The following is a 57083-nucleotide window of genomic DNA, read 5'->3' as shown; positions in this document are numbered from 1 at the left end:
CGCCGAGCGTGTAACCGTCGGGCTTCGCCTGCGCGACCGCCGCCATGCCGATATTGCCGCCGGCGCCGGCGCGGTTCTCGATCACCAGGCTCTGCTTGAGCTCGGCGGTCACCACCGGCTCGAGCGCCCGGATGACGGTGTCGGCGCTGCCGCCGGGCGGAAACGTCACGATGATCTTGATCAGCTGCTCGGGATAGGCCGCGTCAGCCGCCTGCAGCGGCAGCGCGGCGAAAGTCGCCGCGGTCAGCACGGCCAGGATGTGGCGCCTTGCAACGTGAAGCACGTATTTCCTCCCTCGTTCTTTTTTATGCCGCCGCGCCGGTGAGACGCGCCAGCAGGCCGCGCGCATCTGCCGGTGCCGCCTGCCCGCGCCAGGCGATGTGCTGATCGGGCCTGACGAGCACAAGCTTCTCGGCATAGGCGCCGCCGGCCTCGTCGGGCGCGACGTCGATCAGCGCCAGCGGAATGCGGCGCGCGTCTGCGGCTGATTGCAATGGCCCGACGTCGATCGCCGGATCGAACCGCAGCAGATTATAGCCCTCCCCGAACGCGTCGTAGAGCGATCGTCCGTCGCGCAGGAAGAAATGCGGCGCGCGGGCGCCCGGCACGGTGGAGGGCGTGAAGCTGCCCATCGCATAAGACGGCGGCGTCTCGCCGTCATAGGCAATGATCGGCGAGGCGTCGTAGTAATAGCCGAAGTTCAATCCGGCGCAGCAATATTGCTGCACGTTGAGATCGTAGGCCGCCTTCGCGAGTGCTGCGCGCGCCGCTTGTCCGCGCGGCGTGTCGTCCTCGATCTCCGCGGAGACGCCGCCGCGCTGCGCCATCATCTTCATCGCATGGTCCATCGCAAAGCGCGACACCTGGTCGGTGATGGGCTGGCGCTCGGCCTCATAGGCGTCGAGGATCGCGGCCTGCGCCCAGCCGTTCAGATGCGCCGCCAATTGCCAGCAGAGATCGACGGCATCCGCAATGCCCGCATTCATGCCGTAACCGGCATAGGGCATCCACAGATGCGCGGCGTCGCCGCAGATGAACACGCGGCGATCACGGAAGCGATCGGCGACCAGCCGGCGTCCGACCCAATCCTCCTTGCTGAGGATCTTGTATTCGAAGCGCGCGTCGACGCCGAGAATGGCGCGGATCGACCAGTCGCGGTCGACCGAATCGAATTCGGGCTCGTCGGGCTTGAGATGATTGTGGATCAGCCAGCGGTCGTGACCGTCGATGGCAACCGTGGTGCCCGAGCGCCGCGGGTTGAGCGAGAGCACCATCCAGGCCTTGATGTGCGCGCCCATCAGCTCTTTCAGCTGCGGGGCTTCGATGAAGGTCGATTGCACGCGCTGGATCACGGGCGTTCCGGACAGGCTCGCCCCGATCGCCTTGCGGACCAGCGAGCGGCTGCCGTCACAGCCGATCACGAAGCTCGCTTCGATGCGAAACATCTCTCCGCTGTCGAGGTTGCGCGCCTGCGCGACCGCATGGTCGTCGTCCTGCGCGATGTCGGTGATTTCCGTGCGCGCCAGAATGGTGATGCGCGCTTGAGCTGCGGCATGAGCGAACAGGATCGGTTCGAGATAAACCTGGTTGATCCGGTGCGGCGGCTCCGGCGTCGGCCACCAGGTGTCGGGGCCGCCGGTGGCGCTGTAGCGCCGTGCGCGGGAGGGAATGTCGATGCGGCAGAGCTCGATGCCGGTCGCCGTGGTGCGGTAGGAGCAATCGTTCGGGAAGTCGGCGGGCAGGCCCGCATCGCGCAGCCTGGCGGCGACGCCGAGCCTGCGGAAGACTTCCATCGAGCGGGCCGAGACGTGATTGCATTTGACGTTGGGCGGATCGCCGGCATGGCGGATCTCCACGACGACGACGTCGATCCCGCGCGAGGCCAGATCCATCGCCGCGGTCAATCCGACGGGGCCGGCGCCCACGACCAGGACCTGTGTCCTCATATCAGTCTCCATTCCCTCGCGCGGCGGTCTTGGCCGCCTGCACGCACTCGAAAGTCGAAAACAACCCCATGCACAGTAGCCAACCTACGTCAGGCCAAGGACTTTTGCCAACAATTGCGGAATTTCAGAACTTTTGCTTGTTCCGTCGGGCAAAACAGGTGCATGATGGCATCATGGCAGGGGTCTCAGCAGGCAGGGTCCGCTCAGGCGAATTGAGAATATCGGGACAGCTGAAAGAAGGGTTCTGCTTCGTAGGACGGATCGGTGGCGAGGCGAGCAAGCCTTTGCCCGATGGCGGGCGCGAACTTCGCGCCATGGCCTGAACACGCGGAGCAGACGATCAGGCGGGACTCCGGCCAGCGATCGATGATGAATTCCTCGCCCGCGTCCAGCCTGATGTCGGCGGGCGCGGTGTTGGTGTAGAGGCAGACGTCTCGATCGATGATGGGGCCGGCCGCGCCCGGGACGAGGGCGGCCAATGCTTCGCCGATGGGACGGAGTTCGGCATCGCTGGCCTGCGGACCCCAATCGTCGGGGCCGACCACGGGCCCGTGGTTGTGAGGCGCAGCTTTAACTCCGCGCTGTTCGAAGTCCGGAAAGCCGTAGACCATGTCGTTGGGACCTCGGTCCAGAATGAAGATCGGGAAACGACCTGAAACCACCGTGTCGGGGCGAGCAGGCGCGAACCAGCCGACCGCCTGTCGGGTCACGTTGAGCAACGCGGTGAGTTGCGGGAGTGCGCGACCGAGCCATGGGCCCAGCGCCAGGATAGCGCGCTCGGCGAAGAACTCTTCGGTATCCGTGCGGATCGACACGCCGTCGTGGTGCGGCGTGAAGCTCGCGCGTTCCGGAATCACGCGGTCGCGAGCGCGTGCGCGCATCAGTTTCATGACTGTAGCGGTGTGCAGGATCGCGGCACCGTCCTGGACGACGACGTCCCAGTCGTCGGGCAGGTTGAAAGCCGGAAATTCCTTGTTCGCGACAGCAGCGGTCATCTTCGGATCCGGGCGCCCTGTCGCGATCGCGGCCGCGCGCGAGGACGCCACCATGGCGGAGCCGGGGCGGCCGGCCTCCAGAATAGGGGTTTCCGTCAGAACCGTTTGACCGCTTTCGGCCTGCAGCCGGATCCAGCCGGCATGAGCCTCGTCGCTCAGGCTGGTGTAGTTGGGGTTTTCGAAATTGAAGCGACGGAAAATGCGACATGAACCATGCGACGAGCCTCGATCCGAACCTGCTGCGATCGGATCGAAGCCGAGCGCATCGACGCCGGCATCCAGCAATGCGCCCAGCGCCGCTCCGCCCATGAGCCCCAGACCCAGCACGGCGACTTCGCATTTTCGCATGAAGGCCTCGCAAGCGATGCTATGACGCGTCGATCATCCTGATGATTTCGCGTGTTTGCAAGGTTTACGGGAGGGCGATTACGGCCGGCATCGATAACGCGGTCACAGATCAATGGGCCGCATCAGCGCTATCAGGTCGGCTCCTGTCATTGACGACCTGCTCGGCGAAACATCCGGTGCCCGGCTACTCGACACAAAGCATCAACCGAAAATAGAAACTATATTGACGTTCGCCAAACATTGGCTACTATCAAGAGTTGTTTTTATTTCTTACCAGTAGATTTTTAGGATTCCTCTACCCACCGGAGGACTCATTATGCGAGTTTATTTTATCCTCGCTTTGACGCTGAACATCATATCTGCTGCTACCGCTTGCGCGGCAGGCATAGGCGAGAACGAATGGAATTCGTTCCGCAAGATTTATCCCAACCACGTTCAGACCATCGCACTCTCCAAAGTGGATGCGTCCGGCCATTGCCTGCTCATCATCAGCGAACCACCACCCGATACGCTTCAGAAGCAGTCATATCCGCAGGTGTTGAAATCAATCTTTCGCGATCACCTCGGCGATATCGAAATCAAGAAAAAGAGCGTCGGTCTCGGAGGATGGGTCGAAGATCTCGTTGTCTCGCTCAATGGGTACAGTGACCCACAACTTCTCAATGACGACATTGGGTACTTGGCCCAGGTAATGTGGGGCACAACCTACAAGGCGCCGATCCTCGATCTATCCAACCTGAAGCCAGCGGAGAAATGGTCAGCCCCACTAAACGTCTCCATTCGCCATACGAAACTCAAGGGCTGGCTGGTCGACGGAACGATGAAACTGTTGCCTGTGGAGTTCACTGCGGCGAACCCGGCGACATTGTCCCAACTGGTCCAGCAAAACCGGACAGGCACCTATTTCACCACGGAGCGAGGCATCGTCTTGCTCCTGATCCAAAGGAGCCGCAACTTCGAAGAATACCGGGCAGATTTCCGGAAATTTGCACTCGACTCCGATCTCGTCGTGGGAGCCATCCGCGTCGGAGAAACTCATCTTGCCTTGATCGGCAGAGAAAGAGAGACCTCGCTCCAAGCGATGCCGCCGCTGCGGTTCGAGACCGCCAATTTGCTCGCGACCACCGACAAGGCGGAGCTTGCACAGAGTTACGAACGCAATCAGCTCTTCGCCGGCCGCCTGGAGAAGGGAGAATACGCGGGCAGCGATTGGGCGCCTATCTATCTGTCGCCAGAGCTGATCAATTCGGAGCTGGGCAGCACCTTGAACCTGACCGATCAGATGCTGAAATCGTGGTCGATGGCAGGCGCCGTTCAGTACCACGGCTTTGACTATCCAGTTCCTGGTACGTTTCCCTTCGGCGGGAAGCCGATCATGCAACAGGCTAAAGCGCGCGAACCGAAAATCCAAGAGACCTTGTTCAACTGGAATACGACCGGCGCGTATTCGCTGATGATTCACCCCATGAACGGCGGAACAGCCTGGCAAACACTCGCCTCTCTGAATTCCGGTTCGCTTCCGGTCATATACAAGGATGAGAGCCAGCCGGCATATGATGCCGTATTTGGACCATTCGAGGACGACGGATATACATATTTTCGAACCCTGCGCGACCCGTTGCTTGCCAGAGTGACCTCCTATCAGGTCATTTTTCAGAGCACGCGAGATCACCCCCTATCGACGGCCTTGCCTATCCACAAGGCTGCGGCGGCGAACGTCGAATCGGTGCGTGCAAAAATCGAAAAATTGCTCAAAGCAACCCTCAACCTCGCCGCCGTGGACGAGCGCACACTCGCTAACAGCTGCGAGATTGCTGTGATTGCCGGTGAGTTCCGAAGCACGGACGCGTGCAAGCAAGCAATAGCGCTTGGCGTGTTGACGGGGGCCGCCTATCAGCGCGGCTCACCTGCATTCCGCAAAGCTCTGACCGATTTCCTGCTTGACCGAAATCTCGGACAAAGAGTCGGCAACGTCGATCCCGACCTTACCGCTCACGCCCTGATTGATTTCGGCTTCGGAACGACAAGCAGTTTACCTCGCGAACTGGAGGACGCCGCCGCCTTACTGGCTTCACGCTATTTCGCTCAAAGTGCTCGAATGCTTGGCGCAGTCGAAGACGATGACCGCCTCGATGTGTTTGCGATCTACAGCATGGATCAAACCGAAGATCCGGATTCTTATATTCAAACGGCCCGCGTGGTGCTGTCGTCGAATCTGCAAGGCGGAGTTGGCGGCCACAATCTAAGTGGAAAGACCGCTATCATCGAGACCGATAGCGCGGTCGCACGCGGCAGTTCGAAATTGCTGAGCCGCGGAAACGAAGATGTCATCGTTCTAAATCCCGCCGATGCGGATAAGGCCGGAGTCGTTGCACGCAACGTCGAGAAGCAGGCGGCGAACGGAACGAGCGACGATGCTATTCAGGCGCAACTTCAAAAGACGCTCGCCAACAAATTTCCTCCGCGCAACGTTGTTGCCGCGCTGAACCTCAATAGCGCGCCCTCCGCGGGGCGCGGATTGGCCGTTCTTAGTGATGGTCATTTGCAGCCGTTGCGGCAGGTCGGCCTTTACCCGAATCAAGCCGCGGTCGCGCTGAGAGCCGATGCCGTTGCCTTCGCCAAGCAGCTCAATCTGTCCGTGATCGTCGTAAAGGACGGCAACGACTTTGTCGTGATCTGCGTATTTTGCGGCAGCTCAGGGCAGGAAATGCGAGCGCTCAGTCAGAGCTCTTTGCGTGAGAGCGTCGCCATGGCGATAAAACAGGCCCCAGAGGGCACGGAGTATCGAATCTATTTCCGGGATTTCGCCGCAGATCAGGTGGAGGCGTTCCAGCGGACAATGGCCTCTGGGAATGGGCCGCCTTTGCCGCCCCCACCGTCAGGCACAACCAACGCCGGGGCTGCGAGCGAGCCTCCCTGGCGTCGCGGGGCCGGCGGTGGATCAGGAAACTCTGGTGGTACGGGAAAGAGCGGCCCTCCCGAGAGCCGGCTGCTCATCTTCAAGCGAAACGTCCAGGATGCTCATCAGGTCAGGATTCGGGCCCGCGACGGCGACTCTTTCAGGGTCCCGGAGCAAGCGGAAGTTCAGGCGGCATATCTGCATTTGAATCTCGCTGTGAACTGGCGAGGCGCAACGATTAAGGCCGTAGCCGCACCCACCAAGTCGGACGCATTGATGAGCTTCGAATTGGTGGTCCCGCGGGAAGCTGCGGCAACGCCATCCGCCAACATGACCGGCCGGCTGGACATAGAATTGCCGGCTGCTGCGAGCCCGGCCGATGGCAAGACCGTCGCTGATGCAGCCCAAGTGACAGACCTCAAGGGTTCGTTCCGCGAGGGCGTTCAGCAGTTGATTGATCGGCTGCGAAACCTCAAGGTCAACGGCAACAAGATCAAGGATGTACAGTTCTTCTTCCAAACGACCACATTCGACGCTGTCATAACGGAAGATTTGACCTCTTTGTCGGGTCGAAAGCGAGGTTGAGTTGGGCATTGCTGGGGCGACATCCCCGCAAGAATGCGTTCTTTTGCTCGCCGTTCCGTTGACGGTGGAAGAGGTCAAAGCCGACCTGATTTCGCTGGACCATCACGATTATGCACGATCAATCGAAGGCGCCGACTTTCTTCTGCCGGAGGCGGTTTTTGAGACACATTTTCGTCCGGTGGCGGACGCCTGGAAAATTTGTCGGCAGCGGGTGGAGCCTCTGGGTGTCAAAATCATCGAAAACGCCTCGTCGGCGGAGGTTCGACGGGTTCTCCGCGACGGATTTCGTACGATTACTATTTTTGGGCATTGGAAAGGACATCAGGTGCTGGCTGGAGACATTATCGATCCAGTGGCAGTCGCAAACCGGCTACAGGACAGCACCGATGAAATGGCGGAATTGATCCGCCAGGCCACGGATTTATCAGCCGTGCAATGCATCGCGGAACAGTCCAGCGCGGAACCAATCAGCACGCGCGCGGCACTGGCCGAACGACTAACGACGGCCATTGAGGCCGAACAGGCGTTGTTCGACCTGGACTTTCAGGGAAGTGATTCTGTTGGCCTGATGCACCAGGAGCTAAGCGAACTCAATCGGCGGGCGATCGATACCTGGCTCGTCGGGACGATGATAAGCGGAAACCGGCTCGAGTTGCGGGACGGATTATTCTCTCCAACACAGGTGGCCGATTTTGGATTCTCCGCGTTTGCTGGTTGCATCCATCTTGCGAATTGTCATTCAACCATTTTGCAGCGGGCGCTGGCATCTCCATCACTCCGCGTTCTGGGGAATGAAGAGATACTCCTCCCCCTCACATTCTTCGAGGTTTACAGCACGGTCATTGCCCTGCTTCGCCCCGGGCGGCCCAGCTACCCTGAATTGTGGCTTGAAGTGTTGGAACGCCTGCGCGGAGCGGAGCCTGATCACGCTCAGCTTTCCTGGAAGGAATGTTTCATCAAGCGTCTATCCGGTTTTCTAAAAAGGTGATCTCAAATGGGCGAGCCACATACGCTTCGCGACGTTCTCCAGCAATTTGACAGCGTGATCGCGCCTGCCGGCGCCACGAAATCCAAAATCGATCGGCAAGCACTCAAGGAGCGGCTCGATGTCGTCGAGCGAAGATGTCAGCAGCAGTATATTATCTGGCTGAGCATTCTCGCGATCGCGTTCATCTTTGCTGTTCTCGTGGTCTGGCTTCTTCTGGACAATCCCAAACATGCAACGGCGGTCATCGGAGCAACTGGCTTGACCGTCGGGACCATTCTTCCGAAGCTCAGGCAGGTCGAGCGCGAAATCTCGCGCATTCGACTGTTCAGCGCGCTTGTTGCCAGCGTCGGTGACGATCAACTGCCCCCCATGATGAAGGTGTTGGTCAACAAGCTTTAATCGTTGACCCACTCATACGCTCGATCGCGATCTCGCGCGTAGAGGCCTATTTTGGTTTCTCAAGACCAACTTTGCAGCTGACCGAGCTAAGATTCGCGAGTAGGTCCCGATGATGCCCGTATCGGTCGGGCATATGATCTTGCCTAATGTCAACCTTGCGCGAGAAGCTGCCGGACGATCTGCATCCTTGAACAGTTTGTCGTCGGCGATTTCAGGGCTTTCTGTCGGGGCCTGGTACGGCAACCTGAGTATTGTCAGTGCCACACCATCAATTCCCGGCGGCTCGATAAAATCGGCCTCCGAGGACTAAGTCATCACAAAGGTTATGGCGGAGAGGGAGGGATTCGAACCCCCGATAGGCTTGCACCTATGCCGCATTTCGAGTGCGGTGCATTCAACCACTCTGCCACCTCTCCTGAAGGCGCCATGTAGAGGCAGGGCCCCTGTGGTTGGGGGCGTTCATAAGCGAGGATGGCGGGCCGGGCAAGGCGCGAAAGGGGAAAATCGGGGGGTTGTTTTGCCGGCTTTCGGGCTGGAGGCGGGGCCGGGGCGAGCGAACGGAGTTCCGGATTCTTGTTTTGAGGCGTTTTCTCGGGGGCGCGCGCCGACGGGACAATCCCCTAGAGGAGAGAACCCTCACCCGCCACGCGCGGGGCGATGCTTGCGCATCGCCCCGGGGCGTGTCGGCCTCTCCCGCGCGCGGGAGAGGCGAAGAACGAAAAACGGGGTGGGACCGCCAGACGCGGTAAACACTGGCGGTCCCGTGCCGCTTCAATCGAAATGCTGGCCAGGAAGGGCGGCTTCGCAGGCCCGCTTGAGGCGACGTCTCGACCCTAGCGAGCGGCTGTCGCGCCGCAACGCAATCCGGTCCTTAACCTAACCGGTCAAGGTTACTCCTTGTCCGCCTTGGCCGACTCCTTGTTGTTTTCCTTGGCCTTTTTCTTCCCGTCCGCGGAATCCCGGTCCTTGCCGTTATCTTTGCCTTGGCCGCTGTCCCTGTGGCGGTTGGTGAAGCGCGCATTGCCGAGGCCGGTGCCGATGGTGAGCACGCCCCAGCGATCGACATCCTGCATGAACGGCACCTCGGAGAGGCCCTGAACCACGCCGTCATTGTGCATCAGGATCGCGGTGTCGTGCTCGCCGATCGCAGGGATGCCCTCGATCAGGCTCGCCGGCAGGTTGAATTTGCTGCTCTCCCAATTGCCGGGCAGATTCTGCGCGCCCTTCTCGATCGAGCCGTCCGCGTTGATGACGCCGGGACAGGCGATGCCGATGAAGGGCGCGAGCTTGAAGCCGTCTTTCTCGGCTTCCGTGATCAGGCCCTTCAGCATCTTGGTGAGCCGCTTCACCGCGCCCTCGCGCGTCGGCTCGTCGTCGGCGTGCCGCCACAGCTCCGACTTCACGACCTTGGCCTTCGAGAGGTCTTTTGCTTTTTTCCAGCCCGTCTCCACCAGGCCGCAGCGGATGTTGGTGCCGCCGATATCGACCGCGAGGATGCTGTCATAGGCCTCGAAAATCCACGACGGCGCCAGATGCAGCGCGCCGATCAGGCCGGCTTCGTCGGGATGATGCCGGATCGGCACCATGTCGATCTTGAAGTCCTCGGCCTTGAGGATGATCTCGGTGCGCGCGATCGCGAGCTCGCCGAGCCGGGAATCGCGGAAGCCGCCGCCGACCACGATGCGCTCGGTCTTGGCCCAGGCTTTCGTCTTCAGGAAGCGGCGGGTGACGTAAGCGAGCTCCTGCGCGAACTCCTCGATCGCGCTGTGCACCACGGCGGAGGCCTCGACGTCGTCGCTGATCAGGATCGCATCCAGCGTCTTCTTGCTGATGTTCTCCGACGGCTCCTTGCCGAACGGGTCCTCGCCGGTCTTGCGCAGCGGCTTGCGCCAGCGGTCGAGAATCTCGCGGAACGCGCCCTTGCTGGCGCGGTCGCCGAGAAAACCGTCCTCGTCCTTGATCTCGATGTTGAAGCTGTCGATGTCGACCGACGGCAGCCGCTCGGCGCCGTGATGGGCGATGCCCGTCGTCTTGACCAGTTCGTCCGTTGCCATGGAAGCCCTTGCCCGAATGCCAGATTGCGGGGACAACGGGACGGGAACCCGTTGGTTGCAACGCGCACCGAGATTCAGCTGAGGGCGCGGAATTGGCCCAAATCCTTCAAATCCGGGCTCTTTTCGGCTGATTTCCTTGACTCTTCGCCCTATCAGGCTATAAGTCCGCACAACCGGCGCGGGGCGTTTCTCGCGCCGCATGTTTTTGCGTGGGTTTTCAAGGGGATAATGCTCTTCAAACCCTTGCCCGCACAAAACGCATAAACCCATCGCGACTGACAAAAAGCCGGCCCCTGACTGATGTCATGAGGCCGGGATTGAACACGAAGGAAAAAAACGATGTTCGCAGTCATCAAAACCGGCGGCAAGCAATACCGCGTCGTGCCGGATGATGTCCTGGAAGTTGGCAAGATCGAAGGCGAAGTCGGCTCGATCGTGCAGTTGAATGAAGTTCTGGTGCTCGGCGGCGACACGCCGGTGCTGGGCGTTCCGACGGTGGCCGGCGCCTCCGTTGCGGTCGAGGTGCTCGACCACAAGCGCGGCCCCAAGGTCATCGCGTTCAAGAAGCGCCGCCGCAAGAATTCGCGCCGCAAGCGCGGCTATCGCGACGAGATCACGGTCCTGCGCATCTCCGAGATCCTGGCTGACGGCGCCAAGCCCACCAAGGGCCCGCGTCCGAAGAAGGAAAAGGTTGCCAAGGAAGCGGCAGCGGAAGCTGCCGAGTAACGGAAACCGATCACGCCCATTCACGAATTGAGGCGTGAGACGTTTTGAAATGATTCCGTCAAGGAATTGACCTAGAGATACGCAGGATTTCGGAGACGAGCCATGGCTCACAAAAAAGCAGGCGGTTCATCGCGCAACGGTCGCGATTCAAAGGGTAAGCGCCTTGGCATCAAGGTGTTCGGCGGGGAGCGCGTGATTCCCGGCAATATCATTGCGCGTCAGCGCGGCACCACCTGGCATCCCGGCCTCAATGTCGGCATGGGCACGGACCACACGCTGTTCGCCAAGATCGAGGGTCGTGTTGAATTCCAGGCCAAAGCCAATGGCCGCACCTTCGTAGCGGTACTCCCGCTTGCAGAGGCTGCTGAATAGACGGTGGATCATTTGGAGTCCGCCGGGTCCTTGACCGAACCGGCGGAGTTCTAGAGATCGAAGAGATCGAAGGCTCCAGGGGAGGCAGGGAAACCGGCCTCCCCTTTCGTTTGTGACTTTGACGGAGCCGGACATGTTGCAGGACTTTTCGAGCGTGACCTTGGCCGAGGCGAGACCCAGCGTCGTCGCCACCGAACGGCTGACCTTGCGGCGGCCGACCCTCGCCGACGTCAACACCATCGCCCGCCTCGCCAACGACCGCCGTGTCGCGGAGAATACCCGCCGCCTTCCCCATCCCTATTCGCAGGACGATGCCGTCGAATTCGTGCGCGCCACTGCCGAGCTCGGCAGCGAGAGCGTGTTCCTGATCGAGCACGACAGCGGGCCGGTCGGCATGGTCGGCATCGACCGCTCCACGCCTGACAATGCCGAGCTCGGCTATTGGCTCGGCGTCGAGCATTGGGGCCAGGGCTTTGCCACCGAGGCCGCGCGCGGCGCCATCGACTTCTTCTTCGAGGAGTTCGAGGACGATCACCTCTATGCAGGGGCGCGCGTCACCAACCCCGCCTCGCGCAACGTGCTGGAGAAGTGCGGCTTCCAATGGAGCGGCGTGCAGCTGCACCGTTTCCTGGCGCTGGGCTCGTCGACACCGGTCGACTGCTTCCGCCTGTCACGCGGCGTGTGGTCGTCGCTGAAGAGCTGGAGCAGTGCGCGGCGGATGAGGTAGGGACTACGCTGGCGGGGTCACGTCTCCGCTCGCGCGGCCCAGATCGCGCTCACGCAGATAGATGTAGAACCCGGCGCCGATGATGATCGCGGCGCCGATGAGGGTGGCGATTTGCGGCACGTCGCCGAACACGACGAAGCCGAAGATCACCGCCCAGACGATCATCGAATATTGGTAGGGCACCACGACGCTCGCCGGCGCGAGCTTGAGCGAGCGGTTGACGCAGAACAGCGCCGTCACCGAGATGCATCCGGCGAGCGCGAAGAACACCAGGCTGCCTGGCGTCGGCGGCACCCAGTGGAAGGCCGAGAGCACGGCGCCCAGCGAGAGCGTGCCGATGAATTGCGAGGACGCCATCACGATGTCGGGCGTCTTGCGCAGGCTGCGGGTGATCAGCATCAAGGTTGCAAAGGAGAGGCTGCCGCCGAGCGCGATCAGCGCCGGCAGGCTCACCATCTGCGCCGACGGCCGCAGCGCGATCAGCACGCCGCAGAACCCGATCAGGATCGCGGTCCAGCGCCGCCAGCCGACCTTCTCGCCCAGAAAGATCGCCGACATTGCGGTGACGAAAATCGGACCGGCGAGATAATAGGTGACGACGTCGGCGAGCGGCAGATAGACCGTCGCCAGGAAGAAGGCGGCGACCTCCAGCGTCGACAGCACGACGCGAACCAGCTGTAGCCGCGGCCGTTCCAGATGCAGGAACAGATGACGCTGCCGCCAGATCATCGGCGACAGCAGCAGCAGCGCCGCGCAGGCGCGCAGGAACAAGAGCTGCCCCACCGAATACGTCCCGACCAGGAATTTGCCCGTGGCGTCGCCGAACGAGAACATGAAGATCGACAGCACCATGAGGCCGATGCCGGCGAGGCGCGCCGAGCGGTCGTCATAGGCGGAGAGATTCTTGAAGAAGGGCATCGAGCGCCGTTTTAATGAAGCAGACCGCCGCGACAAGCCCACGCAAGCCGAATTGAACGGATTGTCGCACCCTTGGCATCGCGGTAGCGATAGGCGGTCCGCGAATAGAGAGCCAAGAAAGAGCTTTAGTCATGACCGACTTCGACCCGGCTCAACACCGCATGATCACGGCGCAACGCTGGTTTGAGGATTTCGTGGTCGGCGAACGCTTCGTGCTGCCGAGCCGGACCCAGACCACCGCCGTGTTCGCGGCCTTCCAGACCGCGAGCGGCGACACCCACCCGGTGCATTACGATGTGGAATATTGCCGCGCCCGCGGCATGCCGCATCTGCTCGCCCACGGCTTCCAGACGCTGATCCACACCGCGCCCGGCGCCGGCCTGTTTCCGTTCATGGTCGAGGAGTCCCTGGTCGGCTTCCTGGAGCAGTCGAGCCAGTTCCTCAAACCCGTCTTCGCCGACGACACGATCTACCCGGCGCTCGAGGTCACCGAGCTGGTGCCGGGCCGCACGACCGGCACGGTGACGCTTCGGAGTACTGTGTTCAACCAGCGCAAGGAGCTGGTGCTGGAGGGCACGCAGAAATTCCTGATCCGGCGCCGGCCGGCGTAAGAAGCGCGCGCCGCGTCATTCGACCACCCGATCCGCGCTCGCGAGCAGCGTTGCGGGCACATCGAGCGACAGCGCCTTGGCGGTCCTGAGGTTCAACGCCAGCTCGAACTTGGAGGCCTGGTAAAACGGGATCTCGCCGGGCGGCGTCCCGCGCAGGATCGCATCGATGTTGTTCGCCGCGCGCTTGTTCAATTCGACGAGGTCGAACGAATAGGTCATGAGACCACCGACATCGACAAAGTCGGCCAGGGGATAGATCGCAGGAAGCGCAATCGAAGCGATCTTTGCCGCGATGATGGCGCGCTTGGTCATGACGTCGGGACTGTCGCCGACCATGATGGCATCGGCCCCATCGGGGCGAATCCTGGCGATGAGATCCTGATAGCTCGCTTCCGTCGTTGGAAAATCGACCAGACACGGGACGACCTCGACCCCAGCCGCTGTTGCAGCCGCACGCACGCTTGGACCTTGCGGACCTTCCCATGCGCCGCGCAAGGTGATGAACGCGAGTCTGCCAAGTTTTGGATACATTTCGCGCAACAGCGCGATGCGCTTGCCATGGATCGACGGACCGGTATCGACGCTGACGCCAGTGAAATTCCCGCCCGGACGCGCGAGACTGGCGGCAAGCCCCTGTGCCACCGGATCGGCCGTCAGCGCCACGACCGGGATCGTCGACGTCGCGCGCTTGAACAGCAACGCGCCGAGCCCGACCACGTAAATCACGTCGGGGTTGCTGCGCACCACCTCCTCGACCAGGGTCGGAGCGCCGGCGCCGGCCTTTTCCGCGCCCCAGCGCTCGACGATGAGATTGTCATCGACGATTTGGCCGAGCCGTCGCAGCTCGGCGAACAGCGCCCGGTAATAGCGATTGTCGCTGTCCTCCTGCATCTGCGCCGACGGCTCCGAAGGACTGTAGATCGCAAGGCGCTTCCTGGCGGCGACCGGCTGCGCACCGGCGCGCGACAGCAGCGCGGCCGCAATTGTGCCCCCGATGAACTCCCGTCGCCGCATGCCAACGCCACTCCCCAGTTCGGTTCCGCTATATCATATCGGGCCGACACGACAGTGCCGGCCGGTTAAGCACGGGACGAAAATCGCTGAAATTTCGGCCGATTTGCGGGCAAACCCGGGTTGCCGCGGGTGTCAGGCTGGCCTACCTATGACCCATGAAATTCCTCGACGAAGCAAAGGTCTATATCCGCTCCGGTGACGGCGGGAACGGCTGCGTGGCGTTCCGCCGCGAGAAGTTCATTGAGTTCGGCGGCCCCTCCGGCGGCAATGGCGGCCGCGGCGGCAACGTCATCATCGAGGTCGCCGACGGCCTCAACACGCTGATCGATTACCGCTACCAGCAGCACTTCAAGGCCCAGAAGGGCGAGAATGGCTCAGGCTCGGACCGCCACGGCGCCAACGGCAAGAACATCGTGCTGAAGGTCCCGCTGGGCACGCAGATCTTCGACGAAGATCGCGAGACGCTGATCCACGACTTCACCAATGTCGGCGAAAAGTTCGTGCTGGCCGAGGGCGGCAATGGCGGCTTCGGCAACGCGCATTTCAAGACCTCGACCAACCGCGCGCCACGCAACGCCAATCCCGGCCAGGTGGGCGAAGAGCGCTGGATCTGGCTGCGGCTGAAACTGATCGCGGATGCCGGCCTCATCGGCATGCCCAATGCCGGCAAGTCGACCTTCCTCTCCAAGGTCAGCGCTGCCAAGCCGAAGATCGCGGATTATCCCTTCACCACGCTGCATCCGCAGCTCGGTGTCGTGAATGCCGACGGCCGTGAATTCGTGCTCGCCGACATTCCCGGCCTGATCGAGGGCGCGCATGAAGGCACTGGCCTCGGTGACCGCTTCCTCGGCCATGTCGAGCGCTGCCGCGTGCTGCTGCATCTGGTCGACGCCACCTGCGAGCACGCCGGCAAGGCCTACAAGACCGTCCGCAAGGAGCTCGACGCCTATGGCGGGCTGCTCACCGACAAGATCGAGATCGTCGCGCTCAACAAGATCGACGCCGTCGAGCCGGACGAGCTGAAGAAGCAGAAGGACCGGCTGAAGCGCGCGGCCAAGAAGACGCCGTTGCTGATGTCCGGCGCGACCGGCCAGGGCGTCAAGGAAGCGCTGCGCGCGCTGGTCGCGGTGATCGGCGAAAGCCCTGTCTCGGCCAAGGCCAAGAGCGCGGCCGAAGCGGAGCCGTGGTCGGCGTAGCCGTCGTCCCTGCGAACGCAGGAACCCATACCGCGTGATCTCTCGATTGCGGATAGCTGCAGTCTCACACGACCAGTCTTCGCCAAACCTCTCCCTGTGGTTATGGGTCCCTGCTTTCGCAGGGACGACAGCGGAGTGTGAGGTTGCTGGCGTACGCATCACTAGCTTGTCATCGCAACCGCGATAGCGCAGCATCGAACAATCAAGAAATGACCGGAGCGATAGGCATGGCGCGCGCGAAGAACGTTCTCTGGATCATGTGCGACCAGCTTCGCTATGATTATCTCGGCTGCACCGGCCATCCCACGTTGAAGACGCCGAACATCGACGCCATGGCGAAGCATGGCGTGCTGTTCTCGAAGGCCTATGTGCAATCGCCGATCTGCGGCCCGTCGCGGATGTCGTTCTACACCGGCCGCTACATGCGCTCGCACGGCTCGCACTGGAACGGCTGGCCCTTGCGCGTCGGCGAGCCGACGCTCGGCGATCACCTCAAGAAGATCGGCGTGCGCAACGTGCTGGTCGGCAAGACCCATATGGCGCCTGATCTCGAAGGCATGAAGGCGCTCGGCATTCCGCCGGAATCCGTCATTGGCGTGCACGTCGCCGAATGCGGCTTCGAGCCCTATGAGCGCGACGACGGCCTGCATCCGACCGGCCGCCCGCGGCCGAAATACGACGAGTATCTGCGTCAGCAAGGTTTTGAAGCCCCCAATCCCTGGGAGCATTGGGCGAACTCAGGTGCGGCGGAAGACGGCTCGTTGCAGAACGGCTGGCTGCTGGTGCACGCCGACAAGGCCGCGCGCGTGCCGGACGAGCATTCCGAGACGCCCTACATGACGCGGCGCGCGATGGATTTCATCAGCGAGGCCGAGACCGATGGCCGGCCGTGGTGCCTGCATCTGTCCTACATCAAGCCGCACTGGCCCTACATCGCGCCCGAGCCTTACGCCAGCATGTATTCGACTGAAGACATGATCCCGGTGATCCGCTCCGAACGCGAGCGGCAGAATCCCCATCCGGTGTTCGGCGCCTACATGGACATGCGCTACTCCCGCAACATGGCGCGCGATGAGGCCCGCGAGAAGGTGATCCCGACCTATATGGGCCTGATCACCCAGATCGACGACCAGATGGGCGTGCTGATGAGGTTCTTGGAGGAGCGCGGCCTTACGGAAGCCACCATGATCGTGTTCACCTCCGATCACGGCGACTATCTCGGCGATCACTGGATGGGCGAGAAGGACCTTTTCCACGAGCAGTCGGCGAAGATCCCGCTGATCATCATCGACCCATCGCAAGAAGCGGACGCCACGCGCGGCACACGCAGCGATGCGCTGGTCGAAGGCATCGATCTCGCGCCGACCTTCGTCGATTATTTCGGCGGCAAGGTGCCGGGCCACATCCTCGAAGGGCGCTCGTTGCTCCCGCTGCTGCGCGGCTCGACGCCGGCTGATTGGCGCAAGGTGGCGTTCTCCGAATACGATTACGCCATGCAGGACGTGCGGCTGAAGCTGAACCAGCCGATCGAACGCTGTCGTCTGTTCATGGTGTTCGATGGCCGCTGGAAATACATCCACGCCTCCGGCTTCCGCCCGATGCTGTATGATCTTGAAGCCGATCCGCAGGAATACGTCGATCGCGGCGATGACCCTGAATGCGCCGCGATCATCGCACGGCTCCAGGCCGAGCTGTTCGACTGGGCGCTGCATCCCAACGACCACATCACCACGCCGCGCGAAAAAATCGCGAACTATGCGGACAGCCAGCTCCAGGTGAAGGGCGGGATTCTGATCGGCATCTGGGACGAAGCCGAACTCGCTGCGATCAAGGACGGCATCGCGCAACGCGCAAAGATGTGAGCTGCTCTTCCATCTCCCCGTAGGCGGGGCGAGGGAGAAGACCTCAATTCTCGATCTTGTATCCCGTTGCCTTCACGATCGGCTGCCAGAACGCCGTGTTGGCGGCGAGCTCCTTGGTCAGCCCATCGGCGCTGCTGCCGACCGGAATCAGCCCGATCGCTGTGAGCTTCTCCTTCACGTCGGGCTTGGCAAGCGCGGCGGCTGCGGCCGCGCCGAGCTTGCTCGCGAACTCCGGCGGGCTGCCGGCGGGAAGCCACATGCCGTACCAGGCGTCCGCCACGAGATCGATGCCGCTTTCCTTCAGCGTCGGCACCTCGGGAGCGAACGGCGAGCGTTCCGCACTCGAGATGGCGATGATCCTCACGCCCTTGGCGCGATGCTGCGGCAGCGCGTCCGCCACCGTGGTAATCCCGAAAGAAATGTGGCCGCCGATGATGTCGTTGAGGATCGGCGCGCTGCCGCGATAGGGCACGCGCGTCAGGGGAATGCCGAGATCCCTTTCCAGCTTGGAGCCGGCGAAGTGCGGAATGGTGCCGTTGCTCGGCACGCCGAACGAGGTGTTGTCGGGATGCGCCTTCAGCCAGGCGACGAATCCCTTGAAGTCAGAGACGTCCATGGCTGGGCCAACCACCAGCGCGAATTCGAACCGCGCCAGCAACGACACCGGCATGAAATCCTTCGCGGTGTCGAAGCTCGGCGTCGTCTCTACCATCGGCAGCAGGTACATGGTGGGCCCTGTCGTCACCAGCACCATGCTGCCGTCGGGGCTCGCGCCCTTCACCGCTTTGATGCCGATCAGGCCGTCGCCGCCGGTGCGGTTTTCGACCACGACGGTCCGCTGCAGCATCGGGGCTATTTCCTGCGCGACCAAGCGGCACAGCGTGTCGCCGCCGGCTCCTGCCGCAAACGGGAAGATGATCTTTGTCAGCCCGGCCTGCGCCTCCGCCTCGCCCGCCTGCGCCAATAGCGGTAACCCGAGACATCCGGCCATGAATTTACGGCGATCCATTCGTTTCCTCGTCCAGCCCGTTGTTGGTTGGCGGCATTAGAACCGGGCCAGCGCCCAAAACAAGACCGACCTTCGCCGTTTACCGGGCCTGCCGCCTTGCGCCGGCCATCGTCCTGCTGCAAAAGCAGCCTCATCGGCGCCGCCTGTCGCTCCGCCGTTTCCTGAGCAATTTCGCCGTACGCGCCAGCATATACGAACATGGCAAGCCCCGAACTCAGTCAATTCCGCCGCATCGTCGTCAAGGTCGGCTCCGCGCTGCTGGTCGATTCCGACCGGGGCGAGGTGCGGGCGTCGTGGCTGGCTGCGCTCGCCGACGACATGGCGAAGCTGCACAAGGAGGGCCGCGACGTCCTCGTGGTGTCCTCCGGCTCGATCGCGCTCGGCCGCAGCCGGCTCAAATTGCCGCGCGGGCCGCTGAAGCTGGAGGAAAGCCAGGCGGCCGCCGCTGTCGGCCAGATCGCGCTGGCGCGGATCTGGTCGGAGGTGCTCGGCGCTCACGGTATCGGCGCCGGACAGATTCTGGTGACGCTCCAGGATACCGAGGAGCGTCGACGTTATCTCAATGCCCGCTCCACTATCGGCAAGCTGCTGGAATGGCGCGCGATCCCCGTGATCAACGAGAACGATACGGTCGCCACCACCGAGATCCGCTACGGCGACAATGACCGCCTCGCGGCGCGCGTCGCCACCATGGCGAGCGCTGATCTCTTGGTGCTGCTGTCCGACATCGACGGGCTCTACGACGCCCCGCCGAAAAACAATCCCAACGCAAAGCTGATCCCGGTGGTCGAGAGCATCACCTCGGAGATCGAGGCGGTGGCTGGAGACGCCGAGTCCGAGCTGTCGCGCGGCGGCATGCGCACCAAGGTCGAGGCGGCCAAGATCGCCACGACGGGCGGCACGCACATGCTGATTGCATCAGGCAAGATCGAGCATCCCTTGCAGGCGATCGCCAATGGCGGCCGCTGCACCTGGTTCCTGACCCCGGCCAATCCCATCACCTCGCGAAAACGCTGGATCGCCGGCACGCTGGAGCCGAAGGGGACGCTGACCATCGATGCGGGCGCCGTGACGGCGCTGCGCGCCGGCGCCAGCCTGCTGCCGGCCGGCGTGATCAAGGTCGAGGGCCAGTTCGCCCGCGGCGACGCCGTGATCGTCCGCGGCCCCGACACCAGCGAAGTCGGCCGCGGCTTGATCGCCTATGACGCCGAGGTCGCCGAGCGGATCAAGGGCCGCTCGTCCCCGGACGTGATGCTCATCCTTGGCATCAGCGGCCGTTCGGAGATGATCCACCGCGACGATCTGGTGGTGGGCGGGTAAGGGCCGAAGAGCGGCCGAACCGTCATGCCGGGCTTGTCCCGGCCGCCGGAAGCTGGGCCAGTGGCCGAGCCCAGCAGCCGTCTCCCGAAGCCCTGCCATACCCTCCCTGCCCTTCGCAAAAGCGGGATTTCCATGCTAGGACACCGCCTTAGCAGAAGGTTGAACTCCCATGGCCGCCCCTCTCAAAGCCGTCGACGGCAATGCCGATCTTCAGGCGCTGATGTCCGATCTCGCCACCCGTGCCCGCGCCGCCGCGCGCGTGCTGGCGCTGGCGCCGCCGGAGCAGAAGAACCGGGCGCTTGAGGCCATGGAGCGCGCGATCCGCAAGCATGCCGCTGCGATCCTCGCCGCCAATGCCGAAGACGTCGCGGAAGCTCGCGCCTCCGGCAACGCGACCTCCGCCTTCATCGATCGCCTGACGCTGACGCCGGCGCGGGTTGAGGGCATGGCCGAAGGCATCGCAATCGTGCGCGGCATTGCCGATCCCGTCGGCATCGTCACCGAAAGCTGGCAGCGGCCGAACGGCATGACCATCGAGCGTGTGCGTGTGCCGCTCGGCGTCGTCGGCGTGATTTTCGAGAGCCGCCCCAACGTTGCGGCGGACGCCGGCGTGCTCTGTTTGAAGTCGGGCAATGCCGTGATCCTGCGCGGCGGCTCCGACAGTTTCCGCTCCTGCCGCGCGATCCACGAATGTCTCGTCCAGGGGCTGCGCGAAGCGGGACTTCCCGAAGCTGCGATCACGCTGGTGCCGACGCGCGACCGTGCGGCCGTTGGCATGATGCTATCGGGATTGAACGGTTCGATTGACGTGATCGTGCCGCGTGGCGGCAAGAGCCTCGTCGCGCGCGTCGAGCAGGAAGCGCGGGTGCCCGTGTTCGCGCATCTCGAAGGCGTCAACCACGTCTATGTCGATGCCAGTGCCGACCTCGCCATGGCGAAGGAGATCGTGCTCAACGCCAAGATGCGCCGCACCGGCGTCTGTGGCGCGGCCGAAACGCTGCTGGTCGATCGCGCTGCTGCCGGCAAGACTCTGAAGCCGCTGGTCGAGATGCTGCTCGAGGCCGGCTGCGAAGTGCGCGGTGACGACGCCGTGCAGAAAGCCGACGCGCGCGTTAAACCCGCCAGCGAAGATGATTGGGACACCGAATATCTCGACGCGATCATCGCCGCGAAGGTGGTCGACGGCGTTGACGGCGCGATCGCGCACATCCAGGACCACGGCTCGCACCACACCGATGCGATCGTGAGCGAGAACGACGCAGCTGCAAAGAAATTCCTCAGCGAAGTCGATTCAGCGATCGTGCTGCACAACGCCTCGACCCAGTTCGCCGATGGCGGCGAGTTCGGCTTCGGCGCCGAGATCGGCATCGCCACCGGCCGCTTCCACGCCCGTGGTCCTGTTGGTGCCGAGCAATTGACGAGTTTCAAATATCGCGTTCATGGCACAGGACAGACGCGGCCGTAAGGCATGGCGCGAGGCGCGGGGCATTGAGTAACAATTTCGTCGCGCCACGCTTCGTGGCGCAGGCCATCCCGCCCTACACCGAAGGCATGCGCATCGGCCTGCTCGGTGGCTCGTTCAATCCGCCGCACCAGGCGCATCGCGCCATCAGTCAGTTCGCGCTGAAGCGCCTTCAGCTCGATCGCGTCTGGTGGCTGGTCACGCCAGGGAATCCGCTCAAGGAGAACGGCAACCTGCATGAACTCGGCGAGCGCATGCAGGCAGCGCGCGACGTCGCCAACGATTCCAGGATCGAGGTGAGCTGTCTCGAATCCGTCATTCGCACCCGCTATACTATCGACACGATCAACACCTTGCGCCGCCGTCTCAGTGGCTTGCGCTTTGTCTGGATTATGGGCGCCGACAACCTCGCTCAATTCCACCGTTGGCAGCATTGGCGGCGCATCGCCGACCAGGTGCCGATGGCGGTCATCGATCGCCCGCCGCAGAGTTTTCGCGCCCTCGCCTCCCCCGCCGCCCAGGCGCTTGCGCGCTATCGCCTGCCGGAGAATGAGGCAGCCTTGCTTGCGGATCGGCCGGCGCCGGCCTGGGTCTTCTTGACCGGATTGAAGCTCAACCTCTCCTCGACGGGCTTGCGGAACCTGGACGGGAGCTGGAAAGGTACGAAGTGAGACGGAGTGTGGGGATTTACGGGCTCTCTGGCATATTGAAACCCTTAACCCCACATGATGTAGTGTAGCCAGTGGGCGCCGGATTCGGCGTTCGCGATACAGTGAAAGGAATGGTCCCTGACCACATCTGTATTGTCCAAGTCTGTTTTACCCAAGGGTGCTAAGCCTACGCGTAAAACATCGACCCAAGCTGCGGCCTTGAAGGCGCAACCCGACGCCGACAAGACGCTGAGCCTGATCCTCTCCCGCCTCGAGGACATGAAGGCGGAAGAGACGGTCACCATCGACCTTCGCGGCAAATCGGCATACTCCGACTACATGATCGTCACCACGGGCCGTGCGAACCGGCACGTTGGCGCGATCGCGGAGAACGTGACGAAGAGCCTCAAGGAAACCGGCATCAAGAACGTCCATGTCGAGGGCTTGCCCAATTGCGACTGGGTGCTGATCGATTCCGGCGATGTGATCGTGCACGTGTTCAGACCCGAGGTCCGCGAGTTCTACAATCTCGAGAGATTGTACACGCAGGGCCCAGGGGCGGCGAAGGCGATCTAGGCCTACTTGGCCGATTTCGAATCGGCTGACGCGCATGCTAGCGTCGTGCGCGCGCGGAATGCGCGCGGTCATGAAAACACGACTCCGAGACCTCATGCGTGTTGCAGTCATTGCGGTGGGCCGGCTGAAGCAGGGCCCCGAACGGGAGCTTGCCGACCGCTATTTCGAGCGGTTCGACGAGGCAGGCCGCAAGCTCGGATTCCGCGAGCTGACCATCCACGAAATCCCCGAGAGCCGCGCGCGCGACACCGCAACCCGCATGGCCGAAGAGGCCGCGGCGATATCAGCGCATATTCCCGATAAATCGATTCTGGTGGCGATGGACGAGCGCGGACAAAACCTCGATTCCACCGTATTCGCACGGAATCTCGGACGCTGGCGCGACGAGGGCGCCGGTCATACTATCTTCGTGATCGGAGGGGCGGACGGACTTTCGCCCGAATTGCGCCGTAAGGCCAAGTTCGCGATCGCGTTCGGCTCTGCGACCTGGCCGCATCAAATGGTCCGCGTCATGCTTCTGGAACAGCTGTATCGGGCCGCCACCATTCTGGCCGGCCACCCCTATCATCGCGCGTGATTCGCGCCCACAACGAGCACCTTGTCCGAGAACCTTGTCCAACAGATGCGAGCGCCGATCCTCAATTTGCTGCTGATTGCGAGCTGCGCCGGCACAAGCCTCGCACAAGCTCAGACGCAAGGTCAGACAATTGCACCGGCGCCTCAGACCGCAGCCATCTCGCCTGACGCAATCAAGCAGCGCGAGCAGGAGCTGGAAGCCGCGCGCGCCAGGCAGAAGAGCGCTGAGGAAGCGCAGGCCAAGCTGAAGGCCGAGATCGCCTCGCTCGGCCAGGACCGCACTCAGCTCAATCAGCAATTGATCGATACCGCCGCCAATGTCCGCACCGTCGAGACCAAGATCGACGAGGCCGAGGCGCGACTGAAGACGCTGAACGGCCGCGAGCAGCAGGCGCGCGCTTCGCTCGATTCGCGCCGCGCCGATATCGTCGAGGTGCTGGCGGCCTTGCAGCGCGCCGGACGGCGCACACCACCGGCGCTGCTGGTGCGGCCCGAGGATGCGCTGCAATCGCTGCGCACAGCCATTCTGCTCGGCGCCGTCGTGCCGGAGTTGCGCGGTCGCGCGGAAAAGATCGCAAGCGAGCTCGGCGAGCTCGTCGCCTTGCGCAAGAACATCGCGGCCGAGCGCGACCAGCTCGCCTCCGACCGTGACAACATCCGCAGCGACCAGACCCGGCTCGCCGCACTTGTCGACGAGCGGCAGCGCCAGCAGGCCTCGCGCGAAAAGGACCTCGACGCCGAGAATTCGCGCGCCATCACGCTGTCAAAGCAGGTCGGCGATCTCCAGGGCCTGATCGCCAAGATGGAGCAGGACCTGCAAAGCGCCGCCAAGGCGGCCGAGAAGGCCGCCGAGGCCGCCAAGCAGGCCGAGGCCAAGGAGGCCAAAGAAGCCAAGGCCGCGGCTGCGAATGCGGCGGCCAACGCCAAACCGGGCCCAGCCATCTTCAAGGACCGCTCCCGGACCAGCCCGGCCATCCTGTTCGCCTCGGCCAAGGGGCTCCTGCCGCTGCCGGTTAACGGTAACAAGATCAGGGACTTTGGCGGTTCCGACGGGGTCGGCGGGGTCCAGAAGGGTATTTCGCTGGCGACCAAGCCCGGCTCCCAGGTCACGACGCCGTGCGATGGCTGGGTCGTTTATGCCGGTCCGTTCCGCAGCTATGGACAACTCTTGATCCTCAATGCCGGGGGCGGGTATCATGTCCTGATCGCCGGGATGGAGCGCATTTCGGTAAACATCGGACAGTTTGTGCTCACTGGGGAGCCGGTCGCGACCATGGGGTCGACATCTCAAGTCGCCTCCATTCTCGCCACCAACGCGAGTCAACCTGTGCTGTATGTCGAGTTCCGCAAAGACGGCACTCCAATCGATCCAGGCCCATGGTGGGCCGCAAATGAAGGCGAGAAGGTTCGCGGATGATGCGCAAGACTTCAGTTATCCTCCTCAGCGCGGCCACCGGTGCGGCGCTGACGCTGTTCGTGACCCAGCCGCGCGCGGTGTTCATGGGCTCCAGCGCGCGAGCCGCGACGGCGGACACCTATCGCCAGCTCAATCTGTTCGGCGACGTCTTCGAGCGCGTGCGCTCCGACTATGTCGAAAAACCCGACGACACCAAGCTGATCGAATCCGCGATCAGCGGCATGCTCTCAGGTCTCGATCCGCATTCGAGCTACATGGACGCCAAGAGCTTCCGTGACATGCAGGTGCAGACCCGCGGCGAGTTCGGCGGCCTCGGCATCGAGGTCACGATGGAAGACGGCCTGATCAAGGTGGTCTCGCCGATCGACGATACGCCCGCCTCGCGCGCCGGCGTCATGGCCAACGACATCATTACCAATCTCGACGATGAAGCAGTTCAGGGCCTGACCCTGAACCAGGCGGTCGAGAAGATGCGCGGCCCCGTCAACACCAAGATCAAGCTCAAGATCATCCGCAAGGGCCAGGACAATCCGATCGACGTCACCCTGGTGCGCGACAACATCCGCGTCCGTTCGGTGCGCGCGCGCGTCGAGGCCGACGACATCGCCTATATCCGCATCACCACCTTCAACGAGCAGACCACCGAAGGCCTGAAGAAGGAGGTCGCGAACCTCTCTGGCCAGATCGGCGACAAGCTCAAGGGCTACATCATCGACCTCCGCAACAATCCGGGCGGCCTGCTCGAGGAGGCCGTGACCGTGTCCGACTCGTTCCTGGAGAAGGGCGAGATCGTGTCGACCCGCGGCCGCAATGCCGAGGAGACCCAGCGCCGCACCGCGCATGCTGGCGACCTCACCAAGGGCAAGCCTGTAATCGTGCTCGTCAACGGCGGTTCGGCCTCGGCCTCGGAAATCGTCGCCGGCGCGCTGCAGGACCACAAGCGCGCGACCATCGTCGGCACGCGCTCCTTCGGCAAGGGCTCGGTGCAGACCATCATCCCGCTCGGCTCGGGCAACGGCGCGCTGCGCCTGACCACGGCGCGCTACTACACGCCGTCGGGCAAGTCGATCCAGGCCAAGGGCATCGTGCCTGATATCGAAGTGCTCCAGGACGTGCCGGACGAGCTGAAGTCCCGCACCGACACCAAGGGCGAAGCTTCGCTGCGCGGCCACCTCAAGAACGACGGCGACGAGAAGACCGGTTCGCAATCCTACGTCCCGCCGGACGCCAAGGACGACAAGGCACTCAAGATGGCCGACGACCTGCTCCACGGCATCAAGAACAGCGCCAATGCGGCGCCGACGCCGGCGCCCGGCGCCACGACCGACAAGGCCGCGGCCGACAAGCCCAAGGCAGCAAACTAAGCGCAACCTCGGCAATTGATTGAAAAGGGCGGCTCCAGGAGTCGCCCTTTTTTGCTGCCGACCTTTTTGCTTGGAACTCCTGATCCCCCCGGCCTATCCCGGCCTGCCGCCACTTGACCTTGGCGTGGTATCGTCGGGTTGAGTGATTCGGGATCTCGCATGACTGAAACGGCCGATGATCTGAGCGCCCCGCTCGGACAGGACAAGCCGCGCCGGAAACGGCGGCTGCGGCTGCCGTTCACCGTCATGCAACTGCTGGCCGTCATGCTCGGCCTGTTCCTGGTCGCCTTTGCCGGTTTTGCCATCTTCAACAAGGACCCGCTCGGCGGCGAGCCGATGACGCGGATCGCGATTCGCGATCCCAAAGCCACCGACGAGAAGCCTGCGGCTTCCGGCCATGACCAGGCAGCCAAGCAAGAGAGCAAGCACGAGACCAAGGACGCGCCGAAGCAGGCCGGCGACCAGAAGACCATCACCATGATCGACGGCTCGACCGGCGCGCGCCATGACGTGGTGATCGGCGCGGGCGACGCCGCCGACAAGGGCGAGGCGGCTTCCGCGCCGCCGCCCGTCATGAACGGGATCGATCCAAAGCTGCTGGAGAAGTCCCGCTACGGCATGATCCCCGCGATCTCGGGCGACCTCAAGCCGTTCAACGTCTATGCCGCCGAGGCCGACCGCGCCAAGGCCGCGAAGATGCCTGTCGTGGCGATCGTGATCGGCGGCCTCGGCGTCGGCGCCGCCAAGACCACCGATGCGATCATGAAGCTGCCGGGCGCGGTGACGCTGGCCTTCACACCCTACGGCGCCGACCCCGGCAAGCTCGCCGAGCGGGCCCGCGCCCAGCGCCACGAGATCTTCCTGCAGATCCCGATGGAGCCCTACGACTTCCCCGACAACGATCCCGGCCCGCAGACGCTGCTGACCTCGCTCACCCCCGACCAGAACACCGACCGCCTGTACTGGCACCTCAGCCGGATGCAGGGCTATGCCGGCCTCACCAATTTCATGGGCGCCCGCTTCATCGCGACTGATGCGGCGATGCAGCCGATCATCCGCGAGGCCTCCAGGCGCGGCCTCGGCTTCTTCGATGACGGCTCCTCGCCCCGCAGCATCGCCTCACAGGCGGCCGGGAGCCTCGCGGTGCCGTTCGGCAAGGGCGACATCGCGCTCGACGCGGTGCCGACCCCGACCGAGATCGACCGCGCCCTGAACAAGCTGGAATCGACGGCACGAGAGCGCGGCGTCGCCATCGGCACGGCCTCGGCCCTGCCGGTCTCGATCGAACGGGTCGGCGCCTGGATCAAGACATTGAACGACCGGGGTATCCTATTGGTGCCATTGACAACCGCGATGCTGAAATCAAAATCCAGCTAAATCAAAGAATTGGTACGGCAGGGCTTCCCGATGGCCCGGCCGGTAGCACGCGAGAGGTTTGGTGGAATGGCGCGTTATGAGGATCTGCCCTACCGAACCTGCGTCGGGGTGATGTTGCTCAACACTGAAGGCCTGGTGTTCATCGGTCGTCGCGCCGGTGGCATCGAGCATGTCGACGACAGCCATGTCTGGCAGATGCCGCAGGGCGGGGTCGATCCCGGCGAGGACAATTGGGAAGCCGCCAAGCGCGAGCTCTATGAAGAGACCAGCGTGCGCTCGATCGAGCGACTAGGCGAGGTGCCGGACTGGCTGATCTACGACATCCCGCGCACGGTCGCGGGGCGCGCCTGGAAGGGCCGCTATCGCGGCCAGCGCCAGAGGTGGTTCGCGGTGCGCTTCACCGGCAAGGACAGCGAGATCAATGTCGAGAAGCCCGGCGGCGGCGGCCACAAGGCCGAATTCGTCAGCTGGCGCTGGGAGCCGATGAAGAACCTCCCCTCACTGATCATCCCGTTCAAGCGTCCGGTCTATGAGCGCGTGGTGAAGGAATTTTCCGCACTCGCGGACGGCTAAATGATTTGCCGTCGTTCCGGAGCGATGCGACAGCATCGCATCATGGTGCGCAATCGCGCATCTGGGAACCTCGAGATTCCGGCTTCGCGCTTCGCGCGTCCCGGAATGACGAAAGATGCAGCAGTGACCAACGAAAAACCCTACCGTCCCAATGTCGGCATCGCGCTGTTCAATGCCGACGGCTGCGTGCTGGTCGGGCACCGCTTCAAGGGCGACGGCCCGGAGATCATCCTGCCCGGACTCGACTGGCAGATGCCGCAAGGCGGCGTCGACGAGGGTGAGGTCTTGCGCGATGCGGCCATGCGCGAGCTCTGGGAGGAGACCAATGTCGTCAGCGCCTGTTATCTCGGCGAGACCGATTGGCTCACTTACGAATTCCCGCCCTATGACGGACCGCAGACGCACCGGTTGGCGAAATTTCGTGGCCAGCGCCAAAAATGGTTCGCGCTGCGCTTCACCGGTCAGGATGACGAGATCGACCCGCTGACGCCGCGCAACGGCCAGCCCGCCGAGTTCGATGCGTGGCGCTGGGAGCGCCTCGACCGCGTCGCCGACATCGTGGTGCCGTTCCGCCGCCAGGTCTACCGGGCGGTGGCGCAAGAGTTCGCGCCCTTCGCCAAATGAAGACGCGACAACAACCCCGTGCACAGTAGAACGGGGATTGCGGGCGAAATGCGCGGTGGTCGAAACCAAGCCGCGGACAAATCGGGCGAAATCAGAGCAATCGCGCTACGCTCGCGCTAATTCAGCGGCCCCACCGTGAATGGGCCGACCGCGATCACGTGGCAGTCGCTGTCGTGCTTGCCGCAGTCGGCGAGCGCGCCGCTGATCGCGGTCTGCTCCTCGGCGGCCTTCAGGCCGAGGCCGGGGCGGCCGGCGGTGCCGACCGCGACCGCATTCCAGCCCATGGCGTCGCCGAGCTTGCGCACGACTTCATCGCGCGCATCGGCCACGATCGAGGGATTGGTCGCGGCGTGGAAGAAGCCGGTGACCCTGAGCAGGGTCGGGACCGGCACGACGAAGACGTCGTCGACCGCCACGGTCATGCAGGCAGCGCCCGCGATCGCGCCGCAGGATTCCAGCGAGCGTCGCGCGGCATCGTCGACCGAGGTCGCTCCCAGCGCCATGAAATATTGTCCGCCCGGACCGAGCGCGACCGAACGTGATTTCGCCGCCTGCATGTAAATGTTTTCGAGTCTGGTTCTGGCTTGCTCGCGCACCATTGGAAAATCTTTCGGCGCAAACGCGCGCTCGGTGATGGCGTCGTGCCGAAACCAGGGCTGCGGCGGCATCGGCGGACCACCGTGGCTGTAGACCACCTTGTTGCCGACCGCATAGAGCTCGCAACGCCGCGGCGATTGCGCGGCGTCCGCGCGCTTCTGGCATTGGTCGACCGCGCCGTTGCGCGCGGCCTCCTCGGTCGGCTGATTGAGCGCCGTGCCGAAGAACCCGCCGATGTTCAAGGCATAAGCCTTGTGATCTCCAGCGGCCGCGTATTCGTTGCTGAGAAAGGCACGCTGGCGCTCGCCGATGAACGGCACCGCCTCCACCGCGATCTTGCCGGTGGAGGCAGCGGGCGATGACGGGATCGGCGTCGGTGTCGCGGCAGCCGTTTGGGTCGGCGCCGATGTCGGGGTCGGCGAAGGTGCCGGCGCCTTTGCAGCCATCGTCGGCGTCGGGTTGGGTGACGGCGCAGTGACCGGCCTCGACGCGGGTGCAGCGGCCGTGGACGTTGCCGGGCTGGACGTGACGTGTGAGGTCTCGAGCTTGGTGAAATACAGGAAGCCGCCGACGCCGATGGCGACGACGGAGACCACGCCGACCACCAGCGGCCACATCCAGTTCGGCGCAGGCGCAGCCTTGGCGACTTTCTTCACTTGCGGCGTTGCGTAAGTCCCGTCCTCGCGCCGCATCGCGACCATGTAGGCGTGCACCGGCGTCGGGATGTTCTTGACTTCCTGCGCGCCGATATCGGCGAACTGCACCGACAGCTTGTTGGCAACCTGCTCGTGCACGGCGCGGGAGACGCAGATGCCGCCGACTTCAGCCAAACCCTCGAGCCGAGCCGCGATGTTGACGCCGTCGCCGAGCAGATCGCCATCGCGCTCGACGACGTCGCCGATGGTGATGCCGATACGAAACGACATCTGCCGGCTCGGCGGATAGGCCATGTTGCGGGTTCGCAAGCTCTCCTGGATGTCGATCGCGCAGCGCACCGCGTCGACCGCACTCGGGAATTCCGCGAGCACGGCATCGCCTGCGGTGTTGAAGATGCGGCCGCTCGCCTTTGCGATGAAATCGTCGATGACCTCGCGGTAGGACGCCAGACGCCGCAGCGTCTCTTCCTCGTCCTCCGCAACGAGCCTCGAGTAGCCGGCAATATCAGCCGCGAAAATCGCCGCGATCTTGCGTTTCATCTGCACCCAGCCCTGGAACAAATCTGCGGGCGCAGAATGCCGCCATCTCCGGCGCGGTGCAACAAAGTTTCAGCGCCCGCCACTTCCGTAACGAGCGCTGATTTTGTTGCAGAATTCTGAAAGGCCGCGCGGCGCGACGCGGGCGCGACGCAGCGTCAGTGCATCGCCGTCGTGTTGAGCTCCTGCTGGATGCTCTTGTAGTGGTCGAGCCGCGCAATCGCGAGATCGAGCTCGGAGCCTTCGTGCTCTGAAAGCTTCTCCTGCATTTCCGCGATCTTGTCGGCGAACTGCGCCCGATCGAGTTCGTCCAGCGAGGTCGCGACGTCAGCGAGCACGGTGAGACGATCGTCGGAAACTTCCGCAAGGCCGCCGAGCACGATGACCTTCTGCTTCTGGCCGCCGGAGATGATGGTCAGGATACCCGGCCGCACCGCAGCCACGAAAGGAGCATGCCCGGCGAGCACGCCGAAATCGCCTTCCCAGCCGGGGACGTCGACCTGATCGACCTCGCCCGAGAAGGCGAGCTTTTCCGGAGAGACGAGATCGAAGTGGAAGGTGGCCATAACAAACCTGCGAATGGTGAGTAGCGAATGGCGAGAGGCAGACGAGGGAGCAGCTATTCGCCACTCCCCATCAGCAATTCGCCAGCTTAGGCGGCTTCCGCCGCCAGCTTCTTGCCCTTCTCGACCGCCTCTTCGATGGTGCCGACCATGTAGAAGGCGGCTTCCGGCAGGTGGTCATACTTGCCTTCCACCAGGCCCTTGAAGCCCTTGATGGTGTCGGCGAGATCGACGAACTTGCCCGGCGAACCCGTGAAGATTTCGGCGACGTGGAACGGCTGCGACATGAAGCGCTCGACCTTGCGGGCGCGGGCCACGGTCAGCTTGTCCTCTTCCGAAAGCTCGTCCATGCCGAGAATGGCGATGATGTCCTGGAGCGCCTTGTAGCGCTGCAGCACCTGCTGGACCTGACGGGCGACCGAATAGTGCTCCTCGCCGACGACCAGCGGGGAGAGCATGCGCGAGGTCGAGTCGAGCGGGTCCACCGCCGGATAGATGCCCTTTTCAGCGATCGAGCGCGACAGCGTCGTGGTCGCGTCCAAGTGGGCGAACGAGGTCGCCGGCGCCGGGTCGGTCAAGTCGTCGGCCGGAACGTAGATGGCCTGCACCGAGGTGATCGAGCCCTTCTGCGTGGTGGTGATGCGCTCCTGCAGCGCGCCCATGTCGGTCGCGAGCGTCGGCTGATAACCCACGGCCGAGGGAATACGACCCAAGAGCGCCGACACTTCCGAGCCGGCCTGGGTGAAGCGGAAGATGTTGTCGACGAAGAACAGCACGTCCTGCCCCTTGTCGCGGAAGTCTTCCGCGATGGTCAGACCGGTGAGCGCGACGCGGGCGCGGGCGCCCGGGGGCTCGTTCATCTGGCCGAACACCAGCGCGCACTTCGACTTCACGCTCGGATCGGGATTCTTCGGATCGGCGTTGACCTTGGACTCGATGAACTCGTGATAGAGGTCGTTGCCCTCGCGGGTGCGCTCGCCGACGCCGGCGAACACGGAGTAACCACCGTGCGCCTTCGCGACGTTGTTGATCAGCTCCTGAATCAGCACGGTCTTGCCGACGCCGGCGCCGCCGAACAGGCCGATCTTGCCGCCCTTGGCATAGGGAGCGAGCAGGTCGACGACCTTGATGCCGGTGACGAGAATTTCAGCCTCGGTGGACTGGTCGGTGTAGGTCGGCGCTTCCTGGTGGATCGCGCGCAGGCCTTCGGTCTTGACGGGACCAGCTTCGTCGATCGGCTCGCCGATGACGTTGATGATGCGGCCGAGCGTGCCTTCGCCGACGGGAACGCGGATCGGCGAACCGGTGTCGGTCACTTCCTGGCCGCGGACCAGACCTTCGGTGGTGTCCATCGCGATGGTGCGGACGGTGGACTCACCGAGATGCTGGGCGACTTCGAGCACCAGGCGGTTGCCGCCGTTCTTGGTCTCGAGCGAGTTGAGAATGGCCGGGAGGTGGCCTTCGAACTGCACGTCGACGACGGCGCCGATGACCTGGGTGACGCGACCGACCTGGGCTGCCATTGAATGTCTCCTTCGATCCGAACTAGTAAGCCACGGTCAATCGACCGGGATGTTGCATTGATGGGTACCGATGCGTCCTGGCTAGACGGCTTCGGCGCCCGAGATGATTTCGATCAGTTCCTTGGTGATCTGCGCCTGACGCGTACGGTTGTAGACCAGCGTCTGCTTGCGGATCATCTCACCGGCGTTGCGCGTCGCGTTGTCCATCGCACTCATCTGCGCGCCGTAGAACGAGGCGTTGTTCTCGAGCAGCGCACGGAAGATCTGGACCGCAAGGTTGCGCGGCAGAAGACGGGTGAGAATCTCGTCCTCCTCCGGCTCGTATTCGTAAGACGTCGTGTTGGCGGCCGCGCCCTCCTCGACGACCAGCGGAATGACCTGCTGGGCGGTCGGGACCTGCGCGATCACCGAGCGGAAGCGCGAGTAGAACAGCGTGCAGACGTCGAACTCGCCGTTGTCGAACCGCGCCAGAACCTTCTTGGCGATGTCCTCCGCGTTGACGAAGCCGAGCTGACGCACGCTGCGCAGGTCGAGATGCTCGACGATCTGCTTGTCGAACAGGCGGCGCAGCTGCTCGTAGCCCTTGCGGCCAACGCAGAAGAATTTCACTTCCTTGCCCTGCGCCATCAGCGCCTGGGCACGTTCGCGGGCGAGACGCACGATCGACGAGTTGAAGGCGCCGGACAGGCCGCGCTCGCCGGTGCAGACCAGCAGCAAGTGAACCTGGTCGCGGCCGGTGCCGGCCAGCAGCGTCGGCGCGCCGGGCGATCCCGCAGCAGCGCTGGCGATGTTGGAGATCACCGCGCTCATCTTGTCGGCATAGGGACGTGCAGCTTCCGCGGCGGTCTGCGCGCGGCGCAGCTTCGAAGCCGCGACCATCTGCATGGCCTTGGTGATCTTTTGCGTCGCCTTGGTGGAGGCGATGCGGACGCGCATGTCTTTAAGTGACGCCATTCTTCGTCCCCGACGATCCGACCCTCTGGCCTGATCGCAAACCTATCCAGTCGTCATGCCCGGGCTCGTCCCGGGCATCCACGTGGTGCCTCACACGCCGATAGGCGCGGATGGCCGGGACCAAGCCCGGCCGTGACGGCACTTACGCGAAGCTCTTCGCGAAACCTTCGACCACCGACTTCAGCTTGGCAGCGGTGTCGTCGGAGAGATCGCGGCTGTCGCGGATCGAATTGAGGATCTCGACGTTCTTGCCGCGCAGCAGCGAGAGCAGACCATCCTCGAACGCGCGCACCTTGTTGACCGGGAGCGGATCGAGATAGCCGTTGGTGCCGGCCCAGATCACGCAGACCTGCTCTTCCATCTTCAGCGGCGAGAACTGCGGCTGCTTCAGGAGCTCGGTCAGGCGCGAACCGCGGTTCAGCAGGCGCTGGGTCGAGGCGTCGAGATCGGAGCCGAACTGCGCGAAAGCCGCCATTTCGCGGTACTGCGCGAGCTCGCCCTTGATCTTGCCGGCGACCTTCTTGGTGGCCTTGGTCTGCGCGGACGAACCCACGCGCGACACCGACAGACCGACGTTCACCGCAGGACGGATGCCCTGGAAGAACAGGTCGGTTTCCAGGAAGATCTGGCCGTCGGTGATCGAGATGACGTTGGTCGGAATGTAGGCCGACACGTCGTTGGCCTGGGTTTCGATCACGGGCAGCGCGGTCAGCGAGCCCGAGCCCTGGTCCTTGTTCAGCTTCGCCGCACGCTCGAGCAGGCGGGAGTGCAGATAGAATACGTCGCCCGGATAGGCTTCGCGGCCCGGCGGGCGGCGCAGCAGCAGCGACATCTGGCGGTAGGCGACGGCCTGCTTGGACAGATCGTCATAGATGATGACGGCGTGCATGCCGTTGTCGCGGAAATACTCGCCCATGGTGCAACCGGTGAACGGCGCGATGTACTGCATCGGCGCCGGATCCGAGGCGGTGGCGGCGACGATGATCGAGTATTCGAGCGCGCCCTGCTCTTCCAGCACCTTCACGAACTGTGCGACGGTCGAACGCTTCTGGCCGATCGCGACGTAGACGCAGTACAGCTTGATGTTCTCGTCCGGCTGCGCGTTGAGCGGCTTCTGGTTCAGGATGGTGTCGAGCGCGATCGCGGTCTTGCCGGTCTGACGGTCGCCGATGATCAGCTCGCGCTGGCCGCGGCCGATCGGGATCAGGGCGTCGATCGCCTTGAGGCCGGTCGCCATCGGCTCGCTCACCGACTTGCGCGGAATGATGCCGGGCGCCTTGACGTCGACGCGCATACGCTTGTCGGCCTGGATCGGGCCCTTGCCGTCGATCGGGTTGCCGAGCGCGTCGACGACGCGGCCGAGCAGGCCCTTGCCGACCGGCGCGTCCACGATGGCGCGGGTGCGCTTGACGGTCTGGCCTTCCTTAATTTCACGGTCGGCACCGAAAATAACAACACCGACGTTGTCGGTTTCGAGGTTCAGCGCCATGCCGCGGGTGCCGTTCTCGAACTCGACCATTTCACCGGCCTGGACGTTGTCCAGACCGTAGACGCGAGCGATACCGTCGCCGACGGACAGCACCTGTCCGACTTCGGAGACTTCAGCTTCCTGGCCGAAATTCTTGATCTGGTCCTTGAGGATCGCGGAAATTTCCGCGGCGCGGATGTCCATCAGCCTGCCTCTTTCATCGCGTGCTTGATCGAATTGAGTTTGGTGCGAAGCGAACTATCGATCATGCGGCTGCCAAGCTTCACGACGAGGCCACCGATGATCGAGGGATCGATCTTCACGTTGAGCGCGACGTCCTTGCCGGTCACCGACTTCAGGGCAACCTTGAGAGCGTCGAGATTCTTGTCCGAGAGCGCTTCCGCGACCGTGACATCCGCAGTCGCCTCGCCCTTGAACTTGGCAACGAGGGCGCGATAGGCGCGGATGACGTCAGCCACCGCGAACAGGCGGCGGTTGGCGGTCAGCACTTTGAGGAAATTGGCGGTGATGCCGGCGATGCCGGCCTTGTCCAGAACGGCCGAAAGGGCCCTGGACTGGGCATCGGCCGCGAAAACCGGGCTGCGGACGAGGCGCTTCAGATCGGCGCTTTCGGTCAATAGCCCCTCGAACCTCTCGAGATCGGCCTTGACCTCGTCGACCACTTTCTGGTCACGAGCCAGTTCAAACAAGGCCGTTGCATAACGGCCCGACACACCTGAAACGGACGTATCTTCTGCAGCCACAGACGCGCTCTTTTAGCTGTCAAATTCGCAAGGGAAAAACCGTCGCCACGAAGCGGCGCCTAGCGATCCAAGCCCTTGGAATTCAAGCGGGACTTCGATTTTCGACCAGCACGGGAAGTGCCGGGCTCGTTAAAATCGCGGCTTTGCTAACATAGCAGGCGCGCACGTGCAACATGACGCCAAATTAAAGGCACGACGATCTGTCGCCAGTTCGTCGCACGTCGCGAGCAGCTCATCGCGACCGCTGCGACGGCCTGCCATGCCACGGAATTGCCGCGAGCCTTTCCTCCGGGAGCCCACCCTTTCGTTCCTGCTCTCAGCGCATAGCCGCCATGAACACGGCTCGCTGAGCCGTGACCATGGTCGGACAGGAACCGCCCGCCGAATACTTACCCAATTCTAAACGTGAAGAGTAACAACTTCGCTTTACAGTATTCACAAGTAATAGATCAGTTAACAAATCGTTAAAGTGAAAGATTACGGAACATCGGCTGAATATCGATTCAGATCACAAGATATTTCATGACGACACGGATCGGATTTACTGCCCAATTCATGCCTCATTGGGAATCGAAACGCCAACCCGCTCACAAACTGATGGGGGCTCCACTAGCCACATATGTGGCAATACTAGCGTAGGGACCACTAAATGCTGTCTTTGAAGACGCTGGGCACCGTGACCCGGCCGCGTACGGCGATCGCTTTCGTCGCTGCAACTCTCCTCATCGGTGGAACTGCCACCGAAGCTTCCGCCAAATCCAGGCATCACCACCGGGGTTCTCACCACCACCGCCACCAGGACCAGGACGCTTCCAACGCGACCTGCGATTGGCGCAATGCCAATGCGTCGATGACACCGTCGTCCGGCACCGGTCGCAGCTTCTCCGGCATGGCCTCCTATTACGGCAACGAGTCCGGCAGCCGCACCGCCTCGGGCGCGCGCTTCAACCAGAACGCCCTGACCGCGGCGCACCGTACCCTGCCGTTCGGCACCAAGGTTCGTGTGACCCATGGCGGCCAGAGCGTCATCGTCACCATCAATGACCGTGGCCCGTTCGTTCGCGGCCGCGTGCTCGACCTCTCCACCGGTGCCGCCCGCGCCATCGGCCTCACCGGTGCCGGCGTCGGCCGCGTCACGGCGGAAGTCGTCTCCTAACGGCGCAAACAGCGCCGCGCGTGAAAAGAGCCCGCTGTCCCGGGGGACGGCGGGCTTTTTTGTTGTGTGCTGTCATTCCGGGGCGCGACGAAGTCGCGAACCCGGAATCCATTCATCCACCAACTCTGCCGCCCGATGGATTCCGGGCTCGCGCTGCGCGCGCCCCGGAATGACAGTGGGGCTACAAAAAGCTCTGCGGATCGACGTCAACCTCGAGCTTCTGGTTGCCCTTCGGCTTCGGGCACACCGCGAGCCAGTTGCGCAAATAATCCGACAGATCAAACCCGCGCGCCGATTTCACCAGGATGCGGAAGCGGTAGCGGCCCTTGATGACGGCGAGCGGGGCTTCGGCGGGGCCAAGCACCACCACGCGCTCGTCGCGCGGCGCGAGCGAAACGAGCTTGCGGCCGAGGCCTTCCGCGCTCGGACGATCGCCGGCGGAAATGATCAGGCTGGCGAGGCGTCCGAACGGCGGATAGAGCGTGCGTTCGCGCAGGTCGATCTCGCTGTCGTAGAAGGCTTCGCGATCGCAGGCGATCAGCGCCTTCATGACCGGATGATCGGGCTGGTGCGTTTGCAGATAGCCGACGCCGCGGCCCTGCTCGCGGCCGGCGCGGCCGATCACCTGGTTGAGCAATTGCCAGGTGCGTTCCGCCGCGCGCGGATCGCCGTTGGAGAGGCCGAGATCCGCATCGATCACGCCGACCAGATTGAGCCGCGGGAAATTGTGGCCCTTGGCAACGAGCTGCGTGCCGATGATGATGTCGACGCGGCCTTCCGCGATCTCGGCAAGCTCGGAGCGCATCGTCTCGATCGAGGTGATGAGATCGCTCGACAGCACCATGGTGCGCGCATCAGGGAACAGCGCGGCCGCTTCCTCCTGCAGGCGTTCGACGCCGGGGCCGACGGCGACCAGCGATTCCTCGGCGGCACAATGCGGACAGGTTGGGGGCCGCGGCATCGAGAAGCCGCAATGGTGACAGACGAGGCGCTGGCGAAAGCGGTGATCGACCAGCCAGGCATCGCAGATGGTGCAGGCGAAGCGATGGCCGCAAGCACGGCACAGCGTCAGCGGCGCATAGCCGCGACGATTGAGAAACAGCAGCGCCTGCTCGCGCTTCTCGATCGCTTTTCTGATCTCTGACGCCAGCCGCGGCGAGATATAGCGGCCGCGCGCCGGCGGCTCGCGGCGCAGGTCGATGGCCTCGATATGCGGCATGTGCTGGCCGCCGAAGCGCGACGGCAGCGCAACGCGCTGATAGCGGTTCTTGCGCGCGTTGACCTCCGACTCGACCGAGGGCGTGGCGGACGCCAGCACGATCGGGATTTTTGCGATATGCGCGCGCACCACCGCCATGTCGCGGGCGTGATAATGCACGCCCTCGTCCTGCTTGTAGGCCTGGTCGTGCTCTTCGTCGACGACGATGAGGCCGAGATTGGCGTAGGGCAGAAACAGCGCCGAGCGCGCGCCGACCACGACCGGCGCGGTGCCTTCGGAAATCGCCGCCCAATTGCGCGCGCGGGTGCGCGGTGTCAGCTCGGAATGCCATTCGATCGGGCGCACGCCAAAGCGCTGCGCGAAACGATCGAGGAACTGACCGGTCAGCGCGATCTCCGGCATCAGGATCAGCGACTGCTTGCCGCGGCGGATGGTTTCGGCGACGGCCTCGAAATAGACCTCGGTCTTGCCGGAGCCGGTGACGCCGTCGAGCAGCGCGACGTGAAAGGTGCCGTTGGCAGCGAGCGCGCGCATAGCATCGACGCCGGCGCGCTGCAGCGGCGAAAAATCCGGCCGGCCGAACTCCGGATCGGGGACCGGCGGCGGGGGCGGCGGCGGCATCGGCTCGACCGTCAGCGTGCCCTCGTCGACGAGGCCGTCGATCACGCCGGCGGAGACGCCGGCCTCCTTGGCGGCCTCGGATTTGCCGTGCAGCAGCCGATCCGACAGCACCTCGATGACGCGCGCCCGCGCCGGTGTCAGCCGCCGCGGAGGATCGCCTGTTAGCCGCACGCCGGCGCGGACGCGCTCGGGGCCGAGATTCTCGCCCATGCGCAGGCACATGCGCAGCACCATGCCGCGCGGGCTCAGCGTGTAATTGGCAACCCAGTCGACAACAGCGCGCAGCTCGGGCTTCAGCGAGGCAACATCGAGCTTCTCGCTGACCTCCTTGAGGCGATTGTGCAGGCGCGGATCGGGATTGGCGTTCTCGCCCCAGACCACGGCGAGCACCTCGCGCGGCCCGAGCGGCACGCCGACGAGATCGCCCGCCTTCAGCTCCATGCCGCGCGGCACCTTGTAGGAATAGGTCTGGTCGAGCGCGACCGGCACCAGCACGTCGACCATGCGGGTCGCGTTGGCGGAGGCGGTGTGGCGCGGCGAATGGTCCATGCGAGGAGAATCGGAACCCGGGGGCCTCAAGGCTAACGCCCTGAGGCGGCCTTAGCGAACGATAAACTGATGTGATGCGATATACTGTGCGGAATCACCACGTCCAGAGCGCATGAGCAAAGCGGCCGCCCCCCAGATCGAGCTCGCCAGCGCCGATCCCTCGATCGCGCAGGAGATGGCGCGCTGGCTGTCGCATCTCGGCGCCGAGCGCCGGCTGTCGCCGAAGACGCTGGAAGCCTATGGCCGGGACTTGCGGCAATGCCTGGATTTCCTCTGCGCGCATTGGGGCGAGCGCGTGACGCTGGAACGCTTCGCTTCGCTCGAAGCGACTGACGTCCGTGCCTTCATGGCGATGCGCCGCGCCGATGATATTGCCGGCCGCTCCCTGATGCGCGCGCTGGCGGGCCTGCGCTCCTTCGGCCGCTTCCTGGAGCGCGAAGGCAAGGGCAAGGTCGGCGCGCTCTCCGCGATCCGCGCGCCGAAGGTCGCAAAAACCTTGCCGAAGCCGCTGCCGATGGCGTCGGCAAAACGCCTGGCTGACGCCGACGAGCGCGCCGGCGAGGAGCGCGAGACCTGGATCCTGGTGCGCGACGCCGCGGTGATGGCGCTGCTCTATGGTTCGGGCCTACGCATCTCCGAGGCGCTCGGCTTGAAGCGCCGCGAGGTGCCGAAATCAGGTGAAGGCGACGTGCTCGTCGTGACGGGCAAAGGCAACAAGACGCGCATGGTGCCGGTGCTGCAGAATGTGCTGGCACTGATCGACGAATATGTCGCCATATGTCCGTATACGCTACCGCCTGAGGGGCCGATCTTCGTCGGCGCGCGCGGTGGTCCCTTGAGCCCGCGCATCATCCAGCTCGCGATGGAGCGGCTGCGCGGCGCGCTGGGCTTGCCCGACAGCGCCACGCCGCATGCGCTCCGCCATTCCTTCGCCACGCACCTGCTCTCGCGCGGCGGCGATTTGCGCGCGATCCAGGAATTGCTCGGCCATTCCTCGCTCTCGACCACGCAGATCTATACCGGCATCGATTCCGAGCGGCTGCTCGAGGTCTATGCGAACGCGCATCCACGGCGCTGAAGGGCTCGCTGAATCCTGACATCAAGCTGTCATCCAAGAACTCTTGCCAAGCATGCCTCTTGCGCAGGCCGCGCGGTTCGGTCAATCGTTGCGGAACCGAGACAGGAGGGATTCATGAGCGCACACGAAAGCATGGAGCACGCCGAGCATGCCGAGCACGCATCCGGCGAGAACAAGAAGATCGCCCTGCTGATCGCGGTGCTGGCACTGTTCCTGGCGATCTCGGAAACGCTCGGCAAGGGCGCCCAGACCGAATCGATCAGCAAGAATGTCGAGGCCTCCAACCTCTGGGCGTTCTTCCAGGCCAAGAGCATCCGCCGCACCGTGGTGCAGACCGCGGCCGACCAGGGCAAGCTGACGCTGGGCGCTGCCGCCGACGACGCCATGAAGGCCGCGGTGCAGAAGCAGATCGACGAGTGGCAGAAGACCGCGGCGCGCTACCGCTCGGAGCCCGAGACCGGCGAAGGCACCGAGCAGCTCGCCGAGAAAGCCAAGGAAGCCGAGCACCAGCGCGACGAGGCGACCGCGAAATATCATCACTTCGAGCTGGCGTCGGCCGCCTTCCAGATCGGCATCGTGCTGGCATCGGCGACGATCATCACCGGCATGCTGCCGCTCGCCTGGATCGCAGGCCTTCTGACGCTCGCGGGCCTCGGCATGACCGTGCTCGGCGCATGGGCGCCGCATCTGTTGCATCTGCACGGGTGAGAGGTGAGGCAGCGAACTCGACGTTAGACCCGTCATCCCGAGGTGCGAGGAGCGCAGTGCATCAGCACTGCGCTCGGAGCCTCGAAGGAGGAGCGGCCGAGATGCAGCCGGGCCGTCGCCCTTCGAGGCTCGCCGAAGAGGCGAGCACCTCAGGGTGACGGTCATAGAGGAGCGATGGCGCTTACCGCGCCTCGCGCACGCTCTTGCGGAAGCGCTGGATCAGGCGAAGGGTGCGCGAGGACCAGCCTTCGCCGTTGCCCTTGACCAGCTCGCGGATGCGGCTCTTGACCGGATCGACGATCTCGGTCGCCTTGGCGCGCAGCCGCAGCACCAACTCGTAGAGCCGCTCGAACCAGTGCATCTCCAGCAGCTTGTCGCGCGTGACGTCGAACACGAAGGCGGTGACGCCGACGCCGAGCATCTTGGCGAACAGGAACGTGGAGACGCCGGTCAGCCAATATTCATGGGTGAGCAGCCACAGGCCGATCAGCTTGAGCGGAAACAGCGGGATGATCGGCACCACGAACACGATCAGCGTCATGGCGGGCGACAGCGCATCGACGCGGTCGGCCAGCCATTGCTTGACGCGGGCGAGCGGGATCAGTGCGACAACCCGCGCGACGATCGGCTCGAGATGGTCCCACAGCCAAGCTTCGATCAGGAAGATGATCGCCAGCAGGACCCAGACCGGTTGAAGAAGGCGGCGCAACATGTGATGTCCCGCCCGATTCGGCTCTGGGCGTGGCCTACATATGGATGGCCCGCTTGCCGACTGCAAGCGCGGCTTCCTTGACGGCCTCCGAGCGGGTTGGATGCGCGTGGCAGGTGCGGGCGAGATCCTCCGCACTGCCACCAAACTCCATGAGAACGCAGGCCTCATGGATCATTTCGCCGGCCTCGATGCCGATGATGTGCACGCCGAGCACGCGGTCGGTCTTCGCATCTGCGAGAATCTTCACGAAGCCGTCGGTGGTCTGATTGACCTTGGAGCGGCCGTTGGCGGTAAAGGGAAACTTCCCGACGGTGTAGGCGACGCCGGCCTGCTTGAGCTCTTCCTCGGTCTTGCCGACGGAGGACACTTCCGGAGTGGTATACACGACGCCTGGGATAACGTCGTAGTTCACGTGGCCGGCCTGCCCGGCGATGATCTCCGCGACCGCAACGCCCTCATCCTCGGCCTTGTGCGCGAGCATGGGACCGGCGACGACGTCGCCGATGGCATAGACGCCCTTCAGGCTGGTGGCGAAATGCGGATCGATCTGCACGCGGCCGCGCGGATCGAGCGCAACACCGGCTTCCTTCAGGCCGAGGCCATCGGTGTAGGGCACGCGGCCGATGCAGACGAGCACGACGTCGGCCTCGATCGTCTCGGCGGTGCCGCCGGCAGCGGGCTCGACCATCGCCTTCAGCGTCTTGCCCGAGGTGTCAACGCCCGTGACCTTGGCGCCGAGCTTGAACGCAAAGCCCTGCTTCTCGAGGATACGCTGGAATTGCTTTGCGATCTCGCCGTCCATGCCGGGCAGGATGCGGTCGAGGAATTCGACCACGACGACTTCGGCGCCGAGCCGCTTCCACACCGAGCCGAGCTCGAGGCCGATCACGCCGGCGCCGACGATCAGCAGCTTGCCGGGGACTTTGTCGAGCGACAGCGCGCCGGTCGAGGACACGATGCGCTTCTCGTCGATCTCGATGCCCTTCAGCCGCGCGATATCCGAGCCGGTGGCGATGACGATGTTCTTGGTCTCGATCACCTGCGACTTGCCGTCGGCGGAGACTTCGACCTTGCCGGCACTGATGATCTTGCCGGTGCCCTTGAGCACGTCGACCTTGTTCTTCTTCATCAGGAACTCGACGCCCTTGACGTTGCCGTCGATGCCCTGCTGCTTGAAGTTCATCATCGCGGGAAGATCGAGCTTCGGCGATGACACCGACACGCCCATCTTGGCGAAGGAATGCCCGGCCTCCTCGAACATCTCGGAAGCGTGCAGCAGCGCCTTCGAGGGCATGCAGCCGACATTGAGACAGGTGCCGCCGAGCGTGGCGTTCTTTTCGACCACGGCGACTTTCATGCCGAGCTGGCTGGCGCGCACCGCGCAGACATAACCGCCAGGTCCGGTGCCGATGACGACGAGATCGTAGGTAGCCATGAGAGAAAGTCCCGTGAGTTTAGCGTGATGAGGATGTGTCAGCGTCCGCGCGGCGCGTCAGCGTCCGCCGGACACATCGAGAATGGCTGAGGTGACGTAGGAGGCATCGTCCGACATCAGCCAGACGATGGCATTGGCAATTTCGTCCGCAGTGCCGACGCGCTTCATCGGCACCACATGGGCCAGGCGATGATGCCGGTCTGGCTCGCCGCCAGAGGCATGAATTTCGGTGTCGATCAGGCCGGGGCGGATCGCGGCGACCCGGATGCCTTCGGCCGCGACTTCATAGCCGAGGCCGATGGTGAAGGAATCCACCGCGCCCTTCGATGCGGCATAATCGACATAGGTGTTGGGCGCGCCGAGCTTGGCAGCAACTGACGACAGATTGACGATGACGCCGCCCTTGCCGCCGTGCTTGGTCGACATCCGCTTCACCGCTTCGCGCGCGCAGAGGATCGAGCCGGTGACATTGACGGCCAATACCCGCTGGATCCGCTCGGCCGACATCTCGTCGACGCGCACGCCGCTCTGGCCGACGATGCCGCCATTGTTGACGAGCGCACCGAGCGTGCCGAACTTGTCGGCCTCCTTGAACAGGTCGATGATGTCGCGCTCCTCCGCGACATCGCATTTCACTGCGATCGCCTTGCCGTTGCTGGCCTCGATCGTAGCTACCACTTCGTCTGCGGCCTTCTTGTTGCTGGCATAGCCGACCACGACGCGGTAACCGCGCGCGGCCGCCGCTAGCGCGGTGGCGCGACCAATGCCGCGGCTGCCGCCGGTGATGACAACGACCTTATACGTCACATCCACCTCCATGGTTCGACAGGCGCCGTCGCGAAGATCGCGACGGCGCTCGCAGAGCATCAGGGATCAGAGATCGAGCACCAGGCGCGCCGGATCTTCCAGGCTCTCCTTCACGCGAACCAGGAAGGTGACGGCTTCCTTGCCGTCGATGACGCGGTGATCGTAGGACAGCGCCAGATACATCATCGGGCGGACTTCGATCTTGCCGCCGACGACCATCGGGCGATCCTGGATCTTGTGCATGCCGAGGATGCCGGACTGCGGCGCATTCAGGATCGGGGTCGACATCAGCGAGCCGTAGATGCCGCCATTGGTGATGGTGAAGGTGCCGCCCTGCATCTCGTCGATCTTGAGCTGACCGTCACGGGCGCGGCGACCGAAATCGGCGATGCCCTTCTCGATGTCGGCGATCGACTTGTGATCGCAGTCGCGCACCACGGGCACGACGAGGCCCTTGTCGGTGCCGACGGCGACGCCGATGTGGTAGTAATTCTTGTAGATCAAATCGGTGCCGTCGATCTCGGCGTTGACGGCTGGGATGTCCTTCAGCGCCTGCACGACGGCCTTGGTGAAGAAGCCCATGAAGCCGAGCTTCGAACCGTGCTTCTTCTCGAACGCATCCTTGTAGTGGGCCCGCAGCGCCATCACGTTGGTCATGTCGACCTCGTTGAAGGTCGTCAGCATGGCCGCAGTGTTCTGCACGTCCTTGAGGCGGCGCGCGATGGTCTGGCGCAGGCGGGTCATCTTCACGCGCTCCTCGCGGGCGGCGTCATCGGCCGGAGACGGCGCGCGCACCTGCACGGCCGCGGCGGGCTGGTTGACCGGGGTCGGCGCGGAAGCCGCACGCTCGATCGCAGCCAGCATGTCGCCCTTGGTGACGCGGCCATCCTTGCCGGAGCCCGGAACGGTCGAGGCATCGATGCCGCTCTCGGCCGAAATCTTGCGCACGGACGGGGCGAGCGGCGCATCGGCCGGCGGCGCCTTCGGCGCGGCGGCAGCAGCCGGAGCGGCAGCGGCGGGCGCCGGAGCAGCAGCGGGCTTGGCGGGCGCGGCGGCAGGCTTGGCAGCGCCGGCACCGTCGGTAATCTGGCCGAGCAGCGCACCGACCGCGACGGTCGCGCCATCGGCCGCGATGATCTCGCTCAGCGTGCCGGCGGAAGGCGCCGGGACTTCGATGGTGACCTTGTCGGTCTCGAGCTCCACCAACGGCTCGTCGACGGCGACCGGGTCGCCGGCCTTCTTGAACCAGCGGCCGATGGTGGCCTCGGTGACGGATTCGCCGAGCGTCGGCACACGAATTTCAGTCATGGTCTTTTCCTTAAGGGATCGCAGTCGCGGACAGGAATTCATACGTCATGCCCTGCGAAGGCGGGGCATCCAGTACTCCGCGACGTTCGTTTTGATCACGAAGTTCACGGCGTACTGGATTGCCCGCCTTCGCGGGCAATGACAGTCTTAAAAACTTCTCAGCTCAGTGCTTCGTCCAGGAACGCCTTCAGCTGCGCCTGATGCTTGGACATCAGACCAGTGGCGGTCGCGGCGGAAGCGGCGCGGCCGACATAACGCGGACGCCGGCTCGCACCGTTCACCTGGTTCAGCACCCATTCCAGATAGGGCTCGATGAAGTGCCAGGCGCCCATGTTGCGCGGCTCCTCCTGGCACCAGATCACTTCCGCCTTCTTGAAGCGCGACAGCTCGGCCACCAGCGCCTTCAGCGGCACCGGATAGAGCTGCTCGACACGCATCAGATAGATGTCGTCGATGCCGCGCTTGTCGCGCTCTTCATAGAGGTCGTAATAGACCTTGCCCGAGCAGAGCACGATGCGGCGGATCTTGTCGTCCGGAACGAGCTTGATCGGCTCGTTCGGCAGCATCTGGGCGTCATCGTAGAGGATGCGGTGGAAGGTCGTTCCCTTCGCGAGCTCCTCGAGACGCGAGACCGCACGCTTGTGACGCAGCAGCGATTTCGGCGTCATCATGATCAGCGGCTTGCGGATCTCGCGATGAAGCTGACGGCGCAGCGCGTGGAAATAGTTCGCCGGCGTGGTCGGATAGACAACCTGCATGTTGTCTTCCGCGGACATCTGCAGGTAACGCTCCAGACGAGCCGAGGAGTGCTCCGGACCCTGGCCCTCATAGCCGTGCGGCAACAGGCAGACGAGGCCGGACATGCGCAGCCATTTGCGCTCGCCCGAGGAGATGAACTGGTCGAACACGACCTGCGCGCCGTTGGCGAAGTCGCCGAACTGGGCTTCCCAGAGCGTCAGCGTATTCGGCTCGGCCAGCGAGTAGCCGTATTCGAAGCCGAGCACCGCTTCTTCCGACAGCAGCGAGTTGATGACCTCGTAATGGCCCTGCTCGTTGCCGAGATGGTTGAACGGCGTGTAGCGGCTCTCGTCCTCCTGGTCGATCAGGACCGAGTGACGCTGCGAGAAGGTGCCGCGCTCCGAATCCTGTCCGGACAGGCGGACATGGTGGTTCTCGTTGAGCAGCGTGCAGAACGCCAGCGCTTCGCCGGTCGCCCAATCGATGCCGGCACCGGTGTCGATCGCCTTGGCACGGTTGTCGAGGAAGCGCTGGATGGTGCGGTGAACGCGGAAACCATCCGGCACCTTGGTGATCTTGCGACCGATGTCCTTGAGAACAGGCAGGTCGACGCCGGTGACGCCGCGGCGTGCATCCTCTTCCTGGTCGGCGATCTTGAAGCCGGACCATTTGCCGTCGAGCCAGTCGGCCTTGTTCGGCTTGTAGGAGGTGCCGGCCTCGAACTCGGCATCGAGTCGGGCGCGCCAGTCGGCCTTGAGCTTGTCGACCTCTCCCTCGGTGACCACGCCTTCGGCGATCAGGCGCTTGGAGTAGAGCGTGAGGGTCGAGGGATGGGCCGCGATCCGCTTGTACATCACGGGCTGGGTGAACGCGGGCTCATCGCCCTCATTGTGGCCGTAGCGGCGATAGCACCACATGTCGATGACGACAGGCTTGTGGAACTTCTGCCGGAATTCGGTCGCGACCTTGGCCGCGAACACCACGGCCTCCGGATCGTCGCCATTCACATGGAAGATCGGCGCGTCGATCATCTTCGCCACATCGGACGGATAGGGCGAGGAGCGCGAGTAACGCGGATAGGTGGTGAAGCCGATCTGGTTGTTGACGATGAAGTGCACGGAGCCGCCGGTCCGGTAGCCCTTCAGGTCCGACAGTCCGAAACATTCCGCCACCACGCCCTGGCCGGCGAACGCCGCGTCGCCGTGCATCAAGAGCGGCATCACCGAGATGCGCTGGTCCGGCGGATCGCCGTGCTGGTCCTGCTTCGCGCGCACCTTGCCGAGCACGACGGGATCGACGATCTCGAGATGCGAGGGGTTGGCGGTCAACGACAGATGGATGCGGTTGCCGTCGAACTCGCGGTCCGAGGAGGCGCCGAGGTGATACTTGACGTCGCCCGAGCCTTCGACCGCGTCGGGGTTGGCCGAGCCGCCCTTGAACTCGTGGAACAGTGCGCGATGGGCCTTGCCCAACACCTGGGTCAGCACGTTGAGGCGGCCGCGATGCGGCATGCCGAGCACGATTTCCTTTACGCCAAGATTGCCGCCGCGCTTGATGATCTGCTCGAGCGCGGGGATCAAGGCTTCGCCACCATCGAGGCCGAAGCGCTTGGTGCCGGTGAACTTGGTGTCGCAGAATTTTTCGAAGCCCTCGGCTTCGACCAGCTTCGTCAGGATGGCTCTGCGGCCTTCGCGGGTGAAGGAGATTTCCTTGTCCGGCCCCTCGATGCGCTCCTGGATCCAGGCCTTCTGCGCGGCATTGCTGATATGCATGAACTCGACGCCGAGCGTCTGGCAATAGGTGCGCTCGCAGATCGCGGTGATCTCGCGCAAGCTGCCGTATTCGAGGCCGAGCACGTGATCGAGGAAGATCTTGCGGTCGAAATCGGCTTCGCTGAAGCCGTAGGTGCGCGGGTCAAGCTCTTCGCGGTTGCGCTGGGCTTCGATGCCGAGCGGATCGAGCTTGGCGTGAAAGTGGCCGCGCATGCGGTAGGAGCGGATCAGCATCAACGCACGGACCGAGTCGCGCGTGGCCTGGAGCAATTCGGCGGAAGTAATCGCGGCGCCCTTGTCGCCCCCCTTGGCTTGCGCCTTGGCGGCGATCTTGGCGCCAACCGCCTTCTCCACTTCGGCCCAATTGCCGTCGAGGGCGGACGTCAGATCGTCCTGCGGGGTCAGCGGCCAGTTGTCGCGCTCCCAGGACGGACCCTCGGCGTTCTTCCGGACGTCGGCCGGCTGGTCGTTGAGGCTCTTGAAGAACTCCTGCCACTCGGCGTCGACCGAGGATGGGTCCTTCTCGTAGCGGGCGTAGATTTCGTCGATGTAGGTGGCGTTGGTGCCCTGCAAAAATGATGACAGGGCAAAGGCTGCGTTCGCGTCCTGGCGAGACATACTGGGTTCCTGGCGATTTCGGTTCGCGCATAACAAACGGCGCTGGCGCCGAGCTCCCCCGACAGAGGCTCGACGCGACAGGCACCCTTTACCCTATTTGCTGCGAAACTTCGCCCGGAAAAGCACGAAGGAGTGAATTAGCCTTTCAACTTTTCGGCAAGCGTGTGGCCGAGGCGGGCAGGCGACGGGGACACTGTAATCCCTGCGGATTTCATCGCCTCGGTCTTGGAACCGGCGTCGCCCTTGCCGCCGGAAATGATCGCGCCGGCATGGCCCATGCGGCGGCCGGGAGGTGCGGTGACGCCCGCGATGAAACCGACCATCGGCTTCTTGCGGCCGCGCTTGGCCTCGTCCTTGAGGAACTGGGCGGCGTCCTCCTCGGCCGAACCGCCGATCTCGCCGATCATGATGATCGACTCGGTCTTGGGATCGGCCAGCAGCATTTCGAGGACGTCGATGAATTCGGTGCCCTTGACCGGATCGCCGCCGATGCCGACCGCGGTGGTCTGGCCGAGGCCTTCCTGGGAGGTCTGGAACACGGCTTCATAGGTCAGCGTGCCCGACCGGGAGACGATGCCGACCGAGCCGGTCTTGAAGATGTTGGCCGGCATGATGCCGATCTTGCACTCGCCGGCGGTCATGACGCCCGGGCAGTTCGGTCCGATCAGGCGCGACTTGGAGCCGGCGAGCGAGCGCTTCACGCGCACCATGTCGATGACGGGGATGCCTTCGGTGATGCAGACGATCAGCGGGATCTCGGCGTCGATGGCTTCGCAGATCGCGTCGGCCGCGCCCGGCGGCGGCACGTAGATCACCGATGCATCGGCACCGGTCTTCTCGCGCGCCTCGCGCACGGTGTCGAACACCGGCAGGTTCAGATGGGTCGAGCCGCCTTTGCCGGGCGAGGTGCCGCCGACCATCTTGGTGCCGTAAGCAATCGCAGCCTCGGAATGGAAGGTGCCGTTCTTGCCGGTGAAGCCCTGGCAGATGACCTTGGTGTTCTTGTCGATCAGGATGGACATGAGGTCTGCTTTCGCGAAACTAACGGAGTGAGAGGATCAGTGGATGCGGCGATAGATGCCGGTGAGCACGTCGGCCCAGCCTTCCGCATCCGGCGAGAACTGAATCTTCAACGAGTAAGAGGCGTCGTCGATGATCTCGTAGACGTGGCGCGCATTGCCGCGGAGCGAGCCGCGCACCAGCGTCAGGGTGTTGCCGACCCACCCACCCGAGGCGGGCGAGGGCGGCGTGTAGCCGAGCGAGTCGTACCAGAACAATTTGTAGGTCCGGTCGTCGCGGTCGTAGGTGAAGAGGCCGTGGGTGGCGAAGGCCTGCTTGCCGTCGCGCATCTGCACCGAGTCCTGGATCAAATAGAACCCGTTGAGATCCATGCGCGCGACGGTACGCGAGGTGGCCGGTCCGCCTTCCGTCCAGCGCGACGGAAAGACCATCTCTTCACCATTCCATTCGCCGGCGAACGCGGCGAGACGCGCATGCTCTGCAAGTGGAGATGATGCGGAGAGATGGTCCTGGGCCATGGCCTTAGCCTCCCTTGACGGCCTTCACGATCTTCTGCGCGGCGTCGTCGAGATTGTCCGCCGGCACCACGTTCAAGCCGGATTCGCGGATGATCTTCTTGCCGAGCTCGACATTGGTGCCTTCGAGGCGAACCACCAGCGGCACGCTGAGGCCGACTTCACGAACCGCGGCCGTGACGCCCTCGGCGATCACGTCGCACTTCATGATGCCGCCGAAGATGTTGACCAGGATGCCCTTCACGTTGGGATCGGCGGTGATGATCTTGAACGCGGCCGCGACCTTCTCCTTGCTGGCGCTGCCGCCGACGTCGAGGAAGTTCGCCGGCGCCATGCCGTAGAGCTTGATGATGTCCATCGTCGCCATGGCAAGACCGGCGCCGTTGACCATGCAGCCGATATTGCCGTCGAGAGTGACGTAGTTGAGGTCGTACTTGGACGCCTCGATTTCCTTGGCGTCTTCCTCGGTCTCGTCGCGCAGCGCGAGCACTTCGGGGTGACGGAACAGCGCGTTGTCGTCGAACGACACCTTGGCGTCGAGCACGCGGAGCTGGCCCTGCTTGGTCACGACCAGCGGGTTGATCTCCAGCATCGACATGTCCTTGGCGACGAAGGCCGCATAGAGCTGCGCGGTGAGTTTTTCCGCCTGCTTGGCGAGATCGCCCGAGAGCTTCAGGGCATTCGCGACGGTACGGCCGTGATGGCCCATGATGCCGGTGGCGGGATCGACCGAGAAGGTGACGATCTTCTCAGGGCTATTGTGCGCGACGTCCTCGATGTTGACGCCGCCTTCGGTCGAGACGACGAAGGAGACGCGCGAGGTCTCGCGGTCGACCAGGATCGAGAGATAGAACTCCTTGTCGATGTCGGAGCCGTCCTCGATGTAGAGGCGGTTGACCTGCTTGCCGGCCGGGCCGGTCTGGATCGTCACCAGCGTGGCGCCGAGCATCTGCTTGGCGAATTCGGAGACCTCTGCTGCCGACTTGGCGATGCGGACGCCGCCCTTGTCGCCGGCCGAGGCCTCCTTGAACTTGCCCTTGCCGCGGCCGCCGGCATGGATCTGGCTCTTCACCACATAGACCGGACCGGGCAGCGCCTTGGCGGCGGCTTCCGCGTCAGCGGCCTTGAGAACCGGGACACCCTTGGAGATCGGTACCCCGAACTCACCCAGCAGCGCCTTGGCCTGATATTCATGAATATTCATATGGTCGCTCCCTGAACCCGCGGGCGGTGACCCCATGGGCCCACCTCAGTCTTGTGGCTGGCATACCATATACCACAGGAACTGCAACCCGGATTCTTTGATATCGAAATTGTGGACCAGACCCCACCCCGGCCAGCCGGGTCCGGAAATGAAACCGCCGAAGACCGGGTTTCGATCTTCGGCGGGAATTGTCGCGCTTAGCGGCCGAGAAGATCGGGGGCGATCTTCTTGCAGGCATCGACCAGGCCCTGCACCGCGCCGACCGACTTGTCGAAGGCCTCGCGGTCCTTGCCGGCGAGTTCGATCTCGACGACGCGCTCGACGCCCTTGGAGCCGATCACGACCGGCACGCCGACATACATGTCCTTCACGCTGTACTCGCCGTTGAGATAGGCGGCACAGGGCAGCACGCGCTTCTTGTCACGCAGATAGCTCTCGGCCATCGCGATGGCGGAGGCGGCCGGCGCGTAGAAGGCCGAGCCGGTCTTGAGCAAATTGACGATCTCGGCGCCGCCGTTGCGGGTGCGGTCGACGATCTCGTCGAGGCGCGCCTGCGAGGTCCAACCCATCTTGACGAGGTCGGGCAGCGGGATGCCGGCGACGGTGGAGTACTTCACCAGCGGCACCATGGTGTCGCCGTGGCCGCCGAGCACGAAGGCGGTGACGTCTTCGACCGAGACGTTGAATTCGTCGGCGAGGAAGTAGCGGAAGCGCGCGGAGTCGAGCACGCCGGCCATGCCGACGACCTTCTTGTGCGGCAGGCCCGAGGCCTTCTGCAGCGCCCAGACCATGGCGTCGAGCGGGTTGGTGATGCAGATGACGAACGCGTCGGGGGCGTACTTCTTGATGCCGGCGCCGACCTGCTCCATGACCTTGAGGTTGATGGAGAGGAGGTCGTCGCGGCTCATGCCGGGCTTGCGCGGCACGCCGGCAGTGACGATGCAGACCTTGGCGTTGTCGAGCGCCTCGTAGGAATTGGCGCCGGTATAGTGCGCGTCAAAACCGTCGACCGGCGAGGACTGCGCGATGTCGAGCGCCTTGCCCTGCGGCACGCCCTCGGCGATGTCGAACATCACGACGTCGCCCAGTTCTTTCAGGCCGATGAGGTGAGCCAGCGTTCCGCCGATCTGGCCGGAGCCAATCAAAGCAATCTTGTCGCGCGCCATGTGAACCTGTCCTTTAGACACGTGAGGAGGGAAAAACTGAATGGGTGGTTATCCCTTTCGCTTCCCCCGTTCAAGTCGGTGGATGCCCAATTGTCGGGCTTGGCGAGATAGCAATCAGCATACCCGATCCGTCATTCCGGGATGCGCCGACAGGCGCAGGCCCGGAATCCATCGGGCGGCTGAGTTTGTGGCGCGATGGATTCCGGGCTCGCGACTTTGTCGCGCCCCGGAATGACAGCGGTACCTTCGGCGAGAATAGGACTTAAGTCTCGACCAAGCCCTTGGTGGAGCCGCTGGCGGTGGAATCCTTGCGACCATGCGGCAGCGCCAGATAGGATTCAGAGCTCATCTCGATCAGGCGCGAGGAGGTCCGCTTGAACTCCATGGCCTCGTTGCCCTCATGGGCGAGATAGAGCGAGATCGGGTTGGCGTCGGCCGATGCCATCAGCTTCACGGCATTGTCATAGAGCGTGTCGATCAGCGTGATGAAGCGCTTGGCGGCGTTGCGCTGGGAGACGTCCATCACTGGAATATGGTCGACCAGGATGGTGTGATAGTCGTGCGCCAGCCTGAGGTAGTCGGACGCACCCAGCGGCTTCTCGCAGAGATCGGCGAAGGCAAAGCGCGCGACGCCATGGGCCGAGCACGGCACGTGCAGGATGCGGCCCTTGATCTGGATGTCGCGCGACTTGCATTTGGCATTGCCCGTCATTTTCACCCACGCGCGATTGAGCGCGGCGTCGGCATCGCCATCCGCCGGCGTCAGCCACATCGGCACGCCCTGAAGTTTTTCCAGCCGGAAGTCGGTGCGCGCATCGAGCCGCGAGACGTCCATGTGGTCGGTGATCTGCTTGATGAAGGGCAGGAACAGCGCGCGGTTCAACCCGCCCTTGTAGAGATCGTCGGGCGCGACGTTGGAGGTTGCGACCACGACGGTGCCGAGCTCGAACAGTTTTGCGAACAGGCGCCCCAGGATCATCGCATCCGCGATGTCGGTGACGTGGAATTCGTCGAAGCAGAGCAGCCAGCTCTCCTCGAAGATCGCTTGCGCGGTCAGCGCGATGACATCGCCATCAGGGATCTGTCCGCGCGCGATGCCCTGCCGATAATCGTAGATGCGTTCGTGCACATCGGCCATGAATTCGTGGAAATGCGCGCGGCGCTTGTGCTCGACATTCGAGTGCTGGAAGAACAGGTCCATCAGCATGGTCTTGCCGCGACCGACCTCGCCATGGATGTAGAGCCCGCGCGGCGCCTCGTCTTTGTCGCCACCGTTGAACAGGCGGGCGAGCAGGCCCTGCTTGCGCTTGGGGCTGTAGTTCGCGAGCCGCAGGTCGAGTGCCGCATAGGCCTCGGCGACCTCGGCCTGCGCGGCATCGGGCTCGATCGCGCCGGAGGCGATCTGGGCTTGATAGGCTTCGCTGAAGGAGGAGTTCGGGGTGGAGAGCATCGCCCTTTACCGCCAGAGACCGGCGGAAATTGCAACGACATATTGGCGCAAGGGCTTATGCGCTCCTGCCTTCGCGAACGAACTGCGCGCCGACATCCACCTGGGTGCAAGCACGGCGTCCAGGTCGCCGCACGGATCTATTGTTGCACTCCGCCATGGTAGAATATACCTATTGAGGAACCAAGGAACCTCAAATGGCGCTAAGCATCAAGGACCCTGAAACGGAGCAGTTGGCGCGAAGCCTCGCGCAATTGACCGGCGAGAACATCACGACGGCAACCAAGCGCGCCATCGAGGAGCGATTGCGCCGGCTCGGCGGACAGGCTCACAAAGACGCGCTGCTGGAGGACATGGCCGAGATCAGGCGGCGCTGGAGCGAAATGCGCGTCGTGGACGACCGCACGCCTGAGGAAATTCTCGGATACGACGACCATGGATTGCCGCGCTGATGGTGATCGATACGTCGGCGATCGTGGCAATTGCACTCAATGAAGACGATGCAGCAGATATCGAGCGACTGATCGTGGACGATCCGATCCGCCTGATCTCGGCGGCCACGGTGCTTGAGACAACGATGGTGATCGAGACGCGGCTAGGTGATGCGGGCGGGCGCGAATTCGACCTCTGGCTCGTCAAGATCGGCGCCGAGATCGTGGCAGTTGACGCCGGACAAACCGATGCGGCGCGACGTGCCTGGCGGCGCTACGGGAAAGGGCGTCACGCCGCGTCGCTCAACTACGGTGATTGCTTTTCCTACGCTCTGGCCATGACCCGCGGCGAACCGCTGCTGTTCAAGGGCGATGACTTCGCGAAGACCGATGTCAGCCGGTCAGGCGCTGTGCGCCGCGATAACGCGCCGAGGTAAAGACCTACTCACACAGCTCGTAGGCGTCCTCGACGACATACGGGCCGCCGCCTGTCGACGCGCGCGACGAGAAAAGCACGAAGCGCTCGGCCATGAAGGCCTTGCTCGGGAAGTAGCCGCGGATCGAGAGATAGTCGGCGACGTCACGGTCGGTGGCGTCGTGCAGCCGGGCCAGCGTGACATGCGGAATGAATTTGCGCCCTTCCGGATTGAGGCCGATCCGCTGCATCATGCGTTCGAGCTCGGCCTGCAGATCCATCAGCGGCTTGCTTGGTGCGATGGTGGCGACCACCGCGCGCGGCTTGCGGCCGCCGAAGCTCTGCAAGCCCTGCACCTTCACCTCGAACGGCTTGCGATCGACACGAAACAACATCGATGCGATCTCGTTGGCGGAGGCGCCATCGATATCGCCGATGAAGCGCAGAGTGACGTGATAATTTTCGGGATCGATCCACCGGGCGCCGGGGAGGCCACCTCGCAAGTTGGAAAGCGACTGGCCGATCTCGGCCGGAATTTCCAGACCAGTGAACAAACGCGGCATCGTTTCGTACTCCCGATGCTTGGGTACAGTCCTCAAGAAGCAGGACCCTATCCAAATTAGAGCCGGTGACGAATCACCGGTACCCTGATTCCTATCGCAGTTGTGTGACTCTGCGAAGTGTTGCCAAGGCTACACCGGGAAAACCCTGGGAGTCAGGGTTAGCATTGCCTGCTTTTCAACGGCGTTGCTCGCCGATCGTGCGCACGAATGCCTCCACCGTGGGCAACATCTTATCGACGACGATGTCGACACCTTCAGCGGTCGGATGAATGCCGTCGGCCTGGTTGAGCTTGGCATCGGCCGCGACGCCGTCGAGAAAGAACGGATAGAGCGGCACGTCGAACTGTTTCGCCAAATTCGGATAAATCGAATTGAAGCGCGCACCATAATCCGCGCCGAAATTCGGCGGCGCCAGCATGCCACACAACATCACGGCGATCTTGCGCGCCTTGAGACGCTGAACGATGTCGGTCAACGCCGCCCGCGTCAAGTCAGGGTCGATACCGCGCATCGCGTCATTGGCGCCGAGCTCGACGATCACGCCCTCTGTTCCCTCGGGCACCGACCATTCGAGCCGGTCGCGGCCGCCGGACGAGGTATCGCCCGACACGCCGGCGTTGGTCATGTCGACCACTATGCCTTTGGCTTGCAAGGCTTTTTGAAGCTTGGCAGGAAACGCATCCTGGGCCGGGAGGCCGAGACCGGCACTCAAGGAATCGCCGAGAACGACAAGCTTGATCGGCGTTGCCGCATCCGCCCAGGCCGGATGGGCGAGCGTCATCAAAACGAGCATCAACACGGCTATGTGCATGAACAATCCGTAACGCCTCTCGACCGCGCTATCGGAGTTGCCATATGACCGGACCATGGACAGTCGCATCGAAACCTCTTCGCTCGCCGGCACGACGCCGGACACCATCGCCATCTCCAACGTCAATCTCTCATTGGGGTCGGGGGCAGCACGCGTTCACATCCTCAAGGATATCAGCTTGCGCGTCGGCTCGGGGGAGACGATCGGGCTGATCGGCCCGTCAGGCTCGGGCAAATCCACGCTGCTGATGGTGATGGCGGGGCTGGAGCGTCCTGATAGCGGAGAGGTGGTGGTCAATGGCACGCCTTTCAATGCCCTCGACGAGGACGCGCTGGCCCGCTTCCGCGGCCGTCAGGTCGGCATCGTCTTCCAGTCCTTCCATCTGATCCCGACCATGACGGCGCTGGAGAACGTCGCGGTGCCGCTCGAGCTCGCCGGCAACCCTGATGCCAACAAGCGCGCGGCCGAAGAGCTGCAATCGGTTGGGCTCGGTGATCGCCTGCATCATTATCCGACGCAGCTCTCCGGCGGCGAGCAGCAGCGCGTGGCGCTTGCGCGCGCGCTGGCGCCCGATCCCGCCATCCTCGTTGCGGACGAGCCAACCGGCAATCTCGACGAGGCGACGGGCAAGCAGATCGTCGATCTGCTCTTCACCAAGCATGCCGAGCGCGGCATGACCCTGGTGCTGGTCACGCACGATTCCTCGCTGGCGCATCGCTGCGATCGCGTGATCCGCCTGCGCTCGGGCCGCATCGACACGCAGACGACCAAACCATGAGCGTCGCGATCGAACCGTTTGCGAAGCCGAACGGCGTCGCGCTGGCGCTGCGCTATGCCTTGCGCGAATTGCGCGGCGGCCTGCGCGGCTTTTACGTCTTCATCGCCTGCATCGCGCTCGGCGTGATGGCAATCGCCGGCGTCGGCTCGGTGTCGGCGAGCCTGAGCGATGGCCTCGCGCGCGAAGGCCGCACGCTGCTCGGCGGCGACGTGTCGTTCGTGCTGTTCCAGCGCGAGGCAAAACCCGAAGAAGTCGCCTTCCTGCGTTCGCGCGGTACAGTCTCCGTCGCCTCCACCCTGCGCGGTATGGCGCGCTCGGCCGAGGGCAAGCTCGCGCTGGTGGAGATGAAGGCGGTCGACGAT

At 63.7% G+C, this 57083-nt stretch carries 52 protein-coding genes and 1 tRNA gene (2 of these 53 cut by a window edge); 26 read left to right on the top strand and 27 right to left on the bottom strand.

The window, feature by feature from the left end; all coding sequences use genetic code 11:
• From L6639_RS10315 to L6639_RS10305, 3 genes are all read right to left on the bottom strand, one after another.
• Positions 1-283 carry the 5' portion of a Bug family tripartite tricarboxylate transporter substrate binding protein gene (locus L6639_RS10315; protein WP_237861266.1) on the bottom strand. The gene continues 698 nt to the left of window position 1, outside the view, so 283 of the gene's 981 nt are visible here — the first part of the coding sequence; its start codon is at positions 281-283; the stop codon falls past the left edge of the window.
• A 22-nt stretch (positions 284-305) separates the two neighbouring features.
• The gene (locus tag L6639_RS10310; protein WP_237861265.1) at positions 306-1946 is read right to left on the bottom strand and encodes an FAD-dependent oxidoreductase; all 1641 of its coding nucleotides are present in this window, start codon (positions 1944-1946) and stop codon (positions 306-308) included.
• 203 nt (positions 1947-2149) lie between these two features.
• Entirely contained in the window at positions 2150-3289 is a 1140-nt protein-coding gene (locus tag L6639_RS10305; protein ID WP_276576226.1) for an FAD-dependent oxidoreductase, read from the bottom strand.
• Between the two features lie 316 nt (positions 3290-3605).
• Between L6639_RS10305 and L6639_RS10300 the strand changes: the two genes are divergently transcribed.
• Genes L6639_RS10300 through L6639_RS10290 form a run of 3 tightly spaced genes read left to right on the top strand, consistent with a single transcriptional unit; the run spans position 3606 to position 8160 of the window.
• Positions 3606-6773: a hypothetical protein gene (locus L6639_RS10300; protein WP_237861262.1), complete on the top strand. Its 3168-nt coding sequence runs from the start codon at positions 3606-3608 to the stop codon at positions 6771-6773.
• Between the two features lies 1 nt (position 6774).
• A complete protein-coding gene (locus L6639_RS10295) occupies positions 6775-7761 on the top strand; it encodes a hypothetical protein (protein WP_237861261.1) in 987 nt (328 codons plus the stop codon).
• A gap of 6 nt (positions 7762-7767) precedes the next feature.
• Entirely contained in the window at positions 7768-8160 is a 393-nt protein-coding gene (locus tag L6639_RS10290; protein WP_237861260.1) for a hypothetical protein, read from the top strand.
• Between the two features lie 326 nt (positions 8161-8486).
• Here L6639_RS10290 and L6639_RS10285 read toward each other — a convergent pair.
• Together L6639_RS10285 and L6639_RS10280 are read right to left on the bottom strand one after the other, a co-directional pair.
• Positions 8487-8576: transfer RNA gene (locus L6639_RS10285), tRNA-Ser, on the bottom strand.
• Positions 8577-9050: 474 nt separating this feature from the next.
• Entirely contained in the window at positions 9051-10214 is a 1164-nt protein-coding gene (locus L6639_RS10280) for an ROK family protein (RefSeq protein WP_237861259.1), read from the bottom strand.
• A 339-nt stretch (positions 10215-10553) separates the two neighbouring features.
• Here L6639_RS10280 and rplU point away from each other — a divergent pair, with 339 nt between their 5' ends.
• The 3 genes from rplU to L6639_RS10265 all read left to right on the top strand — a co-directional run bounded on the left by rplU (position 10554) and on the right by L6639_RS10265 (position 12039).
• Complete coding sequence (gene rplU, locus L6639_RS10275) at positions 10554-10940, top strand: 50S ribosomal protein L21 (protein WP_237861258.1); 387 nt, start codon at positions 10554-10556, stop codon at positions 10938-10940.
• A gap of 102 nt (positions 10941-11042) precedes the next feature.
• Positions 11043-11312, top strand: coding sequence for a 50S ribosomal protein L27 (gene rpmA / locus L6639_RS10270; protein WP_092234086.1), 270 nt, complete (start codon positions 11043-11045; stop codon positions 11310-11312).
• A gap of 133 nt (positions 11313-11445) precedes the next feature.
• A complete protein-coding gene (locus L6639_RS10265; RefSeq protein WP_237861257.1) occupies positions 11446-12039 on the top strand; it encodes a GNAT family N-acetyltransferase in 594 nt (197 codons plus the stop codon).
• Positions 12040-12042: 3 nt separating this feature from the next.
• Here the strand turns inward: L6639_RS10265 and L6639_RS10260 are convergent, their stop codons facing one another.
• Complete coding sequence (locus L6639_RS10260; protein ID WP_237861255.1) at positions 12043-12957, bottom strand: DMT family transporter; 915 nt, start codon at positions 12955-12957, stop codon at positions 12043-12045.
• Positions 12958-13088: 131 nt separating this feature from the next.
• Between L6639_RS10260 and L6639_RS10255 the strand changes: the two genes are divergently transcribed.
• Entirely contained in the window at positions 13089-13568 is a 480-nt protein-coding gene (locus L6639_RS10255) for a MaoC family dehydratase (RefSeq protein WP_237861254.1), read from the top strand.
• 15 nt (positions 13569-13583) lie between these two features.
• On the opposite strand, the gene L6639_RS10250 is transcribed toward L6639_RS10255, so the two are convergent.
• Positions 13584-14582: an ABC transporter substrate-binding protein gene (locus tag L6639_RS10250; RefSeq protein ID WP_237861253.1), complete on the bottom strand. Its 999-nt coding sequence runs from the start codon at positions 14580-14582 to the stop codon at positions 13584-13586.
• Between the two features lie 155 nt (positions 14583-14737).
• On the opposite strand from L6639_RS10250, the gene obgE reads away from it, so the two are divergent.
• Positions 14738-15778: a GTPase ObgE gene (gene obgE, locus L6639_RS10245; RefSeq protein ID WP_237861252.1), complete on the top strand. Its 1041-nt coding sequence runs from the start codon at positions 14738-14740 to the stop codon at positions 15776-15778.
• A 227-nt stretch (positions 15779-16005) separates the two neighbouring features.
• Complete coding sequence (locus L6639_RS10240) at positions 16006-17640, top strand: alkaline phosphatase family protein (RefSeq protein ID WP_237861251.1); 1635 nt, start codon at positions 16006-16008, stop codon at positions 17638-17640.
• Positions 17641-17683: 43 nt separating this feature from the next.
• On the opposite strand, the gene L6639_RS10235 is transcribed toward L6639_RS10240, so the two are convergent.
• Entirely contained in the window at positions 17684-18649 is a 966-nt protein-coding gene (locus L6639_RS10235; RefSeq protein WP_237861250.1) for a Bug family tripartite tricarboxylate transporter substrate binding protein, read from the bottom strand.
• Between the two features lie 198 nt (positions 18650-18847).
• On the opposite strand from L6639_RS10235, the gene proB reads away from it, so the two are divergent.
• The 10 genes from proB (at position 18848) to L6639_RS10185 (ending at position 28588) form a co-directional block, all read left to right on the top strand.
• Positions 18848-19969, top strand: a complete 1122-nt coding sequence (proB, locus tag L6639_RS10230; RefSeq protein ID WP_237861249.1) for a glutamate 5-kinase — start codon at positions 18848-18850, stop codon at positions 19967-19969.
• A 169-nt stretch (positions 19970-20138) separates the two neighbouring features.
• Complete coding sequence (locus L6639_RS10225) at positions 20139-21434, top strand: glutamate-5-semialdehyde dehydrogenase (RefSeq protein WP_237861248.1); 1296 nt, start codon at positions 20139-20141, stop codon at positions 21432-21434.
• Positions 21435-21457: 23 nt separating this feature from the next.
• Positions 21458-22102 (top strand): nicotinate-nucleotide adenylyltransferase, encoded by a 645-nt coding sequence (locus tag L6639_RS10220; RefSeq protein ID WP_237861247.1) that lies wholly within the window; start codon positions 21458-21460, stop codon positions 22100-22102.
• A 198-nt stretch (positions 22103-22300) separates the two neighbouring features.
• Entirely contained in the window at positions 22301-22657 is a 357-nt protein-coding gene (gene rsfS / locus L6639_RS10215) for a ribosome silencing factor (RefSeq protein WP_237861245.1), read from the top strand.
• A 94-nt stretch (positions 22658-22751) separates the two neighbouring features.
• A complete protein-coding gene (rlmH, locus tag L6639_RS10210; protein ID WP_237861244.1) occupies positions 22752-23234 on the top strand; it encodes a 23S rRNA (pseudouridine(1915)-N(3))-methyltransferase RlmH in 483 nt (160 codons plus the stop codon).
• 45 nt (positions 23235-23279) lie between these two features.
• On the top strand, positions 23280-24650 hold the full coding sequence (locus L6639_RS10205; RefSeq protein ID WP_237861319.1) for a murein hydrolase activator EnvC family protein: 1371 nt from the start codon (positions 23280-23282) through the stop codon (positions 24648-24650).
• Entirely contained in the window at positions 24647-26014 is a 1368-nt protein-coding gene (locus L6639_RS10200; protein ID WP_237861243.1) for a S41 family peptidase, read from the top strand. The genes L6639_RS10205 and L6639_RS10200 overlap by 4 nt, the downstream gene beginning before the upstream one ends.
• Before the next feature lie 159 nt (positions 26015-26173).
• Entirely contained in the window at positions 26174-27391 is a 1218-nt protein-coding gene (locus tag L6639_RS10195) for a divergent polysaccharide deacetylase family protein (RefSeq protein WP_237861242.1), read from the top strand.
• 66 nt (positions 27392-27457) lie between these two features.
• The gene (locus tag L6639_RS10190; protein ID WP_237861241.1) at positions 27458-27964 is read left to right on the top strand and encodes an RNA pyrophosphohydrolase; all 507 of its coding nucleotides are present in this window, start codon (positions 27458-27460) and stop codon (positions 27962-27964) included.
• 123 nt (positions 27965-28087) lie between these two features.
• A complete protein-coding gene (locus tag L6639_RS10185; protein WP_237861240.1) occupies positions 28088-28588 on the top strand; it encodes an RNA pyrophosphohydrolase in 501 nt (166 codons plus the stop codon).
• Between the two features lie 116 nt (positions 28589-28704).
• Here the strand turns inward: L6639_RS10185 and L6639_RS10180 are convergent, their stop codons facing one another.
• From L6639_RS10180 to L6639_RS10155, 6 genes are all read right to left on the bottom strand, one after another.
• Complete coding sequence (locus L6639_RS10180) at positions 28705-30381, bottom strand: adenylate/guanylate cyclase domain-containing protein (RefSeq protein ID WP_237861239.1); 1677 nt, start codon at positions 30379-30381, stop codon at positions 28705-28707.
• A gap of 155 nt (positions 30382-30536) precedes the next feature.
• A complete protein-coding gene (locus L6639_RS10175; protein WP_237861236.1) occupies positions 30537-30944 on the bottom strand; it encodes a F0F1 ATP synthase subunit epsilon in 408 nt (135 codons plus the stop codon).
• A gap of 86 nt (positions 30945-31030) precedes the next feature.
• Positions 31031-32464 (bottom strand): F0F1 ATP synthase subunit beta, encoded by a 1434-nt coding sequence (gene atpD, locus L6639_RS10170; RefSeq protein WP_237861235.1) that lies wholly within the window; start codon positions 32462-32464, stop codon positions 31031-31033.
• An 81-nt stretch (positions 32465-32545) separates the two neighbouring features.
• Entirely contained in the window at positions 32546-33418 is an 873-nt protein-coding gene (locus L6639_RS10165; RefSeq protein WP_237861234.1) for a F0F1 ATP synthase subunit gamma, read from the bottom strand.
• A 142-nt stretch (positions 33419-33560) separates the two neighbouring features.
• Entirely contained in the window at positions 33561-35090 is a 1530-nt protein-coding gene (atpA, locus tag L6639_RS10160) for a F0F1 ATP synthase subunit alpha (RefSeq protein WP_237861232.1), read from the bottom strand.
• Positions 35090-35650: a F0F1 ATP synthase subunit delta gene (locus L6639_RS10155; protein ID WP_237861231.1), complete on the bottom strand. Its 561-nt coding sequence runs from the start codon at positions 35648-35650 to the stop codon at positions 35090-35092. The genes atpA and L6639_RS10155 overlap by 1 nt, the downstream gene beginning before the upstream one ends.
• A gap of 649 nt (positions 35651-36299) precedes the next feature.
• Here L6639_RS10155 and L6639_RS10150 point away from each other — a divergent pair.
• On the top strand, positions 36300-36806 hold the full coding sequence (locus L6639_RS10150) for a septal ring lytic transglycosylase RlpA family protein (protein WP_237861229.1): 507 nt from the start codon (positions 36300-36302) through the stop codon (positions 36804-36806).
• Between the two features lie 181 nt (positions 36807-36987).
• Here the strand turns inward: L6639_RS10150 and L6639_RS10145 are convergent, their stop codons facing one another.
• Positions 36988-39195 (bottom strand): primosomal protein N', encoded by a 2208-nt coding sequence (locus L6639_RS10145; protein ID WP_237861227.1) that lies wholly within the window; start codon positions 39193-39195, stop codon positions 36988-36990.
• Between the two features lie 112 nt (positions 39196-39307).
• Between L6639_RS10145 and L6639_RS10140 the strand changes: the two genes are divergently transcribed.
• Positions 39308-40273 carry a tyrosine recombinase XerC gene (locus L6639_RS10140; protein ID WP_237861226.1) on the top strand — a complete coding sequence of 322 codons (966 nt, stop codon included), beginning with the start codon at positions 39308-39310 and terminating at the stop codon, positions 40271-40273.
• A gap of 114 nt (positions 40274-40387) precedes the next feature.
• Positions 40388-40981, top strand: a complete 594-nt coding sequence (locus L6639_RS10135) for a DUF4337 domain-containing protein (RefSeq protein WP_237861225.1) — start codon at positions 40388-40390, stop codon at positions 40979-40981.
• A gap of 181 nt (positions 40982-41162) precedes the next feature.
• On the opposite strand, the gene L6639_RS10130 is transcribed toward L6639_RS10135, so the two are convergent.
• The 10 genes from L6639_RS10130 to zapE form a co-directional block, all read right to left on the bottom strand.
• Positions 41163-41693 carry a hypothetical protein gene (locus tag L6639_RS10130; protein WP_237861224.1) on the bottom strand — a complete coding sequence of 177 codons (531 nt, stop codon included), beginning with the start codon at positions 41691-41693 and terminating at the stop codon, positions 41163-41165.
• Between the two features lie 34 nt (positions 41694-41727).
• Positions 41728-43128 (bottom strand): dihydrolipoyl dehydrogenase, encoded by a 1401-nt coding sequence (lpdA, locus tag L6639_RS10125; protein ID WP_237861223.1) that lies wholly within the window; start codon positions 43126-43128, stop codon positions 41728-41730.
• A 57-nt stretch (positions 43129-43185) separates the two neighbouring features.
• Positions 43186-43947: an SDR family oxidoreductase gene (locus L6639_RS10120; RefSeq protein ID WP_249798157.1), complete on the bottom strand. Its 762-nt coding sequence runs from the start codon at positions 43945-43947 to the stop codon at positions 43186-43188.
• Between the two features lie 54 nt (positions 43948-44001).
• Complete coding sequence (gene odhB / locus L6639_RS10115; RefSeq protein WP_237861221.1) at positions 44002-45243, bottom strand: 2-oxoglutarate dehydrogenase complex dihydrolipoyllysine-residue succinyltransferase; 1242 nt, start codon at positions 45241-45243, stop codon at positions 44002-44004.
• A gap of 158 nt (positions 45244-45401) precedes the next feature.
• Positions 45402-48371 (bottom strand): 2-oxoglutarate dehydrogenase E1 component, encoded by a 2970-nt coding sequence (locus L6639_RS10110; protein ID WP_237861220.1) that lies wholly within the window; start codon positions 48369-48371, stop codon positions 45402-45404.
• 137 nt (positions 48372-48508) lie between these two features.
• On the bottom strand, positions 48509-49393 hold the full coding sequence (sucD, locus tag L6639_RS10105) for a succinate--CoA ligase subunit alpha (protein ID WP_092234007.1): 885 nt from the start codon (positions 49391-49393) through the stop codon (positions 48509-48511).
• Positions 49394-49429: 36 nt separating this feature from the next.
• The gene (locus L6639_RS10100) at positions 49430-49909 is read right to left on the bottom strand and encodes a DUF1579 family protein (RefSeq protein ID WP_237861218.1); all 480 of its coding nucleotides are present in this window, start codon (positions 49907-49909) and stop codon (positions 49430-49432) included.
• Between the two features lie 4 nt (positions 49910-49913).
• On the bottom strand, positions 49914-51110 hold the full coding sequence (gene sucC / locus L6639_RS10095) for an ADP-forming succinate--CoA ligase subunit beta (RefSeq protein WP_237861217.1): 1197 nt from the start codon (positions 51108-51110) through the stop codon (positions 49914-49916).
• A gap of 197 nt (positions 51111-51307) precedes the next feature.
• Complete coding sequence (mdh, locus tag L6639_RS10090; RefSeq protein WP_128949093.1) at positions 51308-52276, bottom strand: malate dehydrogenase; 969 nt, start codon at positions 52274-52276, stop codon at positions 51308-51310.
• Between the two features lie 262 nt (positions 52277-52538).
• On the bottom strand, positions 52539-53726 hold the full coding sequence (zapE, locus tag L6639_RS10085) for a cell division protein ZapE (RefSeq protein ID WP_237861216.1): 1188 nt from the start codon (positions 53724-53726) through the stop codon (positions 52539-52541).
• Between the two features lie 194 nt (positions 53727-53920).
• Between zapE and L6639_RS10080 the strand changes: the two genes are divergently transcribed.
• Both L6639_RS10080 and L6639_RS10075 read left to right on the top strand, forming a co-directional pair.
• Positions 53921-54175, top strand: coding sequence for a type II toxin-antitoxin system VapB family antitoxin (locus L6639_RS10080; RefSeq protein WP_237861215.1), 255 nt, complete (start codon positions 53921-53923; stop codon positions 54173-54175).
• Positions 54175-54591 carry a type II toxin-antitoxin system VapC family toxin gene (locus L6639_RS10075; RefSeq protein WP_237861214.1) on the top strand — a complete coding sequence of 139 codons (417 nt, stop codon included), beginning with the start codon at positions 54175-54177 and terminating at the stop codon, positions 54589-54591. Before L6639_RS10080 ends, L6639_RS10075 begins: the two co-directional genes overlap by 1 nt.
• Positions 54592-54595: 4 nt before the next feature.
• On the opposite strand, the gene thpR is transcribed toward L6639_RS10075, so the two are convergent.
• Both thpR and L6639_RS10065 read right to left on the bottom strand, forming a co-directional pair.
• Positions 54596-55132 (bottom strand): RNA 2',3'-cyclic phosphodiesterase, encoded by a 537-nt coding sequence (thpR, locus tag L6639_RS10070; protein ID WP_237861213.1) that lies wholly within the window; start codon positions 55130-55132, stop codon positions 54596-54598.
• A gap of 175 nt (positions 55133-55307) precedes the next feature.
• A complete protein-coding gene (locus L6639_RS10065) occupies positions 55308-55943 on the bottom strand; it encodes an arylesterase (RefSeq protein WP_237861211.1) in 636 nt (211 codons plus the stop codon).
• Between the two features lie 55 nt (positions 55944-55998).
• On the opposite strand from L6639_RS10065, the gene L6639_RS10060 reads away from it, so the two are divergent.
• Both L6639_RS10060 and L6639_RS10055 read left to right on the top strand, forming a co-directional pair.
• Positions 55999-56721, top strand: a complete 723-nt coding sequence (locus tag L6639_RS10060) for an ABC transporter ATP-binding protein (protein WP_237861210.1) — start codon at positions 55999-56001, stop codon at positions 56719-56721.
• Positions 56718-57083, top strand: the beginning of a protein-coding gene (locus L6639_RS10055; protein WP_237861208.1) for an ABC transporter permease. 2205 nt of this gene lie beyond the right edge of the window; 366 of the gene's 2571 nt are visible here — the first part of the coding sequence; the start codon lies at positions 56718-56720; the stop codon falls past the right edge of the window. Before L6639_RS10060 ends, L6639_RS10055 begins: the two co-directional genes overlap by 4 nt.

The sequence above is a fragment of the Bradyrhizobium zhengyangense genome, assembly GCF_022012555.1.
GTDB lineage: Bacteria > Pseudomonadota > Alphaproteobacteria > Rhizobiales > Xanthobacteraceae > Bradyrhizobium > Bradyrhizobium zhengyangense.
Note: the sequence above shows the minus strand (reverse complement) of the source record. Positions and strands in the feature narration are given on the sequence as shown.

Excerpts from the sequence above, each read along its gene's own strand:
- L6639_RS10305 (WP_276576226.1), bottom strand. The coding sequence starts at position 3,289 with ATGCGAAAATGCGAAGTCGCCGTGCTGGGTCTGGGGCTCATGGGCGGA.
- L6639_RS10060 (WP_237861210.1), top strand. The coding sequence starts at position 55,999 with ATGGACAGTCGCATCGAAACCTCTTCGCTCGCCGGCACGACGCCGGAC.
- sucD (WP_092234007.1), bottom strand. The coding sequence starts at position 49,393 with ATGTCCATCCTGATCGACAAGAACACCAAGGTCATCTGCCAGGGCTTC.
- L6639_RS10165 (WP_237861234.1), bottom strand. The coding sequence starts at position 33,418 with ATGGCGTCACTTAAAGACATGCGCGTCCGCATCGCCTCCACCAAGGCG.
- lpdA (WP_237861223.1), bottom strand. The coding sequence starts at position 43,128 with ATGGCTACCTACGATCTCGTCGTCATCGGCACCGGACCTGGCGGTTAT.
- proB (WP_237861249.1), top strand. The coding sequence starts at position 18,848 with ATGGCAAGCCCCGAACTCAGTCAATTCCGCCGCATCGTCGTCAAGGTC.
- L6639_RS10300 (WP_237861262.1), top strand. The coding sequence starts at position 3,606 with ATGCGAGTTTATTTTATCCTCGCTTTGACGCTGAACATCATATCTGCT.
- rplU (WP_237861258.1), top strand. The coding sequence starts at position 10,554 with ATGTTCGCAGTCATCAAAACCGGCGGCAAGCAATACCGCGTCGTGCCG.
- L6639_RS10065 (WP_237861211.1), bottom strand. The coding sequence starts at position 55,943 with ATGCACATAGCCGTGTTGATGCTCGTTTTGATGACGCTCGCCCATCCG.
- L6639_RS10240 (WP_237861251.1), top strand. The coding sequence starts at position 16,006 with ATGGCGCGCGCGAAGAACGTTCTCTGGATCATGTGCGACCAGCTTCGC.
- L6639_RS10140 (WP_237861226.1), top strand. The coding sequence starts at position 39,308 with ATGAGCAAAGCGGCCGCCCCCCAGATCGAGCTCGCCAGCGCCGATCCC.
- odhB (WP_237861221.1), bottom strand. The coding sequence starts at position 45,243 with ATGACTGAAATTCGTGTGCCGACGCTCGGCGAATCCGTCACCGAGGCC.
- L6639_RS10180 (WP_237861239.1), bottom strand. The coding sequence starts at position 30,381 with ATGAAACGCAAGATCGCGGCGATTTTCGCGGCTGATATTGCCGGCTAC.
- L6639_RS10190 (WP_237861241.1), top strand. The coding sequence starts at position 27,458 with ATGGCGCGTTATGAGGATCTGCCCTACCGAACCTGCGTCGGGGTGATG.
- L6639_RS10200 (WP_237861243.1), top strand. The coding sequence starts at position 24,647 with ATGATGCGCAAGACTTCAGTTATCCTCCTCAGCGCGGCCACCGGTGCG.
- L6639_RS10195 (WP_237861242.1), top strand. The coding sequence starts at position 26,174 with ATGACTGAAACGGCCGATGATCTGAGCGCCCCGCTCGGACAGGACAAG.
- L6639_RS10145 (WP_237861227.1), bottom strand. The coding sequence starts at position 39,195 with ATGGACCATTCGCCGCGCCACACCGCCTCCGCCAACGCGACCCGCATG.
- L6639_RS10265 (WP_237861257.1), top strand. The coding sequence starts at position 11,446 with ATGTTGCAGGACTTTTCGAGCGTGACCTTGGCCGAGGCGAGACCCAGC.
- L6639_RS10150 (WP_237861229.1), top strand. The coding sequence starts at position 36,300 with ATGCTGTCTTTGAAGACGCTGGGCACCGTGACCCGGCCGCGTACGGCG.
- L6639_RS10260 (WP_237861255.1), bottom strand. The coding sequence starts at position 12,957 with ATGCCCTTCTTCAAGAATCTCTCCGCCTATGACGACCGCTCGGCGCGC.
- L6639_RS10075 (WP_237861214.1), top strand. The coding sequence starts at position 54,175 with ATGGTGATCGATACGTCGGCGATCGTGGCAATTGCACTCAATGAAGAC.
- L6639_RS10135 (WP_237861225.1), top strand. The coding sequence starts at position 40,388 with ATGAGCGCACACGAAAGCATGGAGCACGCCGAGCATGCCGAGCACGCA.
- L6639_RS10175 (WP_237861236.1), bottom strand. The coding sequence starts at position 30,944 with ATGGCCACCTTCCACTTCGATCTCGTCTCTCCGGAAAAGCTCGCCTTC.
- L6639_RS10250 (WP_237861253.1), bottom strand. The coding sequence starts at position 14,582 with ATGCGGCGACGGGAGTTCATCGGGGGCACAATTGCGGCCGCGCTGCTG.
- L6639_RS10290 (WP_237861260.1), top strand. The coding sequence starts at position 7,768 with ATGGGCGAGCCACATACGCTTCGCGACGTTCTCCAGCAATTTGACAGC.
- L6639_RS10205 (WP_237861319.1), top strand. The coding sequence starts at position 23,280 with ATGCGAGCGCCGATCCTCAATTTGCTGCTGATTGCGAGCTGCGCCGGC.
- L6639_RS10310 (WP_237861265.1), bottom strand. The coding sequence starts at position 1,946 with ATGAGGACACAGGTCCTGGTCGTGGGCGCCGGCCCCGTCGGATTGACC.
- L6639_RS10100 (WP_237861218.1), bottom strand. The coding sequence starts at position 49,909 with ATGGCCCAGGACCATCTCTCCGCATCATCTCCACTTGCAGAGCATGCG.
- atpA (WP_237861232.1), bottom strand. The coding sequence starts at position 35,090 with ATGGACATCCGCGCCGCGGAAATTTCCGCGATCCTCAAGGACCAGATC.
- L6639_RS10130 (WP_237861224.1), bottom strand. The coding sequence starts at position 41,693 with ATGTTGCGCCGCCTTCTTCAACCGGTCTGGGTCCTGCTGGCGATCATC.
- L6639_RS10235 (WP_237861250.1), bottom strand. The coding sequence starts at position 18,649 with ATGGATCGCCGTAAATTCATGGCCGGATGTCTCGGGTTACCGCTATTG.
- atpD (WP_237861235.1), bottom strand. The coding sequence starts at position 32,464 with ATGGCAGCCCAGGTCGGTCGCGTCACCCAGGTCATCGGCGCCGTCGTC.
- L6639_RS10080 (WP_237861215.1), top strand. The coding sequence starts at position 53,921 with ATGGCGCTAAGCATCAAGGACCCTGAAACGGAGCAGTTGGCGCGAAGC.
- zapE (WP_237861216.1), bottom strand. The coding sequence starts at position 53,726 with ATGCTCTCCACCCCGAACTCCTCCTTCAGCGAAGCCTATCAAGCCCAG.
- rpmA (WP_092234086.1), top strand. The coding sequence starts at position 11,043 with ATGGCTCACAAAAAAGCAGGCGGTTCATCGCGCAACGGTCGCGATTCA.
- L6639_RS10280 (WP_237861259.1), bottom strand. The coding sequence starts at position 10,214 with ATGGCAACGGACGAACTGGTCAAGACGACGGGCATCGCCCATCACGGC.
- L6639_RS10120 (WP_249798157.1), bottom strand. The coding sequence starts at position 43,947 with ATGGAGGTGGATGTGACGTATAAGGTCGTTGTCATCACCGGCGGCAGC.
- obgE (WP_237861252.1), top strand. The coding sequence starts at position 14,738 with ATGAAATTCCTCGACGAAGCAAAGGTCTATATCCGCTCCGGTGACGGC.
- sucC (WP_237861217.1), bottom strand. The coding sequence starts at position 51,110 with ATGAATATTCATGAATATCAGGCCAAGGCGCTGCTGGGTGAGTTCGGG.
- L6639_RS10225 (WP_237861248.1), top strand. The coding sequence starts at position 20,139 with ATGGCCGCCCCTCTCAAAGCCGTCGACGGCAATGCCGATCTTCAGGCG.
- mdh (WP_128949093.1), bottom strand. The coding sequence starts at position 52,276 with ATGGCGCGCGACAAGATTGCTTTGATTGGCTCCGGCCAGATCGGCGGA.
- L6639_RS10110 (WP_237861220.1), bottom strand. The coding sequence starts at position 48,371 with ATGTCTCGCCAGGACGCGAACGCAGCCTTTGCCCTGTCATCATTTTTG.
- thpR (WP_237861213.1), bottom strand. The coding sequence starts at position 55,132 with ATGCCGCGTTTGTTCACTGGTCTGGAAATTCCGGCCGAGATCGGCCAG.
- rlmH (WP_237861244.1), top strand. The coding sequence starts at position 22,752 with ATGCGTGTTGCAGTCATTGCGGTGGGCCGGCTGAAGCAGGGCCCCGAA.
- L6639_RS10255 (WP_237861254.1), top strand. The coding sequence starts at position 13,089 with ATGACCGACTTCGACCCGGCTCAACACCGCATGATCACGGCGCAACGC.